The 40,857-nt window shown below is 66.7% G+C and carries 39 protein-coding genes, 1 tRNA gene, 1 pseudogene and 1 riboswitch; of the genes and pseudogenes, 26 read left to right on the plus strand and 15 right to left on the minus strand.

The genetic code is table 11. The annotated features are described in order from the left end of the window. Positions 1–126 precede the first annotated feature (126 nt). Positions 127–2,082 (minus strand): transketolase, encoded by a 1,956-nt coding sequence (tkt, locus tag IEX93_RS08075; protein WP_188847705.1) that lies wholly within the window; start codon positions 2,080–2,082, stop codon positions 127–129. Between the two features lie 189 nt (positions 2,083–2,271). On the opposite strand from tkt, the gene IEX93_RS08080 reads away from it, so the two are divergent. Further along, positions 2,272–2,348: transfer RNA gene (locus IEX93_RS08080), tRNA-Arg, on the plus strand. Positions 2,349–2,407: 59 nt separating this feature from the next. On the opposite strand, the gene thiD is transcribed toward IEX93_RS08080, so the two are convergent. The 7 genes from thiD to thiE are packed head-to-tail and all read right to left on the minus strand — an operon-like array spanning position 2,408 to position 8,327. Continuing rightward, entirely contained in the window at positions 2,408–3,184 is a 777-nt protein-coding gene (gene thiD / locus IEX93_RS08085) for a bifunctional hydroxymethylpyrimidine kinase/phosphomethylpyrimidine kinase (protein ID WP_188847706.1), read from the minus strand. After that, positions 3,181–4,482, minus strand: coding sequence for an MFS transporter (locus IEX93_RS08090; protein WP_188847707.1), 1,302 nt, complete (start codon positions 4,480–4,482; stop codon positions 3,181–3,183). Before IEX93_RS08090 ends, thiD begins: the two co-directional genes overlap by 4 nt. A gap of 4 nt (positions 4,483–4,486) precedes the next feature. Then, the gene (thiC, locus tag IEX93_RS08095) at positions 4,487–5,794 is read right to left on the minus strand and encodes a phosphomethylpyrimidine synthase ThiC (RefSeq protein WP_188847708.1); all 1,308 of its coding nucleotides are present in this window, start codon (positions 5,792–5,794) and stop codon (positions 4,487–4,489) included. After that, positions 5,791–6,720 carry an NAD(P)/FAD-dependent oxidoreductase gene (locus tag IEX93_RS08100; RefSeq protein WP_188847709.1) on the minus strand — a complete coding sequence of 310 codons (930 nt, stop codon included), beginning with the start codon at positions 6,718–6,720 and terminating at the stop codon, positions 5,791–5,793. The genes thiC and IEX93_RS08100 overlap by 4 nt, the downstream gene beginning before the upstream one ends. A gap of 10 nt (positions 6,721–6,730) precedes the next feature. After that, entirely contained in the window at positions 6,731–7,525 is a 795-nt protein-coding gene (locus tag IEX93_RS08105) for a thiazole synthase (RefSeq protein ID WP_188847710.1), read from the minus strand. Beyond that, positions 7,526–7,720, minus strand: a complete 195-nt coding sequence (gene thiS / locus IEX93_RS08110) for a sulfur carrier protein ThiS (protein ID WP_188847711.1) — start codon at positions 7,718–7,720, stop codon at positions 7,526–7,528. Next, positions 7,707–8,327, minus strand: a complete 621-nt coding sequence (gene thiE, locus IEX93_RS08115) for a thiamine phosphate synthase (RefSeq protein ID WP_188847712.1) — start codon at positions 8,325–8,327, stop codon at positions 7,707–7,709. The genes thiS and thiE overlap by 14 nt, the downstream gene beginning before the upstream one ends. Before the next feature lie 69 nt (positions 8,328–8,396). Beyond that, positions 8,397–8,506: riboswitch (TPP riboswitch) on the minus strand. Between the two features lie 273 nt (positions 8,507–8,779). On the opposite strand from thiE, the gene IEX93_RS11565 reads away from it, so the two are divergent. The 22 genes and pseudogenes from IEX93_RS11565 to IEX93_RS08215 all read left to right on the plus strand — a co-directional run bounded on the left by IEX93_RS11565 (position 8,780) and on the right by IEX93_RS08215 (position 29,688). Then, positions 8,780–8,923, plus strand: coding sequence for a hypothetical protein (locus IEX93_RS11565; RefSeq protein ID WP_229906132.1), 144 nt, complete (start codon positions 8,780–8,782; stop codon positions 8,921–8,923). A 162-nt stretch (positions 8,924–9,085) separates the two neighbouring features. Next, the gene (locus IEX93_RS08125) at positions 9,086–10,828 is read left to right on the plus strand and encodes a nitrite/sulfite reductase (RefSeq protein ID WP_188847713.1); all 1,743 of its coding nucleotides are present in this window, start codon (positions 9,086–9,088) and stop codon (positions 10,826–10,828) included. Between the two features lie 10 nt (positions 10,829–10,838). Beyond that, entirely contained in the window at positions 10,839–11,600 is a 762-nt protein-coding gene (locus IEX93_RS08130; RefSeq protein ID WP_188847714.1) for a uroporphyrinogen-III synthase, read from the plus strand. Then, positions 11,597–12,244 carry a precorrin-2 dehydrogenase/sirohydrochlorin ferrochelatase family protein gene (locus tag IEX93_RS08135; protein WP_188847715.1) on the plus strand — a complete coding sequence of 216 codons (648 nt, stop codon included), beginning with the start codon at positions 11,597–11,599 and terminating at the stop codon, positions 12,242–12,244. The genes IEX93_RS08130 and IEX93_RS08135 overlap by 4 nt, the downstream gene beginning before the upstream one ends. Further along, positions 12,232–12,900, plus strand: a complete 669-nt coding sequence (locus tag IEX93_RS08140; protein WP_060384605.1) for a phosphoadenylyl-sulfate reductase — start codon at positions 12,232–12,234, stop codon at positions 12,898–12,900. The genes IEX93_RS08135 and IEX93_RS08140 overlap by 13 nt, the downstream gene beginning before the upstream one ends. A 1-nt stretch (position 12,901) precedes the next feature. Further along, entirely contained in the window at positions 12,902–13,642 is a 741-nt protein-coding gene (locus tag IEX93_RS08145; protein ID WP_188847716.1) for a sulfite exporter TauE/SafE family protein, read from the plus strand. Then, positions 13,635–14,357: a uroporphyrinogen-III C-methyltransferase gene (gene cobA / locus IEX93_RS08150; protein ID WP_188847717.1), complete on the plus strand. Its 723-nt coding sequence runs from the start codon at positions 13,635–13,637 to the stop codon at positions 14,355–14,357. The genes IEX93_RS08145 and cobA overlap by 8 nt, the downstream gene beginning before the upstream one ends. 2 nt (positions 14,358–14,359) lie before the next feature. Beyond that, positions 14,360–15,412 carry a sulfate adenylyltransferase gene (gene sat / locus IEX93_RS08155; protein WP_188847718.1) on the plus strand — a complete coding sequence of 351 codons (1,053 nt, stop codon included), beginning with the start codon at positions 14,360–14,362 and terminating at the stop codon, positions 15,410–15,412. A 189-nt stretch (positions 15,413–15,601) separates the two neighbouring features. Further along, complete coding sequence (locus tag IEX93_RS08160; protein ID WP_229906133.1) at positions 15,602–16,825, plus strand: radical SAM/SPASM domain-containing protein; 1,224 nt, start codon at positions 15,602–15,604, stop codon at positions 16,823–16,825. Positions 16,826–16,852: 27 nt separating this feature from the next. Next, entirely contained in the window at positions 16,853–17,002 is a 150-nt protein-coding gene (locus IEX93_RS11570) for a hypothetical protein (protein WP_229906134.1), read from the plus strand. Between the two features lie 725 nt (positions 17,003–17,727). Further along, positions 17,728–17,955 (plus strand): hypothetical protein, encoded by a 228-nt coding sequence (locus tag IEX93_RS11575; protein ID WP_229906135.1) that lies wholly within the window; start codon positions 17,728–17,730, stop codon positions 17,953–17,955. After that, positions 17,956–18,867: an ATP-binding cassette domain-containing protein gene (locus IEX93_RS08170; RefSeq protein ID WP_188847719.1), complete on the plus strand. Its 912-nt coding sequence runs from the start codon at positions 17,956–17,958 to the stop codon at positions 18,865–18,867. 15 nt (positions 18,868–18,882) lie between these two features. Next, entirely contained in the window at positions 18,883–20,367 is a 1,485-nt protein-coding gene (locus tag IEX93_RS08175; RefSeq protein WP_188847720.1) for a hypothetical protein, read from the plus strand. A gap of 354 nt (positions 20,368–20,721) precedes the next feature. Then, positions 20,722–21,579, plus strand: coding sequence for a hypothetical protein (locus tag IEX93_RS08180; RefSeq protein WP_229906136.1), 858 nt, complete (start codon positions 20,722–20,724; stop codon positions 21,577–21,579). 6 nt (positions 21,580–21,585) lie between these two features. Further along, a complete protein-coding gene (locus IEX93_RS08185) occupies positions 21,586–22,704 on the plus strand; it encodes an MFS transporter (protein ID WP_188847721.1) in 1,119 nt (372 codons plus the stop codon). Between the two features lie 145 nt (positions 22,705–22,849). Beyond that, positions 22,850–22,930 (plus strand): annotated as a pseudogene (locus IEX93_RS11910) (hypothetical protein); the annotation flags it as partial. 246 nt (positions 22,931–23,176) lie between these two features. Beyond that, positions 23,177–24,334 (plus strand): IS256 family transposase, encoded by a 1,158-nt coding sequence (locus IEX93_RS08195; protein WP_188847723.1) that lies wholly within the window; start codon positions 23,177–23,179, stop codon positions 24,332–24,334. Positions 24,335–24,433: 99 nt separating this feature from the next. After that, positions 24,434–25,405, plus strand: coding sequence for a hypothetical protein (locus IEX93_RS08200; protein WP_188847736.1), 972 nt, complete (start codon positions 24,434–24,436; stop codon positions 25,403–25,405). Between the two features lie 13 nt (positions 25,406–25,418). Next, positions 25,419–26,573 carry an MFS transporter gene (locus IEX93_RS08205; RefSeq protein WP_188847724.1) on the plus strand — a complete coding sequence of 385 codons (1,155 nt, stop codon included), beginning with the start codon at positions 25,419–25,421 and terminating at the stop codon, positions 26,571–26,573. A 294-nt stretch (positions 26,574–26,867) separates the two neighbouring features. Further along, on the plus strand, positions 26,868–28,169 hold the full coding sequence (locus tag IEX93_RS11775; protein ID WP_268239063.1) for an ATP-binding cassette domain-containing protein: 1,302 nt from the start codon (positions 26,868–26,870) through the stop codon (positions 28,167–28,169). Then, positions 28,064–28,528, plus strand: coding sequence for an ATP-binding cassette domain-containing protein (locus IEX93_RS11780; RefSeq protein ID WP_268239064.1), 465 nt, complete (start codon positions 28,064–28,066; stop codon positions 28,526–28,528). Before IEX93_RS11775 ends, IEX93_RS11780 begins: the two co-directional genes overlap by 106 nt. Positions 28,529–28,542: 14 nt before the next feature. After that, entirely contained in the window at positions 28,543–29,688 is a 1,146-nt protein-coding gene (locus tag IEX93_RS08215) for a hypothetical protein (protein ID WP_188847725.1), read from the plus strand. A 215-nt stretch (positions 29,689–29,903) separates the two neighbouring features. Here IEX93_RS08215 and IEX93_RS08220 read toward each other — a convergent pair whose 3' ends face one another. From IEX93_RS08220 to nth, 5 genes are all read right to left on the minus strand, one after another. Continuing rightward, on the minus strand, positions 29,904–30,941 hold the full coding sequence (locus IEX93_RS08220) for an LLM class flavin-dependent oxidoreductase (protein WP_188847726.1): 1,038 nt from the start codon (positions 30,939–30,941) through the stop codon (positions 29,904–29,906). A gap of 61 nt (positions 30,942–31,002) precedes the next feature. Continuing rightward, entirely contained in the window at positions 31,003–32,499 is a 1,497-nt protein-coding gene (locus IEX93_RS08225) for a DEAD/DEAH box helicase (protein ID WP_188847727.1), read from the minus strand. A 73-nt stretch (positions 32,500–32,572) separates the two neighbouring features. Then, positions 32,573–33,787 carry a molybdopterin molybdotransferase MoeA gene (locus tag IEX93_RS08230; protein WP_188847728.1) on the minus strand — a complete coding sequence of 405 codons (1,215 nt, stop codon included), beginning with the start codon at positions 33,785–33,787 and terminating at the stop codon, positions 32,573–32,575. 6 nt (positions 33,788–33,793) lie between these two features. Next, on the minus strand, positions 33,794–34,930 hold the full coding sequence (locus IEX93_RS08235) for an MFS transporter (RefSeq protein ID WP_371863165.1): 1,137 nt from the start codon (positions 34,928–34,930) through the stop codon (positions 33,794–33,796). A gap of 7 nt (positions 34,931–34,937) precedes the next feature. After that, positions 34,938–35,603 (minus strand): endonuclease III, encoded by a 666-nt coding sequence (gene nth / locus IEX93_RS08240; protein WP_188847729.1) that lies wholly within the window; start codon positions 35,601–35,603, stop codon positions 34,938–34,940. Positions 35,604–35,617: 14 nt separating this feature from the next. Here nth and IEX93_RS08245 point away from each other — a divergent pair, with 14 nt between their 5' ends. Beyond that, positions 35,618–35,983 carry an ASCH domain-containing protein gene (locus IEX93_RS08245; protein WP_188847730.1) on the plus strand — a complete coding sequence of 122 codons (366 nt, stop codon included), beginning with the start codon at positions 35,618–35,620 and terminating at the stop codon, positions 35,981–35,983. Here IEX93_RS08245 and IEX93_RS08250 read toward each other — a convergent pair. Both IEX93_RS08250 and proS read right to left on the minus strand, forming a co-directional pair. Then, positions 35,949–37,685, minus strand: coding sequence for a GNAT family N-acetyltransferase (locus IEX93_RS08250; protein WP_188847731.1), 1,737 nt, complete (start codon positions 37,683–37,685; stop codon positions 35,949–35,951). The two genes, IEX93_RS08245 and IEX93_RS08250, sit on opposite strands and share 35 nt — an antisense overlap. Positions 37,686–37,936: 251 nt before the next feature. After that, the gene (proS, locus tag IEX93_RS08255; protein ID WP_188847732.1) at positions 37,937–39,370 is read right to left on the minus strand and encodes a proline--tRNA ligase; all 1,434 of its coding nucleotides are present in this window, start codon (positions 39,368–39,370) and stop codon (positions 37,937–37,939) included. 33 nt (positions 39,371–39,403) lie between these two features. Here proS and IEX93_RS08260 point away from each other — a divergent pair, with 33 nt between their 5' ends. Together IEX93_RS08260 and IEX93_RS08265 are read left to right on the plus strand one after the other, a co-directional pair. Further along, positions 39,404–40,621: a 2,3-bisphosphoglycerate-independent phosphoglycerate mutase gene (locus IEX93_RS08260; protein WP_188847733.1), complete on the plus strand. Its 1,218-nt coding sequence runs from the start codon at positions 39,404–39,406 to the stop codon at positions 40,619–40,621. A gap of 9 nt (positions 40,622–40,630) precedes the next feature. After that, positions 40,631–40,857, plus strand: a 227-nt coding sequence (locus IEX93_RS08265; protein WP_188847734.1) for a Uma2 family endonuclease, incomplete at its 3' end; no start/stop codon positions are given.

Genomic DNA, 40,857 nt, shown 5'->3' on the forward strand with positions numbered 1-40,857 from the left:
ACCAGATACGGGCTGCGCCCGCAAGGGGAGATTTACCACGAAACGGAGATGTGGGTAAAGTCCTGCTCCATGCCTACCAGGGTAGGCCTCGAGGGGCTCCCCTCCAAGGCAGGCGGGCCCGTGTGCCTACACCAGCTCTAGGAGGGCCTGGGCTACCCGTTCGGGCGTGAACCCTAACCGCTCGTAGACCTCGGGGTAGGGGGCGCTGGCCCCGAAGCGGTCCAGGGCCACCACCTTGTGGGCGTACCGCTCCCAGCCCAGGCTGGCCCCCGCCTCCACCGCCACCACGGGAAGCCCGGGAGGCAGGACCTCCTTCCGGTAGGCCTCGGGCTGGGCCTCAAAAAGCTCAAAGGAGGGCAGACTCACCACCCGCACCCGAACCCCCTTCCCCAGAAGGATTTCCCGCGCCTTCAGGGCCAGGTGGACCTCGCTCCCCGTGGCCACGATCACCCCTTGAGGGTCCTCGGCGTCTTCCAGCACGTACCCGCCCTTGAGAAGCCCCTTGGCCTTCTCTGGGGAGAGGAGGGGCACCGCCTGCCGGGTGAGGACGAGGGCGGTGGGGCCTTCCCTCCGCCTCAAGGCCACCTGCCAGGCGTAGAAGGTCTCGTAGGCGTCGGCGGGGCGGATCACCCAGAGGTTGGGCATGGCCCTTAGGCTCATGAGGTGCTCCACGGGCTGGTGGGTGGGCCCGTCCTCGCCTAGGGCGATGGAGTCGTGGGTGAAGACATAGACCGTAGGCACGCCCATGAGGGCGGAAAGGCGGATGGCGGGGCGCATGTAATCGGAGAAGACCAAAAAGGTCCCCCCGTAGGCCCGGTACCCCCCGTGGAGGTTGAGCCCGTTCAGGATGGCCCCCATGGCGTGCTCCCGCACCCCGAAGTGGAGGTAGCGGCCCAAAGGGTTCTCCGGGGAAAAGTCCTCCATCCCCTGGGCCTTGGTGTTGTTGGAGGGGGTGAGGTCGGCGCTTCCCCCCAAAAGCTCGGGGATGCGGGGGGCGAGGAGGTCTAAGGCCTTGCCGCTCGCCGCCCGGGTGGCCAGGGGCTTGTCAAAGACCGGGGGCTCCTCGGGCAAGGGGGGAAGCTCTCCCTTAAGGCGCCGCAAAAGCTCCTGGTGGAGCTCAGGGTATTCCCGGGCGTAGGCCTGAAGGGCCTTCTCCCAGGCCTCCTGCAAAGCCCTCCCCCGCTCCCGCATGTCCATGTGGCGGTAGACCTCCTCGGGCACGGCAAAAGGCGGGTAGGGCCAGCCCAGGTTCTTCCGGGTGGCCTCCACCGCCTCGGGGCCCAAGGGCTCCCCGTGGGCCTTGGGGGAGTCCTGCTTGGGGGAGCCAAAGCCGATGTGGCTCCTTACGGCGATGAGGCTTGGGCGCTCGTCCAGCTGGGCGAGCCGGATGGCCTTGCGGAGGGCCTCGAGGTCGTTCACGTCCTCCACCCTTAGGGTCTGCCAGCCGTAGGCCCGAAAGCGCCCGAGGACGTCCTCGGTGAAGGCCAGGTCCGTGGGGCCGTCAATGGAGATGCGGTTATCGTCCCAGAAGACGATGAGCTTGGAAAGCTTCCAGTGCCCCGCCAAGGAGGCGGCCTCCCCCGAGACCCCCTCCATCAGGTCCCCGTCCGAGGCCAGGACGTAGGTGTAGTGGTCTATGACGGTGTGCCCGGGGCGGTTGAACTCGGCGGCGAGCTTCTTCTCCGCCAAGGCCAGCCCCACGGCGGTGGAAATCCCCTGGCCCAAAGGCCCCGTGGTCACCTCCACCCCGGGGGTGTGGCCGTACTCGGGGTGGCCCGGGGTCTTGGAGCCCCACTGGCGGAAGCGCTTGAGCTCCTCCAAGGGGAGGTCGTAGCCCGTGAGGTGGAGGAGGGCGTAAAGGAGCATGGAGCCGTGCCCGGCGGAGAGGACGAAGCGGTCCCGGTTGGGCCAGGTGGGGTCTAAGGGGTTGTGGCGCATGACCTCCCGGAAGAGGAGGTAGCCCAAGGGGGCCATGGCCATGGGCATGCCCGGGTGGCCGCTTCTCGCCTTCTCCACCGCGTCCACGGCTAGAAAGCGGATGGCGTTCACCGAAAGGGCGGTGAGGTCCTGGGTCTCGGTCATGGTCGCCTCCAGGGTACAGAAGCCCGGCCCAAGGTGGGCCCAGGCCCCGCGGGATAAACCATACCCCATGGCCTCACGCCCGATACCAGGGTCTTCCCAGGCATGGACAGAAGGGCACCCTAGGGCTATAATGCACCCGGGGTTTAGGCGGGGCTCTTAGGGGTCCGGTGCCATCCCCCTAAAAGGTGGGCGCCCGTAGCTCAGCAGGATAGAGCGGGGGCTTCCTAAGCCCTAGGTCGGGGGTTCGAATCCCTCCGGGCGCACCAAAACCCCCCTCGAGGGGGGTTTTTCTTTTCGGGGCCCCGGCGCAAGCCAGGGGGTGGCGTTAGGCCCAGTGGTTCAGGGGCCCGTGCCCCCGGCCCAAGGGAGGGGCGGTCCTCAGGGCCCGGGTGAGGTAGGCCTTGGCCTCGGCCACCGCCTCCCCCAAAGGCTTCCCCAGGGCCAAGAGGGCGGCGATGGCCGCGGAGAGGGTACACCCCGTGCCGTGGGTGTTCCGGGTATGGACCCGGGGAGCGGAGAAGCGCAAGACCCCTCCCCGGGTGGCTAAAAGGTCCACCGCCTCTTCCCCCTCCAGATGCCCCCCCTTGAGGAGGACGGCCTTGGGGCCTAGGGCGAGGAGGGCCTTGGCGGCCTCCTCCGCCTCCTCAAGGGTACGGATGGGGCGCCCCAGGAGGGCCTCGGCCTCGAGGCGGTTCGGGGTGATGAGGGCCGCCAGGGGGAAGAGCCTCTCCTTGAGGGCAGCCACCGCCTCCGGGGCAAGGAGAGGGTCCCCGCTTTTGGCCACCATCACCGGGTCCACCACCAAGGGCGCGATGCCGTAGCGCCCCACCGCCTCGGCCACCGCCTCCACCATGGCCCCATCCCCCAAGGCTCCGGTCTTGGCGGCGTGAAGGGGGAAATCCTCGGCCACGCTCTCTATCTGGGCGTAGACCACCTCGGGGGGAAGGAGGTGCACCCGCTGCACCCCCAGGGTGTTCTGGGCGGTGATGAGGGTGAGGGCGCTCGTCCCGTAGACCCCAAAGCGGAAGAAGACCTTGAGGTCCGCCTGCACCCCGGCCCCACCCCCTGAGTCCGAACCGGCAATGGTAAGGGCCACCCTCATCCTTCCTCCAAGGGCTTCCCCCGGGTCTCCACCCCCACCCCCCAGGCGAAGACCCCGGCCAGGAGCAAAAGCCCTCCGTGGAGGGCCAAAACCCCGCCCTGGCCCAGGAGGGGGAGGAGGGCCTCGGTGGCGTAGGGGGCGAGGATCCCCCCCACCCGCCCCACCGCCGCCACCAGCCCGGCCCCGCTTCCCCTAAGCGCCGTGGGGAAAAGCTCCGGGGTGTAGGCGTAGACCGCCCCCCAGGCCCCCAGGTTGAAGAAGGAAAGGAGCGCCCCAAGGAGGAGCACCTCCAGAGGGGAAGCGGCCCGGGAAAGGAGCCAGGCGGAAAAGGCGGAAAGAGCCAGAAACCCCACCAGCACGGGCCTTCTCCCCCATCTTTCCACCAGGAAGGCCGCTGTGAGGTACCCCGGCACCTGGGCCAAGGTGATGAGGAGGACGTACGCCAAGGAGCGCACCAGGGTGTAGCCCTGGGCCACGAGGAGAGAGGGGAGCCAGATGAAGGCCCCGTAGTAGCCGGCGTTTAAGGCGAACCAGGCAAGGGCCAGGAAAAGGGTGCGCCGGAGGAGGGGCGGGCGGAAGAGGGCCCCGTAGGGGAGGGGGCGCGGGGCGGGCTCAGGGCGAGGCTCGGGAAGGGGCCCGGGAAAGGCCCGCTCCCAGGCGGCCACCAACGCCTCCGCCTCCGCCACCTGGCCCTGGGCCAGAAGCCAGCGGGGGGACTCGGGGAGGGAAAGCCTCAGGTAGGCGGCGTAAAGGGCGGGAAGGGCCCCGGCGAGGAAGGCCCCCCGCCAGCCCAAGGAGGGGACCAGAAGGTAGCCCATGAGGGCGGCGAGGAGCCACCCCACGGCCCAGAAGGCCTCGAGAAGAACCACCATCCGCCCCCGGTGGGCCTTGGGGCTAAACTCCCCCATGAGGCTTGCCGCCACGGGAAGCTCCGCCCCTAGCCCAAGCCCCGTGAGGAAGCGGAAGAGGAAGACCCAGGAAAGGCTTGGGGCAAGGGCGGTGAGGAGGCTCCCCAGACCGGCCAGGAAGAGGCTATACCCCACCACCGCCTTGCGGCCGAACCGGTCGGCAAGCCGCCCCCCGAGGAGGGCCCCAAAGAGCATCCCCAAAAGCCCCACGCTCCCCAGAAGGCCGGCCTGGACGGGGCTTAGACCGAACTCCCGGGAAAGGGCGGGCAGGGTGAAGCTGATGAGCCCCACGTCCATGGCGTCCAGGGCCCAGCCGAGCCCGAGGAGCAGGAGGAGGCGGTAGTGGGGCCTTCCCAGGGGCAGGCGTTCCAGACGGGCGAGGGCGTCCATGGCCTTAGGCTACGGGAAGCTCCAGCCGCCCCTTCCCCCTTAGCACCGCCTCCACCAGGTTCATGGGGCAGAAGGGGCCGCACATGCTGCAGGCCTTGGTCTTGGAGCCCCTTTCCTCCTTGAGGCGCCTCGCCTCCTCGGGGAAAAGGGCCAGGGCAAACTGCCCCTCCCAGTCCAGCCGGTAGCGGGCCTCGGACATCCTTCGGTTCCGCTCCAAGGCGCGCGGGTTCCCCCGGGCCACGTCGGCGGCGTGGGCGGCGATCTTGAAGGCGATGACCCCTTGCTTCACGTGCTCCACTGTGGGCAGGCCCAAATGCTCCGCCGGGGTGAGGTAGCAGAGCATGTCCGCACCCATCCAGCCCGCCAAGGCCCCCCCGATGGCCCCGGCGATGTGGTCAAAGCCCGCGGCGGTGTCCACGGGGAGCATCCCCAGGATGTAGAAGGGGGCATGCCCGGTGAGCTTCTTCTGGATCTGAACGTTGGTGGCCACCTCGTTTAGGGGGATGTGCCCGGGGCCTTCCACCATGGCCTGGACCCCGGCCCTCCGGGCCCTTTCCACCAGCTCCCCGATGGTGAGGAGTTCGGCGATCTGGGCCCGGTCGGTGCTGTCCGCCAGGGAACCAGGCCTGAGGCCGTCCCCCAGGGAGAGGGTCATGTCGTAGGTGCGGGCGATGTCCAAGAGGTCGTCAAAGCGGGCGTAGAGGGGGTTTTCCTCGCCCCTATGGAGCATCCAGGCGGCTATGAGCCCCCCGCCCCGGCTCACGATGCCCGTGGTGCGGGGGCTATTCCGGTAGACCTCGAGGTTCTTCAGGGTCACCCCCACGTGGACGGTGATGTAGTCCACCCCCTCCTTCCCGTGCTCCTCAATCACCTGGAAGAGCTCGTCGGCGGACATGTCAAAGAAGTTCTTGCGCTTGGCTGCCCGGAACTCCGCCTCGTAGATGGGCACGGTGCCCAAGGGGACGGTGGCCACCTCGAGGATCCGCCTGCGGATCGCCTTGAGGTCCCCCCCGGTGGAGAGGTCCATGACGGTGTCCGCCCCGTACCGGATGGCCACCTTGGCCTTCTCCACCTCCTCCTCCACGTCCACGTAATCGTAGGAGGTGCCCAGGTTGGCGTTCACCTTGACGCTAAGCCCCTCTCCGATCCCCTTGAAGTCGGTGAGGGTCTTGTGGTTGGGGTTCCTGGGGATCACGATCCGGCCCACCGCCACCCCCTCCCGCACGAACTCGGGGGAAACCCCCTCCTTTGCCGCCACGTAGGCCATCTCCTCCGTAACGATCCCTTTCCTTGCCGCTTCCAGCTGCGTCATCCTTCCACCCCCAGAAGCTTTAGAAGCCTTTTCGCCGTCCAGGGCGCAAGGAGGATACCGTTCCTCCCGTGCCCCACCGCGGCGTAGATTCCTTCTTCCAGTTCCCCCACGAAAAGCTCGCCCAGAGGCCTGTAGCCCCACACCACCCCCCTGAAGGGAGCCCCTTCCAGGAGGGGAAAGCGCTCGTGGGCGTAGTCGGCAAGCCACCTCAGGCCATAGAGGTCCACCCCCTCCCGCCACCCCTCCCTGCCCGTGGCCCCCACGTAGACCCCGCCCTCCCGGGGGAGGATGTACCCCTCCCCGGCGAAGAGGGGCCCAGGGGGCGCCTCCCCCCCGAGGAGCAAAGCCTCCCCTTTGAGGGGCCTGACCCCTAGGCCAAACCGCCCGCCCCAGGCCCCCACGCAAAGGAGGACGGCCCGGGCCCTAAGCTCCCCTTCCTTCCAGGAAACCCTTCCCCCCTCCACCCCCTCCACCTCGGCCCGGAGGTAAACCCCCCCAAGGGCCCGGAAGGCCCCAAGGAGGGCCTCCCGAAGCCCTCTGGGGTGGACGAACCCCCCGGGGAAGCGCCGCGCCCCCAACCCCCCCCGGACCGGGTAAGGGAGGGGGTCCTGGGCCTCCCAGGCCTCCTTCTCCCCAAGGCTTAGGGCCGCCACCCAGGTCCCGGAAAAGGAGGCCTCCACCGGGTACCCCTTCTCCTTGAGCTCGGCGAGGAGCTCGGGGTAGGCCTCTAGGCCGAAAAGCCCCGCCTCCAGAAGAGCCCCGCTAAGCCCCTCGGGGTGAGGGGCCAGCATCCCGGCGCTCGCCAGGGTGGCGGCCCCAGGCTTCTCGGCCTCCAGGAGGACCACCTCCACCCCCCGCTTGGCGAGCTCGTAGGCGGCGAGGGCCCCGATGACCCCGGCCCCCACCACGGCCACGTCCGCCCGCAAGGGAACCCTCCTACTGGGGCCCCCGACCGGTCGGGGTAAGCGGCACCCCCTCCACCGGGCTCGAGGAGCTTGCCGCCTCCCTAGGCCGCATGGGCCCCGCCAGGTAGGCCTTCCTCCCCGCCTCCACCGCAAGCCGGAAGGCCTCGGCCATGGCGGGAGGATCTTGGGCCTCGGCGATGGCGGTGTTCACCAAGACGGCGTCCAGGCCAAGCTCCATCACCTCCGCTGCATGGGAGGGAAGGCCGAGCCCCGCGTCCACCACCACCGGGGGAAGGCTCGGCCGCTCCCGGGCGAAAAGTTCCAAAAGGGCCCGCGTCTTCACCCCCCAGCCGCTTCCGATGGGGGCGGCGAGGGGCATCACCGTGGCCGTGCCCAAAGCGGCGAGGCGCTTGGCCAAGACCAAATCGGGCCCCATGTAGGGAAGCACGGTGAAGCCCTCCTCTAGGAGGATTTCCGCCGCCCTCAGGGTCTCCAGGGGGTCAGGGAGGAGGTAGGTGGGGTCGGGGATCACCTCCAGCTTCACCCAGTTCTCCCCGGTGAGGAGGCGGCCTAGCCGGGCGAGCCGCACCGCCTCCTCGGCGGTTTTGGCCCCGGCGGTGTTGGGGAGAAGCCTCACCCCCTCCAGGGCCTCCAAAAGCCCCACGTGCCCCGGGGCCTTGAGCTCCACCCGCCTCACGGAGACCGTGACCACCTCGGCCCCCGCGGCGGCGATGGCCTCCCGCATCAGGGCGAAGTCCTTGAACTTGCCGCTTCCCAGGATGAGGCGGCTTTTGAGCTCTACGGAGCCCACCTTCCAGGTGTCCATCTAGCCTCCTTGCATCAGGGCCACCACCTCCACCACGTCCCCTTCCCTAAGGACGCGGTCGGGCACCTCGGCCCCGGGAAAGGCCTCCTCGTTGAGGAGGACGGCGACCCGCTCTAGCTCCACGCCAAGCTCCTTTAGGACCTCCTTCAGGCTCTTCCCCTCCAAGGGCTTGGGCTCGCCGTTAAGCCACACCATAAAGCCGCTCCCGAAAGGCGCGGGCCGCCCGCTCGGGGTCTTCTGCGTCCAGGATGGCCCGCACCACCACGATGCGCCTCGCCCCGGCCTCCAGGACCCGGTCCAGGTTCTCCAGGTCAATCCCCCCGATGGCGAACCAGGGCTTCTCCTTGAGGTTTTCCGCCGCCCAGCGCACGTACCCTAGCCCCGCCGCCTTCCTTCCAGGCTTGGTGGGGGTTTCCCACACGGGGCCAATGGAGAGGTAGTCCACCCCTTCCTCTAGCGCCCTTAGGGCCTGCTCGGGGGCGTGGGTGGAGCGGCCCACCAGCCCCTGGAAAAAGCGCCTGGCCTCGAGGGGAGTAAGGTCTCCTTGCCCGAGGTGCACCCCGTCCGCCCCCAGGAGGGCGGCGAGGTCGGGGCGGTCGTTTAGGAAAAAGGGCACCCCGTAGCGCCGGGCGAGGGCGAGCATCCTTTCCCCAAGCTCCAGGATGGGCCTCGCCTCCCAGTCCTTGGCCCTTAGCTGCAAGACCTCCACGCCGCCCCCCAAGGCCCTTTCCGTGCGGTCCAGGGTCTCCCCCATAGACCAATGGGGCCTTGGGGTCACCACCAGGTAAAGCCTTCCCTGCAAGCTTCCACCCCCTCAGGCCGGCAGGAAAGGCCCACGCGGCCCGGAAGGGGTTAGGTTTTGGGGGACTCGGGTCTTCCGCATAGGCTTCCCTCCGCCGGCATTACCCGGATCAGGTTCCAAGGGTTGCTGGGAAGAACCCAGCTCTCAGCCCTTCCATTCGGGCACCCCTAGCCTGCCCCTCCACTATAGCACGCCCCCTCCCGGCCAAAGGAAGAAGGGCTACACTTAAGCCCATGGCCCCTACCTGGCCCTTTTGAGCCTCCTCTGGGGCGTCCACCTGGTCCCGGGGGCCGCCTTGGGGCCCGGCCTAAGCCTTCTGGCCCGGCGCCTTTCCCTGTCCCACCTTCTCTTCTGGACCCTCCTCCTAAACCCCTCCACCTGGGCGGCCGTGGCCCTCCTCCGCCCTGAGTCCGACCCCATGAACCTGGGCCTGGCGGTGGCCATGGTGGCCTTTGCGCTCCTTTGCCTCGGGGTCCTTCTTTCTTGCCGCCCTCCTTCCCCCGTGGCTTGCCCCCTGGCCCTTGGCCCTTTCGGGGCTTCTCCCGGTTCCCCTCTTCGCCTTCTTGGGGGACGCCCTGGGTCCTTCCGCCGGGTGAGGGGCGCTCCTTTTGGGAGCGGGGCTCATAGCCTTGGGCCTGGGGCTTGCGGGGAGGCCTTAGGGGAAGCGGGGAACCCCGGCGCTTATACCCTTGACTTTCATAGGCTCAATGGTATATCTTCCTGGCTAACCCCCGGAGGGCCGGGGGGAAGGAGGGAAGATGACCGGGGTCAGGGAAACGCTGGACGCGGTGGTGGAGGCGGAGATCCAATACCTGGAGGCCATGATCGCCCGCCTCGAGGCCGGGGAGGAGGACCCCGAGGACTTCCGGGTCTACCGCCTCAAGAACGGCATCTACGGCATCCGGGGACGTCCCGAGCATCACATGATCCGCATCAAGCTCCCCGTGGGGCGGATCACCCCGGAAGGCCTTAGGGTCCTGGCGGACGTGGCCGAGCGCTACGCGGAAAACCGCCTGGCCCACGTGACCACCCGCCAGGCGGTCCAGCTCCACCACGTCCACCGCCGGGACGTGCCCAAGGTCTTAAGGGCGGTGAACGCCGTGGGGCTCACCACCCGGGAGGCCTGCGGCCACTCCATCCGGGCCATCACCTGCTGCCCCTTCGCCGGGGTCTCCCCGGAGGAACCCTTTGACGTCACCCCTTACGCCGAGGCCACTTATCGCTACTTCCTCCGCCATCCCGTGGGGCAGAACCTGCCCCGGAAGTTCAAGATCGCCTTTGAGGGGTGCGCCACGGACCACGCCCGCACCCCCATCCACGACATCGGGGTGGTGGCGGCCCTGGAAGGGGGGAAGCGGGGCTTCCGCATCTACGTGGGCGGGGGCCTGGGGGCCGCCCCCATGAGCGCCGAGCTCTTGGAGCCCTTCACCCCCGAGGAGGACCTCCTCCCCACCATGCTCGCCATCATCCGCCTCTTTGACCGCTACGGGAACCGCAAGGTCCTGACCCAGGCCCGGCTCAAGTTCCTGGTGAAGAAGTGGGGCATCGCCGCCTTCCGGGAGGCGGTGCGGGAGGAAAGGCGCATCGTGAAGCTCACGGCCACGGGGGAGGACCTAAGGGCCTGGGCCCCTCCCCAAGAGCCCGAACCCCCGAGGCTTCCCAGCCCGCCCCAAAAGCCCTTCTCCTTCGCCCCGGGGTTTGACGCCTGGCGGCGCACCAACCTCTTCAAGCAGAAGCAGGAGGGCTTCTACACCGCCATCGTCCGCCTCCCCTTGGGGGACATCACCCCGGAAGGCCTCCGGGCCCTGGCGGAGATTGCGGAAACCTACGCCGGGGAGATTAGGAGCGCCATCAGCCAGAACCTCCTCCTCCGCTTCGTCCCCGAGGAGGCGTTAGGGGGGCTTTATGAGGCCCTTTTAGAGGCGGGGCTCGCCTGGCCCGAGGCCCACACCCTCCTGGACATCACCCGCTGCCCCGGGGCCGACACCTGCAACCTGGCCATCACCCGCTCCCGGGGCCTCGCCCAAGCCCTGGGGGAAAGCCTCGCCGCCCTCCCCATGGCCCAGGACCCCGGGGCCAAGGCCATCAGCCTCAAGATCTCCGGCTGCCCCAACTCCTGCGGCCAGCACCACATCGCCGACATCGGCTTCTACGGCTCAAGCCGTAAGGTGGGGGAAAGGGAGGTGCCCCACTACGTCCTCCTCCTGGGCGGCAGGACCCGGGAAGGGGAGGCCCGCTTCGGCCAGGTGGTGGGCAGGATCCCCGCCCGCCGGGTCCCCGAGGCGGTGGAGAGGATCCTGAAGCGCTACCTTACGGAGCGGCAAAACGGGGAAAGCTTCCAGGCCTACCTGGACCGGGTGGGGGCGGCCTCCTTCAAGCCCCTCCTCCAGGACCTCCAGGAGGTCCCCCCTTACGAGGAAGCTCCCGAGTTCTACCAGGACCTGGGGGCCGAAGGGGAGGCCTTCAGCGTGCAGCTTGGGCGCGGGGAGTGCGCCGTCTAGGGAGGTGGCCATGCGCCTCGCCTACGCCGGCCTAAGGCGCAAAGAGGAGTTTAAGGCCCTGGCGGAAAAGCTCGGCTTCACCCCCCTCCTCTTCCCCGTCCAGGCCACGGAAAAGGTCCCCGTCCCCGAGTACCGGGACCACCTGCGGGCGCTTGCCCAAGGGGTGGACCTCTTTGTGGCTACCACCGGGGTGGGGGTAAAAGACCTCCTCGAGGCGGGAAAGGCCCTGGGCCTAGACCTTAGAAAGCCCTTGAAAGGGGCCTTCCGCTTGACCCGGGGCGCCAAGGCCGCCCGCACCCTAAGGGAGCTCGGCCTTCCCCCCCACGCCGTGGGGGACGGGACCTCTAAGAGCCTCCTCCCCCTCCTCCCCCAGGGCCCCGGCAAGGCCGCCTTGCAGCTTTACGGCAAGCCCCTTCCCCTTCTGGAAAACGCCCTGGCGGAAAGGGGCTACCGGGTCCTTCCCCTCATGCCCTACCGCCACCTCCCGGACCTCGAGGGGATCCTCCGCCTGGAGGAGGCCCTCCTTGGGGGTGAGGTGGACGCCCTCGCCTTCGTGGCCGCTATCCAGGTGGAGTTCCTCTTTGAGGAGGCAAAGGACCCCAAGGCCTTGAAGGAGGTTCTTAACACGCGGGTAAAGCCCCTCGCCGTGGGCCGGGTCACCGCCGACGCCCTACGGGAGTGGGGCGTAAGCCCCTTCTACGTGGACGAAACCGAGCGCCTCGGGAGCATGCTCCAGGGCTTCCGAAAAGCCCTGCAAAAGGAGGTGGCATGACCTACTTCCCCCTGATGCTGGACCTCAGGGACCGCCCCGTCCTCCTCATCGCCGGGGGGCCCGAGACGGAGGCCAAGTTACAGGCCCTGCTTTCGGCCGGGGCGCGGCTCACCGTGCTCGCCGAGGAGGACGCCTTCGGCCTGGAAGCCCTGGAACGGGAAGGGAAGATCCGCTGGCTTAGGCGGGGCTACCAGGAAGGAGATTTAGAGGGCTTCTTCCTGGTCATCAGCCACCCCAAGGACAAGGCCATCCACCCTAAGGTCAAGGCGGAAGCCGACCAAAGGGGCATCTTCCTCGTGGCCGTGGACGACCCGCAAAACGCCAGCGCCATCCTCCCCGCCGTCCTAAGGCGCGGGGAGCTTGTGGTGGCCCTTTCCACTTCGGGGGCGGCCCCCGCCCTGGCCGTAAGGCTCAAGGAGCGGCTCGCCCAGCTCTTCCCCGAGGCCTACGGGGAGCTCGTGGCCTTCCTCCGCACCCTGAGGCCCAGAATCGCCCAAATCCCGGACTTTGAGGAGCGGAAGCGCCTCTGGTACCGCATCGTGGACCAGGCCCTGGAGGAACTGGACCTAGACCCCAAGGAAGGGCTCGCCCGCGCCATGGAGAAGGCGGAAGAGGCCCTGAAGGAGGCGGTATGGACAAGGTAAAGGCGGCCAAGGAACTGGTCCAAGAAGCCCTGGCCCAAAGCCAAAACCCCTGCTTCACCTGCAGCTTCCAGGCGGAGGACGTGGTGGTCCTCCACCTCCTCCTAGAGGCCAAACCCGAGATCCCCGTCCTCTTCCTGGACACCGGCTACCACTTCCCCGAGGTCTACGCCTACCGGGACGAGATGCAAAAAAAGCTCGGCTTCCGCCTCATCAACCTCACCCCCGCCCTTTCCCGGGAGGAGCAGGAAAGGCTTTACGGCAAGCTCTATGAGACCGACCCCAGCCGGTGCTGCGGCCTTCGCAAGGTGGAGCCCCTTTTCGCCGCTCTGGAAGCCTACGACACCTGGTTCACGGGGCTTAGGCGGGAGCAGTCCCCCACCCGGGCAAACCTTAAGCCCTTGGAAGAAGCCATCCTCCCCTCGGGGCACTGCCTGAAGAAGGTGAGTCCCCTCTGGGACTGGACGCTTAAGGAGGTCTTTGCCTACCTAGCGGTCCAGGACCTCCCCTATTTGCCCCTCTACGACCAGGGCTACCTCTCCATCGGCTGCGCCCCCTGCACCGCCAAGCCCCTAGACCCTTCCGACCCCCGCTCGGGCCGCTGGGCGGGGAAGGGAAAGCTGGAATGCGGTATCCACCTGCACGGAAAGGAGGGGTAGGATGGCCTTTCTCCTCGGTTTCCTCATCGCCTTCGCCATCGGGGTCACGGGGGTGGGGGCGGGGACGATCACCGCGCCCCTCCTCATCCTCGCCTTGGGGCTTCCCCCGGAGGTGGCGGTGGGGACGGCGCTCCTCTTCGGCTTCCTGGTGAAGATCCCCGCCGGGGGGGTCTACCTCCTCAAGGGGGAGGTGGACCCTAAGGCCCTTTCCCGCCTTCTTCTGGGCGGGGTCCCGGGGGTGCTTTTGGGAAGCCTTCTCCTCGCCCAGCTCAAGGGGGCCAAGGACCTGGTCCTCCTCCTGGTGGGCCTCACCGTGGTCCTCTCGGCGGGGCTTGGGCTTTGGCGGAGCTTTAAGGGTCTTCCCCAGGGAAAGGAAAGGCCCCACCTCCTTCCCCCGGCGGCCTTTGGCATCGGCCTCGAGGTGGGCTTCTCCTCCGCCGGGGCCGGGGCCTTGGGGACCCTCCTCCTCTTCCACGCCACGAGGCTTTCCCCCCAAAAGGTGGTGGGCACCGACCTCCTCTTCGGCCTCGTCCTGGCCCTCCTCGGGGGCGGGGTCCACCTCTATTTCGGCCAGGTGGACCCGGGGCTTCTCCTCGCCCTGGCCTCGGGCGGGGTGGCGGGGGGGCTTCTTGGAGCCCTCTTCGCCACCCGGCTTCCCAAGGAGCCCTTGAGGGTTGCCCTTCTCCTTTGGCTCCTTTTCATCGGAAGCCAGCTCATCTACCGGGGGGTGGCCCATGGGTAGGGTCTACCTGGTGGGGGCGGGCCCTGGGGACCCGGAGCTCCTCACCCTCAAGGCCTACCGCCTCCTCAAGGAAGCTCCCGTGGTCCTCCACGACCGGCTGGTGGACGAGAGGATCCTAGCCCTAGCCCCTGGGGAAAAGGTCTACGTGGGCAAGGAGGAGGGGGAAAGCGGCAAGCAAGAGGAGATCCACCGCCTCCTCCTCCGCTACGCCCGGGCCTACCCCAAGGTGGTCCGCCTCAAGGGAGGAGACCCCTTCGTCTTCGGCCGGGGCGGGGAGGAGATGCTCTTCCTCCTTAGGCACGGGATCCCCGTGGAGGTGGTGCCCGGGGTGACGAGCCTCCTCGCCTCCGGGCTTCCCTTGACCCACCGGGGCCTAGCCCACGGCTTCGCCGCCGTCTCCGGCGTCCTGGAAGGGGGAGGCTACCCGGACCTAAAGCCCTTCGCCCGGGTACCCACCCTGGTGATCCTCATGGGGGTGAAGCGGCGGGTCTGGATCGCAAGGGAGCTCCTCCGCCTGGGGCGAAACCCCCTAGAGCCCACCCTTTTCGTGGAGCGGGCTTCTACCCCCAAAGAACGCCGCATCCTGGCCTCGCTTCAGGAGGTGGCGGAAGGGAAGGTGGCGGTGGAGGCTCCTGCCCTTTGGATCCTAGGCGAGGTGGTGCGGGTCTTTGCCGAGGCCAAGGCGCCCCTGGAGGCCCTGGCCCTGGGAGGTTAGTCATGGTGGAAACCCTTCCCGCTTTGGCGATCGGCGAGGACGAAAGGCTGGACCTGGAAAACCTGGCCACGGGGGCCTTCCACCCCGTGCGGGGCTTCATGACCCGGGAAGAGGCCCTCTCCGTGGCCCAGGAGATGCGCCTGCCCACGGGCGAGGTCTGGACGATCCCCATCCTCCTCCAGTTCCGGGAAAGGCCCAAGGTGGGCCCCAAGGATACCGTGGCCCTGGTCCACGGGGGCGAGCGGGTGGCCCTCCTCCACGTGGCCGAGGCCTACGAGCTGGACCTAAGGGCCCTGGCGCGGGCCGTCTTCGGCACGGAAAGCGAGGCCCACCCCGGGGTGGCCCGGCTCTACGCCAAGGGGCCCTACGTCCTGGGAGGGAGGGTGGAGGTCTTAAAGCCCCGGCCTCGAGGGCTCCTGGAGAAGACCCCGGAGGAGGTCCGGGCCTTCTTCCGGGAGCGGGGCTGGAGAAAAGTGGTGGCCTTCCAGACCCGGAACGCCCCCCACCGGGCCCATGAGTACCTCATAAGGCTCGGCCTGGAACTGGCCGACGGGGTCCTCGTCCACCCCATCCTGGGGGCCAAGAAGGCCGACGACTTCCCCACCGAGGTCATCGTGAGGGCCTACCAGGCCCTTCTGGAGGGGTTCTTGCCCAAGGAGCGGGTGGCCCTCTTCGGCCTCGCCACCCCCATGCGCTACGCCGGCCCCAAGGAAGCGGTCTTCCACGCCCTGGTGCGCAAGAACTTTGGGGCCACGCACTTCCTGGTGGGCCGGGACCACGCCGGGGTGGGGGACTTCTACGACCCTTACGCCGCCCACCGCATCTTTGACGCCCTGCCTCCCTTGGGCATTGAGATCGTTAAGGTGGGAGCGATCTTCCACTGCCCCCTTTGCGGCGGCATCGCCTCCGAGAGAACCTGCCCCGAGGGGCACCGGGAGAAGCGCCTCTCCATCAGCATGACCCGGGTCCGGGCCCTCCTCCGGGAGGGGAAGGCCCCACCCCCCGAGCTGGTGCGCCCCGAGCTCCTCCCCATCCTCCGCCAAGGGGTGGCCTAACCCTAGGCCCCAAAGCCGGCGTGGGGGAAGCCCCGCGCCGGGCTTTCTTTTGGGTGAAAACCTTCATTTTACCCTATTGAGCGTTACACCCAGGTCACGCCCGAGGGGCTTCATGAGAGGTTTATGAGTTACCCGGGCGTTACCTTTTCCCTGCTACCCTGGGGCCAGGCGTAAAGCAGGGCCGCACCCATGGAAGGAGAACCGATTCCCCTCCAAGTGCCGCAGGCCAAGCGGTACCGACCGAGCCGCTACAACCACTTCCATACCCTGCCCACAGGGGAGCGCCTCGCCTATAACTCCATTTCCAACGCCTTAGCGGTTCTGGATCAAGAAGGTATAGAGCGCTACAAACGCCTCGCCCAAGGCCTCCCACCCGAACCCGGCCATCCCGTGGACGAGGGGCTTATAGAAGGCTTTTTTATCGTCCCCGAGGGCTTTGACGAGCTAGCTTACCTCAAAACCGCCCACCTGCGCGCCCGCTACGATTCCTCCCACCTTAGCCTCACCATCGCCCCCACAATCGCCTGCAACTTCGCCTGCGACTACTGTTTTGAAAAGCACCGTCCGGGCAAGATGGGCCAAGCGGTTCAGGCCAAACTCCTAGAACTCCTAAAAGCCAAGGCGCCCAAGCTGAAAAGCTTCGCCGTCACCTGGTACGGCGGGGAACCCACCCTGGCCTGGGACGTGGTGCGCAACCTTTCCCAAGGGTTTCTGGATATCTGCGAAGCCCACCGCGTGGCCTACACCGCCAGCCTCATCACCAACGGCTACTTGTTGGACGAAGAAAAGATCGCCGACATGGTCCGGTACCGCATCCGCTTGGTGCAGATCACCCTGGACGGGGACCAGCCTTACCACGATGAACGGAGGGTCCTCCATTCGGGCAAAGGCACCTTTGAGCGAATCCTCAAAAACCTCCGCCTCTTCCTGAACCAGCCCCTATTCGTGCACCTAAGGGTCAACGTAGACGCGCGTAATCGGAAAGGGGTCTATGGCCTTCTGGAACGCCTGGCGGAGGAAGGGCTAGGGGGCCAAGAAAACCTAAAGGTCTACTTCGCACCGGTCACGGCCACCACCGCCCCTAGCCACGGGGTGCAGGGTTTCTGCTTCAGCCGAAAGGATTTCGCCCAGCTAGAACCCGGTTTCTACGAATACGCTGAAAAGCTCGGCCTGGCCACGATCCCTTATCCCTCTCCCTCCCTCGGCGGATGCATTGCCGCCTACCCCGAGGGGTTTGTGGTGGAGCCTGATGGCACCTTGCAGAAGTGCTGGGATACGGTGGGCCAGCCCGAGTTTGCCGTGGGCAATATCTTGGACTACGATCTGGAAAAGATTGCGCAACACCCGGGATACCAGCGCTGGATGGCCTGGGACCCCTTTTCGTCTGAGCTCGCCTGTTCCCGGTGTACCTAGCTCCCCGTTTGCATGGGGGGGTGCCCCTTGAAGGTGGTCTACCCGGAGGCGATGCCGGGGGGCAGAATAGAACTGGAATGCACCACCTTCAAGTGGAACTGGAAAAAGACCTTCGGTTTGCTAGCGCAACGTGCAGAGGGTGAGGTGGCAAGCGCCGCCAAGCCCTGCACGGGCTAGGGAAAGGAGGTGAGGAAGATGCGGTGGGTAGTAAAGCCTGGACTTCGCATAGGCCCTAACGGCGGCTGCGACGTTAACTGCGGGTCAAACTCGGGCTGCGTCCAAAACCAAAAGCTTTGGTAGTCTAGGCCTAGGTACGTAGCACCGGAGGGGGCCAAGGCTAGAGTACCTTGGCCTCCATCCTAAGAAAAAAGGCAATGACTCGGGCTCAATGGCTTGCTGAAGTAAGACTTATGTTGGAAACTTACAGGTTATATTGGCTCAATTTTTTATCTGGAATAGTAGCAGACTCTTTGTTTTTTTACGCCATCCTAATTAGCTTAAAAAGCTTAGCAAAAACAGCTTCGCTGGAAATAGATCTTGCCTCTTTACTCGCCTTGTACGGTGCCTTGCAGTTCACAGGAGCCCTTTGGCGGACGTTTGCAGCGAACGTCCTAAACGAGAGCTTACTCGGCACCATAGAACACCTGGCTTTGGCAAGGGGAGGGCTGCTTACCCAACTTCTCGTGAGAGCCTCCGTCCTGGCCCTGAACGGTTTCCTCTACACCACGGCGGTGCTTCTAACCCTCTACCTGGTGAGCAACCTTTCCCTCCGGCCATCCTGGTGGTGGCCTCTCGGCGTACTGGTCTTCCTTCCAGCAATTATGGGTCTAGGTTTTCTAATGGGGTCTCTAGGGCTTTTCTTTAAACGGATAGATAACTTCTTCATCATTTTGCAATTTACTTTGCTCCCTTACTTTCTCTCCCTCAGCCACTGGCAGCCCTCCATGGCCTACCTCCCCTTCGCCCCGGGAGCCCACCTGGTGCGGCTTGGGCTCACGGGCGGGGCCTTTGACCGTGAGGTCTTCCTCCTGGCCCTCCTCCAGGGGGTCCTCCTCTTCGCCGTCGGGCTTTGGGCCATGGCCGCCATGTACCGGCTGGTGCGCAGGAAGGGTATACTGGGGAGGTTCTGAATGCGTCTCCTAATAGAGAACGTCCACAAGCGCTTCGGCAGGCTGGAAGCCCTAAAGGGGGTCCACCTGGAGCTTAGGACCGGGGAGATCCTGGGCCTTTTGGGCCCCAACGGGGCAGGGAAGACCACCCTCCTCAAGGTCATCCTGGGGCTCCTCCTCCCCGAGGAGGGGGAGGTCCTCCTGGAGGAAGGCCCAAGGCGGCGCAGGCCCGAGGGGCACGAGTTCGGGGTCCTCCTGGAGGGGAGCCGCAACCTCTACCTCAACCACACCCTCCTCCTCAACGCCCTCTACTTCGGGGGGATCCGAGGCCTTCCCCCAAGCCGGGTCAAGCCCCGCTTCCTCCGGTGGCTGGAACGCTTCGGCCTAAAGGACCGCCTTCACGCCCCCTTGGCCTCCCTCTCCCGGGGCATGCAACAAAAGGCCGCCCTGGCCCTGGCCTTGGCGCTGGAGCCCAAGTTCCTCCTCCTGGACGAGCCCACCCTGGGCCTGGACCCGGCGAGCCGGCTGGAGCTAGAGGCCATCCTCCTGGAGCTCAAGGGGGAGGGCTGGGGCATCCTCCTCACCTCCCACGACCTCCTCACCGTGGAACGGGTGAGCGACCGGGTGGCCTTTATCCTGGAGGGCCAGATCCTCCGCCAAGGCCCCACCCGGGCCCTCCTCCAGGAGTGGGCCGAGGAGGGGTATGTGCTGCGGCTGGCCGAGCCCCGGGCCGAGGAGGTGGCGGAGGCCTTGGGGGAAAGGTGGCTCGCCGAGGGCAAGGACCGCCTCCTCTTCCGGGGAGGCTGGGAGGAGCTTCGGGCCCTCCTCCCGGGGCTTGGGGTGGAGGTCCTGGAGATCTCCCGGGGCCTCCCGAGCCTGGAGACGGTCTTCCTGAAGCTTCTAAAGGCCCCCCTTAAGAAGGCCGCCCCCTAGGGTTAGGCTTAGACCATGGAACCCCTCCACCTGGCCCTGGCCGCTTTGGAAGAGGGAAAGGAAAGGGAGGCCCTGGCCTGGTTGGAAAGGGCCTCCCCCGCCTCGAGGGCCGAGGCGGCCGAGGCCCTGGCCCTAAGGGGCTTCCTCCTCGCTCGCCGGGGGGACCTGAAGGCCTACCGGGCCTTGGCCCAGGAGGCCTGCCGCCTCGCCCCCACCCCCCTCACCCTCTACCACCTGGGCCTAGCCCTACCCCCAAAGGATGGGGTGGTGACCCTGGAGGAGGCCCTCCACCGTTTCCGATGGAACCCCCGAGCAGAGGCCCGGCTCCATCTGGCCTTGGCCATCGCCCTAGAACGCCTAGGCCGCCCTGAGGCCCTGGCCCACGCCGCCCTCGCCCGCCTCAAAGACCCCTCCCCCTGGACCCGGCTCCACCACCTGCGCCTGGAGCTATTCTTCGGTTCCCTCCCCCTTCCCGAGATCCTGGAAGAAGCCGAGGGGTTTCTCCCTCACGAGTTCCCCGGGGTGCGCCTCCTGGCCGGGCACACCCTAGCCCTGGCCCATCTCCTGCGGGGAAACCCCCAGCGGGCCAGGACCCTCCTCCAAGGCCTCCTCCCCCTGCTGGGCCCCGGAAGCCTGGCAAGCTTCCTGGTCCTGGGAGCCCTGGCCTTAAAACCCCTCGAGGCCCGGCTCCTCCTGGAAGCGGCCCAGGCCCACCCCCAGGAGGGATGGCCCCAGGGTTTCACCCTCCTGGCCAGGGGTCTCCTGGAAAGGGGAGAGGCGGCCAAGGATCTCCTCCTTTCCGCCCACAGCCTCCTCAGGAAGGACGGGGCCCTCTACGCCCTTCTCGCCGAAGCTCGCCTCCAGGCCCTGGGGGTGGGGGTGGAAGCCCCCCTGGCCCCCCACCTGGGCCCCGCCCTCCGTCCGGAAGCCCGGGCTTTCCTCCTGGGGCAAAGGGAGGAACCCATCCTCCGCCTCCTCGGGGCTGCGCCCACCCACCCCCTGAGCTCCAAAGCCCTCGAGGCCCTGGCCCTTCTCCTCGCTTACCCGGAAGGCCAAAAAGGGGAAGCCCTGGCGGAAGCCCTCTATGGAGAGCCCAACCTGGGCGCCCTAAAGGTCCTCCTCCACCGCCTGCGGCAAAGGGGCTTCCGGATCTCCTGCGCTCCTTACCGCCTGGAAAACCCTCCCCCCTCCGACCTCGCCGCCTTCAGGCAAGCCCTTTTCCAAGGAGACCTTAGGGGAGCCCTCGCCCTCTACCAGGGTCCCCTCCTCCCCTGGAGCGAGGCCCCGGGGGTGGAAGCCCTCCGGGAGGAGCTGGAGGAAACCCTTAGGCAGGCGGTGCTGGCCCGGGGCACCCTCGAGGACCTCTACACCCTGGCCCAACGCCTGGGTGAGGACCTGGAGCTCTGGGAAGCTCTCCTGGAAAGGCTACCCCCAGAAGACCCCCGCCGCCCCATCGCCCAGGCCCGGGTGGAAAGGCTCCGCCGGGAGTACGGGGTGTGAGGCGGGAGGGAGGCAGTCGGGATCCCAGCAAGCCAAAGCAGGCCCGGAGCACTCGGGAAGGGCTAGGAGAAGCCACCCTACGAGGAGAGCGAGAAACCTCTTACCTCCCATACCGTCAGGATGCCAGGGGAAGGGTTACGTGGTGAAACCAGGGGTTGCACAGGGTTACGCGACGCATCCAGGTCTGGGATCCCTGCCACGTAACCTGGACGTAACCTCTCCCCTGCTACCCTGGGGCTAACCCTGAAGGGGGTGAAGGAGATGCTCAAGGAGGTGCAAGAGGTCAAGGTCGGCGGCCGGACGCGGCGGGTGTACGTAAAGCCCTTTGCATGAGGCTTGAAAAATCCCTCTCACATGGAGTGGACCCCGGAAGGTAAGCTTTTGGTTTCTGAACACACCGCAGGCACGGTTCGGGACATTTCAAAAGGGGGCGATGCTTCGGAGTCCAAGCCCTTGGCTTTCCATCTTCGGGGCCCCGCTGCTATTCGTCCTACTGGGGAAGGAAAGGTTCTCGTTGCAGAAACTTGGGGAGGAACTATCACAGACATCGCGAATGGTGGCGACGCGAGGAAACTACCAAAACTGGCCACGAACCTTAAAGGACCCTACACTCTGGCCATCTTAAAAAAGAAAATTTTCGTAAGCGAAAGTCGCTCTATCTTCATGACACAGATCACTTGCTTGACTCTAGCTGACCGGGGAATCGAGCCTAAAGTCTACATCTCAGACATACCCGCCCGGCATGGCGAACCTGGGTTGACCCCACCGGAGTCATGGCCTGACAAGTGGGAAAAGTACGCAGCAGCTGGATGTGTCAAAAACTGGATTGACGATGCCGCGGGAAGAGACTTCTTCTACCTTGCTGTAGGAAACTTGGGCCAGATCTTCCGCATAAAGCCAGACGAGATGCCGGAGCAAATAACCTACTCTGAGTTGATTGATCATCCAAATACCTTAGTAGCCTGGGGACTTCATCGCTTGGGAGGGATGCGTTTTCATCCACCCTCTGGACTTCTTTTCGCGGTCCAACCGGAGATGGGAGAGGTCATAGCAATAGACCCCGCCAAACCCGGCAATTATCACTTCCAGCCCCCTGTTGTAAGGGGCTTTAGAATGCCTACTTGTGTAAGGTTCTCCCAAGACTTCGATAAGATGTATGTTTGCTCCTCTGCTGATGGCGTGGTTTGGCAAGTGGAAGGCTTCTTGGATTAGGCAAGGGTGTTTCTACTCGTCGCCATTCTGTTTTTAGCCAGCCTTTCCGGGGGAGCGGCCGGCACCGCGGCCGCCCTGTACCTCGCCCACCTGGGCAATCCCCTCTACCTGGGCCTGCAGCACGCCATCGGCTGGGGGGTCTCCGCCTTGGCCCTCCTCACAGGGTACCTCCTGGACCGGGTAGACCGCAAACAGGCGCTGGCCTTCGGGCTTCTTGCCGGAAGCCTCGTGCGCTTCCTCCTGGGGATAAGCCTGGGGGCTTTGGGCCCCTGGGCCTTCCTTGGGCTTTACCTAGCGAGCAACGTCCTGGAGCTCCTCCTGGAGGTCCGGGTCCTGGTGCCAAGGCTTGTGCCCCACGAGCGGGAAAAGGTCCACGGAAGGCTTTCCACGGCAAGCCTCCTCGCCGATCTCCTGGGCGCCCCCCTGGGAGCGTTCCTCTTCGGCCAGCACCCCTCCTGGCCCTTCCTCCTGGGAGGTGCCCTAACCCTCCTCGCCCTTCCCTTGGCAGGCAGGCTCCCTCCCCTACCCCCCCGTGGCCAAGCTCCCCCCGGAGTGCTGGCAGGCCTCCGGTGGCTTTTCCAGGAGGCCTTCTTCCGCAGGCTGGCAGGCCTCGTCTTCGGGGCGAGCTTCCTCCGGGTCATGCCCTTCGCCCTCCTTCCCCTCTGGGCCCTCGAGGCCGGGTACGGACCCTTGGGGTATGGGCTCCTAAGCGCCGCCTTCTCCCTGGGCGGGGCCTTAGGCGGGCTTTTTGCGGCGGGGCTTAAGGGAAGGAAGCCCCACAGGGTGCTCGGCCTCCTCTTCCTCCTGGACGCCCTCGCCCTCCTCACCCTCCTCCTGAAGCCGCCCCTGCCCTTGGGTCTTCTCCTCGTGGCCCTCTTGGGGACAAGCGCCATCCTGGTAGGGGTAGAGGAGGTGGTGCTCAGGCAGGCCCTGGCCCCGGACGCCCTCTTGGGCCGGGTGGGGGGTGGGATGCGGTTCCTCACCGGCCTGGCCGGGCTTCTAGGGGCGCTTTCGGCCGGAGGGGTAGGGGGAAGGGTGGGCCCGGAGGGGGTCTTCCTTGGGGCGGGGCTTGGGTTCTTGCTCTTGGCCCTGGCCGCCCGGACCCTCCTGGGCCGGGCCCCCTGAACCGCGCTGAAGCCGGGGCCTAGGGAGTGTACTCCCCTGGTCCTCAAAGTGCGGTCCAAAACGGCGAGGGCCCGGCCAAGTGAGGCAGAGAACGAAAAACCCCCGGCGGGAATCCCAGAAGGCCTGGGCTCTGGGAAGCCCCCCGGAAAGGCTACCCCCAGAAGACCCCCGCCGCCCCATCGCCCAAGCCCGGGTGGCGAGACTCAGGAGGGAGTGGGGCCTTTAGAACCCCCCTCCGGGAGGCAGGCAGTGGGGGGCGAGGCACTGGGGCCAAACCCCAAAGTCCCCCAAAAAGCCCCAGATGAGGAAAAGAACCCACTGGAACCACATACACCCATGTTAGGAAGGGAAACATAACAACCGCATAACACCCCAGAGGGTTTATGAGGGGTTTATGAGGGTAGCGTTGCAGATTTTGTGTAAGCCCACTTAAGCAAAAGGGGGTACCTGTAAGAGAGACAGGAGGTACCCCATGCCCGAGTTTAGCATTGACCGAAGCTGGCTGGATGAGGTCGTCAGGGAAGTCGTCAAGCAGGTGTTGGAAACGGTGATGGAGTTGGAGCGCGAGGTCTTCCTGGCGGAGGAGGGCGGAACGAAGAACGGCTACTACGAGCGTGGCTTGGTCACCAAGCCCGGTCCGGTGCGCCTGCGGGTGCCCAGGGAGCGGGAGGGCCGCTTCCACACCGCCCTGTTCGCCCCCTACCAACGCCGGACGGAAGACCTTGAGGCCCTTGCCTTGGCCATGTACGCCGCCGGCATCTCCACGCGAAAGGTGGGCGAGGTCCTGGGGCATCTTTTGGGGGAGACCTACAGCGCCAGCACCATCAGCCGCATGGCCGAGGAGGTGCTGCCCAGGCTGGAGGCCTTCAGGAAGCGCCCGCTCAGGCAGCGTTACGCCTTCGTCTACCTGGATGCCCTGTTCGTCAAGGTCTTCCGGGAGGGGGAAGGTGTAGCCACCGAAGCCGCTTACCTGGCCCTGGGGATCACCGAGGAAGGCCACCGGGAGGTCCTGGGTTTCTGGCTTCTGCCCACGGAGTCGGGCACGGGCTGGGGTGACCTGCTCCTTGAGCTTAAGGAGCGGGGGGTGGAAGAGGTGTTGCTTTTCGTCACCGACGAGCTTTCGGGGATGGAGACCGCCATCAAGCGGGTCTACCCCAGGGCCCACTGGCAGCTCTGCACCGTGCACAAGGTGCGTTCCACCCTGCGGCGGGTGCGCAAGAAGGATCAGGAGGCGGTGCTCCGGGACCTCGTGTCCGTGGTGCGGGCTTCCGACCGGAGCGAGGCCTTGAGGGCGCTGGAAGTCTTCAAGGGGCGCTGGGCGGATAAGTACCCTCAGGTGGTGGCCGGTTGGGTGCAGCACTCTGCGGCGCTGCTCCGCTTCTTTGAGTACCCGAAGGCTTTGCAGCCGGTGATCAAGAGCACCAACCTGCTTGAGCGGATGATCAAGGAGGTGAAGAGGGCTACCAAAACGCGGGACAACACCTTTCCCGCGCCCGATGCCGTGCTCAAGGTGATCTACTGTGTGGCCGAGGGCTACGAGGCGCGGTTTCAGGGGAGAAAGCTCCGGGGCTTTCAGCAGGCAGAGGATGAGCTCCGTGCTATCTTTGATCTCAGGTACCCCCGTGCTTAGGTGGGGGCGTACACAAAATTCGGGACACTACCTTTATGAGTGACGAGGATGTTACCTTCCCCTGCTACCCTGGGGCTAACCCTGAAGGGGGTGAAGGAGATGCTCAAGGAGGTGCAAGAAGTCAAGGTCGGCGGCCGGACGCGGCGGGTGTACGTGCGCCCCTTTGCCTGGAACCTGCGCGCGCCCACCCACATGGAGTGGGCTCCGGATGGAAGGCTCCTGGTGGTGGAGCGGACCACGGGTAAGGTGAAGGACGCCACCAAGGGCGGGGACATGGAGGAGGCCAAGCCCTTCGCTTGGGGGCTCCAGGGGCCCTCCAGCATGTGCCCGTTGCCGGATGGCAGGATTATTCTTTCAGAGTTTTGGGGCGAAAGGGTGGTTGACATCACACATGGTGGACCTGCTTCCCAGATGCCAGTCTTTTGCTCTGGCCTGATAAGGCCTTATAGCATCACTTGTGTTAGAAGCAGGAAAGGAAGCCATCGTATCTTCGTAGTCTCGTCAGCTCGGTCTGACTCTCTGGAAGATGTCAGGGGCCTTGTCAGTGAGATTACTACCGGAACGCCAACCCCCGTGATCAAAGACATCCCGAGTCGGCGTTCGGTGGGTACCGAAGGGTTGACCCCTCCAGAAACTTGGCCAGAAAACTGGAGCGCTTTTGCAAGTAAATGCAGTAAAAATTCATGGACAACCTTCCTACCCGATGAAGAGGATACCCTCGTTCTGGCGATTTCGAGCCTAGGACGCGTAGTGGTGTTTCCGCTTGAGCGAAACTCCAGGCCCCAGAGCGCCTTGGAGATAGCAGAAAGGCACACGATCGGTTACGACTTGGGTGAGCTTGGAGGTATAATTGGTCATCCCTACAACCACCTGCTGTACATCACACAACCAACTCAAGGAACTGTAATTGCCTTAGATCCGCAGGAATCCAGAAGCTATGCATTTGATCCTCCGGTTGTGAGGGGCTTGCCTTCTCCGACTTGCGTGCGCTTTACCCCAGACGGGGAAAAGATGCTAGTTTGCTCTCCCACAAATGGGGTCGTCTGGGAAGTAGCAGGCTTCTCTTCATGACAAGCGTCCCCTAATGCTTGTAGCCTCGCTCCTTGCTCTGGAGGCCTTCCGCCTCTTCGGAGCGGGGTTCTTCTACTTCGCCCACGCCGCCCTCACCGCTCTTGGGGCCTTAAGCCCCCTGGGGGCCAGCCTGGCCCTGGCCTTCCGCCTCCTGGCCGAACCCCTCTTCGCCCTCTACGGGGGGCATCTGGCCGACCGGTGGCCCAGGGGAAGGCTCCTCCTTCTGGCCACCTTGGGCCAAGGGGGGCTCACCCTGGCCCTCCTTCCTCTCCTCACCACCCCCGCCCTCCTCCCCCTCTACCTCTTGGGCTTCCTCTTCGCCCTCTTGGAGTCCCTGCGGATGGTGGCCGCAGGAGCCCTTCTCGCCGACCTCCTCCCCAAGGAGGCCCTGGCCCGGGCCCGGGGACAGCTGGGTGCCCTCTACACCGTGGCCGACGCCCTTTCCGATCTGGCCGCAGGCTTCCTCTTCGCCCGAAACCGCCTCTGGACCCTGGGCCTAGGAAGCGGGCTCCTCTTTCTCGCAGCGGGGCTGTACCGCACCCTCCCCCTACCCCCAAAGCCCCCGAGCCAACCGGAAGGGGGAAGCCTCTTGGGCCTGCGTTTCCTTTGGGAAAGCCCCTCCCTCCGCCCCCTCCTGCTCCAGGAAGCCCTACTAAACCTGGCCTACGCCCTCTTCGCCGGTCTTCTTCCCTTTGTGGTTCTGCGAGGCCTGGGGGAGGCCTTCTGGGTCTTGGGCCTCCTGGGCGCCGTCCAGAGCCTCGGGGGGGCCTTGGGAGGGCTCCTGGTAGGGGCGGTCCTGGGGCGGTTAGGAGAAGGAAGGAGCCTGAGGCTCGCCCTGGGCCTCGCGGGGCTAGGCCTCCTGGGGGTTGCCTTCCTTCCCCCCTGGCCCCTCCTCGCGGGGTCGGCCTTTCTCCTGGGGGCTGGGGGTGCCCTCTTCGGCGCTATAGCCGGGGCGGTGCGCCTGAGCCAGGCCCCCCCGGAGCTCCGGGGCCGGGTAGCGGGGGGCTTTCTCTTCCTGAGCGGAGCCCTGGCCCCCTTGGGCTCCCTCCTGGGCGGGGCCCTGGCGGGGGTGTCCCTTCCCCTCCCCTTCCTCCTGGCCGGGGGGCTTCTCCTCGCTCTTGCGCCCTTGGCGGGGAGGGGCAAGTCCCAGCCCTTTGGACGTCCATAGGGATGCTTTCTAGGCACTGCCGGGGGAAGTCTCTGGGAGTGGGAGGCAAAGGGATACAAAGCGGTGCTCCGCCACGACCCTACCCAACCCATGCGGAATCGCTATGCTGTGGAGAGGACGGCACCGATTTCGGCGAAGGAATGGGCCTAGCGCGTTGGATTTCCCGTCTAGAGGAGGTGGTTAGGACTGGATCAAAGGCTCTTCTTACCCCTGCTCCCTGCCCTCCGCCAGACTTTTCGCGCAAGCCCTGGGGAAAGCCTCCTCCTCCTAGGGCTTTTGGCCCTAGGGGGGTTGGTGCCGGTGGCGGTCCTGGGCCTCACCCGCACCCTGGTGGACAACCTGGCGGCCGCCCTGGGAACGGGTTCCCTCACCCCGGCCTTGCTCTGGCCCCTGGTGGGGCTGGCCCTGGCCTTCGGCCTGGATTTCCTTCTCACGCCCTGGGTGACCTACCTCCAGGGCTCGCTGAACGAAAAGCTCACCGCCCGGGTTCACCTGCTCCTGATGGAAAAGGTGGCGGGGGCACAGGACCTGGCCCCCTTTGAGGACCCCCGCTTCCACGACGAGCTCCAGGTGCTGCGGGACCAGGCCCCTTACCAGCCCCTCAACCTGCTAGTCTTCCTGGGGAACGCCTTCCGGGAAGCCCTCACCGTTCTTGGGGTCCTTTGGCTCCTTTTGGGGCTTGCGCCCCTCTTCCCCCTCCTCCTGCTGCTGGCCACCCTGCCCCAGGCCTGGCTCACCTTCCGGCTCCAGAAGGGGGTGTGGGAAGCGGTGCTCTTTGGCGCACCCGAGGCCCGGAGGATGCGCTACTTCGCCGAGGCTCTCCTAAGCCCGGAGGCCGCCAAGGAGGTGCGGTTATTCGGCCTTTTGCCCTTCTTCCGTAGACGCTACCTCGAGGCCTTCCGCACCCTTTACCAGAGCCTGCGGCAAGCCCGCACCCGCCAGGCCCTAGGGGCCAGCCTGATGGTGCTCCTGAGCGCCCTCTTCACGGCCTTCGCCCTCTTCCTAGGCCTGCGCCAAGCCCTTTGGGGGGCAGGCCTAGGCGGCCTGGTGCTCCTTTTGCAGTCCGTGGGGAGCCTCCAGCAGAACCTGTATGCCCTCATCCAGGACGCGGGCATGCTGTACGAGAGCCTCCTTTACTTTGAAAGGCTGGAAAGCTTTCTGAATAGGCCCGGTTCCCTGGAAGAGGCCAGGCCGCCTAGGCCCGTGGAGGGCTTTGCGGAGATCCGCTTTGAGGGGGTGGGGTTTTGCTACCCCGATGGCAGGCGGGCCCTGGAGGGGGTCTCCTTTACCCTCCGCCGGGGGGAACGCCTGGCCCTGGTGGGCGAGAACGGGGCGGGCAAAACCACCCTGGTCAAGCTCCTGCTGCGCTTCTACGACCCCACGGAGGGGCGCATCCTGGTGGACGGGGTGGACCTAAAGGAACTGGACCTAAGGCCTGGCGCTCCCTCATCGCCGCCGTCTTCCAGGACTTTGGCCGCTACGCCCTCACCCTGGAGGAAAACATCGCCCTTGCCGACCCCGACGCCGAACCCGATCCCCACCGGGTGGAGGAGGCGGCCCGGCTCGGAGGGGCCTGGGAGCTCTTCCTTCGGCTAGGCCCCAAGGCCCTCCTGTCCAAGGCCTTCGGCGGCACGGAGCTTTCCCTGGGGGAGTGGCAACGGGTCGCCCTGGCGCGGGCCTTCTTCCGCAAGGCCCAGCTTCTGGTACTGGACGAGCCCACGGCCTCCCTGGACCCCAAAGAGGAGGCCCACCTCTACGGGCGCTTCGCCCAGATGGCACAGGGCAAGACGGTCCTCCTCATCACCCACCGCCTGGGCTCGGTGCGCGCGGCGGACCGGATCCTGGTCCTCCGGGAGGGCCGGTTGGTGGAGGAGGGGCCCCATGAGGCCCTTTTGCAGAGGAGCGGGACCTATGCGGAGCTTTGGCGGCTCCAGGCCCAGCTTTACCAGGCCTAAAGGGGGGTGAGGGCTTGGCGCGGGTCCTCGCCTCCGAGGCCCTGGGCGACCTGGGGGCCGCCTTGGGCTTTAGCGCCTTGGCCCTCGAGGTGGCCCGCACAGGGGAGGCCTTCTGGGTAGGCCTCTTCGCTGCCCTGGGGTACTTCACCCTAGGCCCTTTGCTCCTCCTGAGCCCCCGGCTGGACCGGGGAGACCCGGTGAGGGCCCTCCTCCTCCGCCTCCTCCGCACCCTCCCCTGGCTCCTCTTCCCCTTCCTGCCCCGGGAAGCGCCCCTCCTGGTGCTCAGCACCTACCCCCTCATGGTCTTCACCGACCTCGGGGTGGTGGCCTGGGACACCCTCCTGGTCCGCTTCCGGCGGAAGGATCTGGTGGAGCACACCGGCAAGCTCTACGCCGCCTGGAACACGGGAAGCCTCCTGGGGGGCCTTTTGGGGCCGGCCCTCCTCCTCGTCCACCCCGCCCTCCCCTACCTCCTGGCCTTTGGGGTGCTGGCCCTCTCCCTCCTCCTCCTCCTGCCCTTGGCCCGGGAGCGGGCGAGGGAGGCCCCTGTCCCGAGAGGGCAGGCCGCCCCCTTGGGCCGGGCCCTGCGCTTTGTGTTGGGGGACCGGAGGCTCCGCCCCTACCTCGCCCTCTCCCTCCTCTTCGCTGCCGCCTCCGCCCTGGCCACGGGGCTTTTAGGCCTCGTGGTCCTGCAAGCGGGAACCCCCGAGGGGCTCTTTGGGCTTTTCTTTGCCCTCCAGGACCTGGGCGTGAGCGCGGGAAGCTACTACGCGGGCCGCATTCCCCTCAAGGTGGCCCTCCTGGGGGGGCCAGCCCTCGTGGCCCTGGGCCTCCTCCTCCTGGCCCTTCCGTTCCCTCCTTTCCTCGCGGGGGGCCTGCTCTATGGGTTTGCCGTCGGGGTCACGGGCGTCCACCTGCGGGCCGTGCGGGGGTGGTTGCTGCCCGAGGAGGCCCTGGCGGGGAGCCTGGCCGCCCTGCGGGCCCTGATCTACGGGGCGGGCGCCTTAGGGGGAACCCTCTCGGGGATCCTGGGGGGGATCGGCGTGACCCTGCCCTTGCGGGTGGCCCTGGCCTCCTTCCTGGCCTTCTACCTCTTCGCCCTTGGCCCGCTCCATCCCAGGCGCCTGGAGGAGGTAGAGGCCATGGGGAAAGCCTCCTAGCCGGTGCGAAGAGGGCTTGGTCTTATCGCTAAGCTTGTTTCTCGCAAGGCTGACCCTCCCCTGAGGCCCGGGTGGACCGGCCCTACCCATGGGGGTGGGGGGTAACACTACCTTGGAAGGGCGCAGATGGGCTGATCCGGCCCCCTGCACCCCAAGCGGCTGGAGGGGTTGGACCCGGGAAGGCCGGGCGGTACCTGAGGCGCCTCGCCCCCTCCCTAGGCCCCCTGGGCCACCAGGGCCCGCCGCACCCGGGGGAGGACCTCGGTGCCCAGAAGCTCAATGGCCTTCAGGACCCGGGCGTGGGGCAGGGTGCCCACGGTGAGCTGCAGAAGAAGCCTTTCCGGGCGGAAGAGCTCGTGCCAGTAAAGGACCTTCTCCGCCACCCGCTCGGGGTCGCCGATGAAGTCGGCCCCCTCGAGGGTCCTGGACCAGGCGAAGTAGTCCGGGGTGAGGGGCCGCCACCCCCTTTCCCGCCCGATCTTGTTCATCACCTGGAGAAAGGCGGGAAGGGCCAGGCGGAAGGCCTCTTCATCGTCCTCGGCCAGGAAGCCGTGGGCGGCGAGGGCAAGCCTGGGGGTGTGGCCGTGGGCCTCGGCGGTCTTCCGGTAAAGCTCCACAAAGGGGAGGAAGCGCTTGGGGCTTCCGGCGATAATGCCGAGGACCAAGGGAAGCCCAAGCCGCCCGGCCCGCACCGCCGACTCCGGGCTTCCCCCCGCCGCCACCCAGAGGGGCAAGGGGTTCTGCTTGGGCCTGGGGTAGACCCCAAGGCCGGGGATGGGCTTGGTGAACCTTCCCCCGGGCCAATAGACCTTTTCCTCCTCGCGGATCTTAAGGAGAAGGGAAAGCTTCTCCTCAAAAAGGGCCTCGTAGTCCTTGAGGTCGTAGCCAAAAAGGGGAAAAGACTCTATAAAGGAGCCCCGCCCCACCCAAAGCTCCGCCCGCCCCCCGGAGAGGAGGTCTAAGGTGGCAAACTGCTGGAAGACCCGGATGGGGTCGTCGGAGCTTAGGACCACCACGGCGCTTGCGAGGCGGATCCTTTGCGTGCGGGCGGCGATGGCCGCAAGGACCACCGCCGGGGCCGAGACCACGTACTCCTCCCGGTGGTGCTCCCCCACCGCGTAGACCCCAAGCCCCACCGCCTCCGCAAGCTCCGCCTCCTCCAAAAGGCGCTTTAGCCGCTCCTCGGCGGTGGGGGGGCGGCCGAGGTCGGGGTCCAGGGTGCGCTCGCCGAAGGTGTAGAGGCCGAGTTCCATAGCCTAAGGGTAGGCTAGCGCTTTATTCCCTAAAGTGCCTCGGGCCACCCTCGAGGCCGGCTTAGGCCCGGACCTCCGCCAAGGCCCTAACCCTTTCCAGCCGCACCCCCTGGACCCGGGGCGGGGCCTTAAGGCGCAGGTCCACGTAGAAACCCTCCTCCGCCTGGAGGATCCTGCCCACCTCCAGCCCCTCCCCCTTCAGGAGGGCCACCAGCCGGGGCAGGGTGAGCCTAGGCCCCGTGGCCTTGAAGGTTATCCAGCCCTCCTCCCCCGTGAGGAGGCTCCGCTCCCGGGGCGCCCCACCCAAAAGCAAGGCCATGAGGGCCGCCACCACCTCCACCCGTCCCTCGGCGAAGAGGCGGCCGGCAAAGTCCAGGTAAAGCTTGTAGTCCCCCTCCGCCACCCGGGAAAGCCGGGCCAGAAGGTGGTGCCACTTGGCCTCGAGGACCTCCTCCGGCGTGGGCGGGTTCACCTGCTTAAAGGTGCGCCCCACCGCCTTTTCCACCTCCCGAAGCGCCCGCTTTTCCCGGGGCCCATAGAGGAGCACCACCTCCCCGCCCCGCCCCGCGCGGCCCGTGCGCCCGGAGCGGTGCTGGTAGGTCTCCGCCTTGTCGGGCAGGCGGTAGTGCACCACCAGGTCCACCTCGGGGATGTCCAGGCCCCGGGCGGCCACGTCCGTGGCCACCAAAACCCGCACCTCCCCCTCCCGGAAAGCCCGCATGACACCCTCCCGCTCGCCCTGGGAAAGGTCCCCGTGGATGGCCCGGGCCCCGTGGCCCAAGGGAAGAAGCCCGGCGGCCACCTCCTCGGTCTCCCGCTTGGTGCGGGTGAAGACGATGGCCCGCTTGGGGGACTTGACGTAAAGCAGGTCGGAAAGGAAGGAAAGCCGGTCCTGAGGGGCTAAGATGGCCTCCTCCTGGTAGGACACGCCCTCCTCCCGCGCCACGTTGATGACCACGGGCGCCTTCATGTACCGCTCGGCGAGCCTTTTCGCCCAGGAGGGGAGGGTGGCGGAGAAAAGAAGGGTCTGGCGGGTGGGAGGCGTGGCGGAAAGAAGGGCCTCCACCTCCTCCTCAAAGCCCATGGAGAGCATCTCGTCCGCCTCGTCCAAGACGGCGATCTCCACCTCCGAAAGGTCCAAGACCCCCTGCCGCAGGTAGTCCAGGGCCCGGCCCGGGGTGGCCACCACCACGTCCGCCCCCCGGAGGAGGGCCTCCTTCTGCTTGCCGTAGCCCGTGCCCCCGTAGACCGCCACCACCTCTAGGTGGGGTGCCACGGCCTCCACCTCCTTCGCCACCTGCAGGCAAAGCTCCCGGGTGGGGGTGAGGACCAAAGCCCTGGGCTTCCGGCCCCGCTCCTGGCTTGGGGCAAGCCTTTCGGCGATGGGCAGGGCGAAGGCCAGGGTCTTGCCGGTGCCGGTGCGGGCCTGGCCGATGAGGTCCTTGCCCTCCAGGGCCAGGGGCAAGGCCGTCTTTTGGATGGGGGTGGGGGTGGTGAGGCCGCGCCGGTAAAGGGCTTCCTTGACGGCGTCCTTCAGGGGAAAGTCTTTGAACTCCATTCGCTTCCTTCCCGGGCCCTACCCACGCCCGAAAAGGAGGGGCAAAGCCCGTAAACCTTTTAAGGTTAGTGAACTAGAGGACAAATGTCAAGGGGATGACCTCCACCACCTCCCCTTCCCGAACGTCTTGGTCTGGGGGAAGGACCACGAGGGCGTTGCCGAAGGCCATGGAGCGGAGCACCCCGCTAGACTGGTTCCCCGTGGAGCGCACCACGAGCCCCTCTTCAAAGGAGAGCACCCCCCGGCGGAAGACCTTCTTCCCCTTGGCCCCCTTGAAGGGGGTGAGGGCCCGGGCCTTAAGGGAGCGGTAAGGGGGGTCGGTGCGCTTGAGGAGCCGGAAGAGAAAGGCCCTCCCGTAGAGGAAAAAGGTGACCATGCTGGAGACCGGGTTTCCCGGAAGGCCAAGGACGGGAAGCCCCCGAAGCCTGGCCCAAAGGAGAGGCCCCCCGGGCTGCTGCTTCACTTTCCAGAAAATCACCTCCCCGTGGCGCTCTAGCACCCTTCGCACCACGTCGTACGCCCCCATGGAAACCCCCCCGGAGGTGAGGAGGAGGTCCAAAGGCCCCGCCTCCCCAAGCCGCGCGAGCACCGCCTCCGGGTCGTCCGGCACCTTACCCAGGAGAACGGGCTCCCCGCCCGCCTCGAGGACCATTCCCCAAAGGCTATAAGCGTTGGAGTTGTACACCCCGCCAAAGGGCAGGGGCTCCCCCGGCTCCACCACCTCGTCCCCCGTGGAGAGGATCCCCACCCTAGGCCTCCGGAAGACCTTCAGACGGGGGTAGCCCATGGCCGCCGCCAGGCCGAGCCGCCCCGGGGTGAGGAGGTCCCCCCGCTTGAGGTAGACCTCCCCCTTCTTTAGGTCGTCCCCTTTGGGGCGGATGTCCTTGGGGTTCGCCGGGGCGAAGAGGAGAACGTGCTCCCCTTCCCGCCTTGTGTCCTCCACCCGCACCACCGCGTCCGCCCCCTTGGGGATGGGGGCCCCGGTGTAGACGGCCACGGCCTCGCCCGGCCCCACCTCCCCGGGGAAGGGCCTTCCCGCCGGGGCCTCGCCGATGACCCTGAGGCGCACGGGGGTTTCCGGGGAGGCCGAGCGGGTGTCCTCCTCCCGGCAGGCGTAGCCGTCTATGGCGGTATCGTCCTGGTCGGGGTGGTCCACCTTGGAGGCAAGGTCCTCGGCCAGGACCCGGCCGTAGGCCTCCTTGAGGGGAAGCTCCTCCACGCTAAGCTCCCCCCTGGCCTCCTCCAAGACCAGGCTCAGGGCTTCCTCCACGGAAAGGTTCGTCCGCATCGGACCTCAGTCTACCCGCTCAAGCCCCCGGAAAGCCCAGGGCCAGAGGGCGATGCCCAGGGCGTAGAGGGCGAGGGTCACCCCGAAGAGGAGGTCAAAGGCCTTCAGGCCCAAAGCCTCCTGCGCCGCCCCGGAAAGGGCGCTCGCCAGGGCGAAGAGGAGGCTCCAAAGGGCGCTTTCCAGGAGGAAGAAGCCGGGGCGCTCCTCCTCGGGCAGGTAGTCCATGACCAAGGCGGCGTAGACCGGCCCGGCGGCGTTCATCAGAGCCCCCCGGATGAGGAGGGCCAGGGTGACCAAAGGAAGCCAGGGGGCCCAGGCCAAGGCGGCGAGGAAGGGGAGGGAGAGGGCCTGGACGAAGACGATGGCCCCTAGCTTCCCCAAAAACCGCACCAAAAGGGGCTGAAGGAGCATGGCCACCCCGGTGGCCACCGAGGAAAGGGCAAAGACCAGGCCCGTGGCGCTATAGCTCAGGCCGAACTTCTCCTTCAGGTAAAGGTTCAGGAAGGGGATGACGAGCCCCGCCCCAAACCCGATGACCGCCTGGGGCAAGAGGAGGCGGAGCCAAAGGGCCATGCGCCCCCAAAGCCGGGGAGGCCCTCCCTTCCCGTACCCTTCGGGAAGCCCCACCACCCAGGGGGTCCCGAGGAGGAAGAAGGGAAGGGCGAAGAGGAGGACGTAGCGGGCCCCGAAGGCGTCGGAAAGCATCCCGGCGAGCAGGGTGGAGAAGAAGCCGCTTAAGGTGGTGAGGGCCGCCTGCAGGCTAAAAAGGGCCACCCGCCTATTTGGAGGCACCAGCCGGGAGAGGAGGGGGGCCATGGCCCCCTGGAGGAAAGCCCCCGCCAGGCCGTAGAGGGCAAGGCCCGGGAAGACCGCCACCCCAAGCCCCAGAAGAAGCCCGCCCAGGAGGGCGAGGAGGAGGGAGGCATAAAGGCTTCGCACGTACCCGAGCCGGGGGATGAGGTAGCCCAAGGGCAAGGCGAAGACCACCCCCACCAGGAGCAAAAGGGCCTGGGCGTAGCCCACGTGGAGGCGGGCGTAGCCTAGGGCCTCGAGGTGAAAGTTCAGAAAAAAGTAGATGAGGTTGCTGCCGAAGGACCAGAGAAAGCTGGCCAGCACCAAGCGGTAAGCGGGAGCCAGGCGCATACGCCTCCTAGACCGCACCCCGGCTCGGGCAGTAGGGCGCAAGGGCGCAGGCCTTGCAGCGGGGCCTTCTTGCGGTGCAGACGTAGCGGCCGTGGAGGACCAGGGCGTGGTGGACGAAGACCCAGTCCTCCTTGGGGAAGAGGGCCTCGAGGTCCTTCCCGATCCTCTCCGGGGCCTTGGCCTCGGAGAGGCAAAGCCTGTGGGCGAGGCGGGCCACGTGGGTGTCCACGGCGATCCCCGGCACCCCAAAGGCCGCCCCCAGGACCACGGTGGCCGTCTTCCAGCCCACCCCGGGAAGGCGCATCAGGGCCTCCTTATCCTTGGGCACCTCTCCCCCGTATTCCTCCACGAGCCTCTTCGCCAGGGCCACCAGGTTCTTGGCCTTGGTCTTGTAAAGCCCGATCCTCCGGATAAAAGGCTCCACCTCCTCAGGGGTGGCCTGGGCCAGGGCGAAGGCGTCGGGAAAGCGGGCGAAGAGGGCCGGGGTGGCCTCGTTCACGCTTTTATCCGTGGCCTGGGCGGAAAGCACCGTGGCCACCAAAAGCTGGAAAGGGGTCTCGTGCTTAAGCTCGGTGCGGGCCTTGGGGTAGGCCTCCTTCAAGGCCTTCAGGATGGCCTCAGCCCGCTTCCTCTTTTCCTCTAGCCCTTCCTTCGGGCACGCCACGCCCCCCAATCTACAATGGAGAGGTGGAAAGGCCCAAGCTCGGCCTCATCGTCCGCGAGCCCTACGCCAGCCTCATCGTGGACGGGAAGAAGGTCTGGGAGATCCGCAAGCGCTCCGCCCGCCACCGGGGGCCCTTGGGCATCGTCACCGGGGGAAGGCTCATCGGCCAGGTGGACCTGGTGGGGGTGGAGGGCCCCTTTAGCGTGGAAGAACTCCTAAAGCACCCGGAGAAGCACCTGGCGGAGGAGGCCTTCCTCCGGGCCTACGCCGGGGAGGCCCCCCTTTACGCCTGGGTGCTGGCGAACCCCCAGCGCTACGCCAAGCCCCTCTGGGTCCCCAGGCGCCCGGGGCGGGTCATGTTCGTGGACCTCTCCGAGGTAGCGTGGTGAGCCCCCCGTAGCCCACGTAGACCAGGAGGTCCGGGTCCAAGGCGGCGATGACCTCGGGCCGGTGGGTGGCTACCACCAGGGTGATCCCCGCCTCCCGGCAAAGCTTCCCAAGCCCCAGGGCCACCCGCCTCGCCGTGGGCACGTCCAGGTGGGCGGCGAACTCGTCTATGAGGAGGAGGTCCGGCCTCTCGGCGAGGAGAAGGGCCAGGCGGAAGCGCTCCCTTTGCCCCGTGGAAAGCTCCTTGGGCCTCGCCCGGTAGAGCACGGCGTCGGAAAGCCCCACCCGGTTCAGGACCTCAATGGCCGCCCCCACGTCCCGAAGCTTTCGGTAGACGCTTTCCAAGATGGGGTCCTCCCCCAGGTCCACCTCCCTTTCCCCCGGGATGTAGGCCACCCGCTTGCCCGGGGGCAAGGCCACCTCCCCCCTATCGGGGGCCTCCCCCAGGAGAAGCCTTAAGAGGGTGGTCTTCCCCACCCCGCTCGCCCCCGCCAGGGCCACCAGGCTCCCTGGAGGGATCTCCAGGCTTACCCCCCGGAGCACCGCCCGCTCCACCACCCGGGCCTTCACCCCGAAGGCCTCGAGGGCCCCCTGCACCTCCGGGGAGAGGCCCTTGAGGTCCAGATGGCTCCGGTAGCCCTTGTGGACTCCTTCCAGGCGGATGGGCCCCTTTAGCCCCTCCGCCCGGCCAAACCGGGGCCTAAAAAGCCTCCCCCCGTGCTCCCGGGCGTAGGGGTCTTCCCGGAGGAAGCGCTCCAAATACCCTTCCGCCTCCTCCGTGAGGGGGTAAAAGAGCACGGGCCTTCCCGAGGCGGTGTCAAAGAGGTAGCGGAAGCCCACCTTCTCAAAGAAGGGGTGGTAGCGGGCCATCTGGGCGATGGTGTAGACCAGGTGCTTTTCCCGCCTCCCCTCGGGGGCTCCCCGCTCCTTGGCCCACTCCAGGGCCATCCGCACGAGAAGCGCCCCGAAGCCCTCCGAGCGGTAGTCGGGGTGGACCACCACCCGGGCGATGCGGCTTGCGGCGGTGTGGACGCGGTCCAAGGCCTTCTCCCAGTCGGCCCCGCCCTCGTAGGTGGGGTGGAACCAGTCCCTCGGGAAAATCTTTTCCCGTATATCCCGCTCCACGCCCTCGGGGGTCCTCCGGTGCATCCGGGGGATGGGGGGGTCCAGGCGCAGGTAGCCCAGGATCCGAGGCTCAAAGGGAAGCCTTTCCACAAGCTCCAGGACCAGAAAGCGGCTTGCCGGGGTGGAGCCCCGGATCTCCTTAAGCCTCGCCTCCCCGCCGCAGTCGCAAAGGGGCTTGGCGTTGGCGGGGATGGTCTTCTGGCACTGGGGGCAGAACCAGAGGGCCACCACCTCCTTCTCCGAGGCGTAGTGGTACTGCTCCAGCTCGGCGATGGCCTCAAAATCCCCCTCGTAGGTGGCCTCCCGCACCCTCAGGCGGTAGCGGTAGGCTTCGCCCCCAAGGGGGCTTTCCCGGGTGTGGACGAGCTCCCGGGAAAAGGGGGGCCAGAGGGGGAAAAGGCCATAAAGCTCGTACTCGTCAAACCCCAGGACGGGCTTCTTGAACTCGGTGCGAAGGCGCACCCGGTCCTTGGGCCTAAGCCACTTGGCGGCATCCCCCGACATGCGGAGGACCACACCCCCCTCTAAGAGCACCTCCCCATACCAGCGCCAGTAGACCCTCCGCCCTAAGACCTGCATGACTTTTAGGATGCCACACAAAGGGCCTGGCTTGCCCGCCGCCCTCTCCTCGCTCTGGACTAGCCCGGCTCCTACGCCCAGGGAAAAGGGGTGGGGAGGGATCTAGCCTTAGGGGGAGCGGCCTCGAGCCTCCCCCCTTGGCCAAGGCCCGCCCCAACCTCCCTTAGAAGGGCTTCCCGTCCCCACCGAGGCCCTGAACCAAAGGAGCCCCCGCTTCGCCCACGCCCTGGGGAGGAGAGCCGCCCTCCTTCTCAGTAGGCCTTGGCGAAGACCACCCGCTTGCCGTAGGCGGAAGGCCTACCGCAGCGGACGCAAAGGCCCTCCTCCGCCTCGGCCTCAAAGGGGATGCAGCGGGTGGTGGCGGTGGTCTCCTCCTGGATGAGCTTCTCGCAGGCCTTGTCCCCGCAGTGGAAGGCCAGGGCGAAGCCCTCCTGGACCACCTCCTTAAAGGCCTCGTAGGTGTCCACCTTCTGGGTGTGGGCCTCCCGGAAGGCCAGGGCCCTTTGGTAGAGCTCCTCGTGGAAGGCGTCAAGCTTCCCGGGCAGGACCTCGGGGAGGGCGGAAAGGGGTAGGGTCTCCTTGCCCCCTAGGCGGCTTGCCAATACCGCCTGGCCCGCCTCGAGGTCCTTAGGCCCAAGCTCCACGCGGTAGGGCACCCCCTTGAGCTCCCACTCGTGGAACTTGTAGCCCGGGGTGTGCTGGTCCCGGTCGTCCAGGTGGACCCTTAGGCCCAAGGCGAGGAGGGACCGCCGGAGGTCCTGGGCGGCCTCCAAGACCTTCTCGCGGCTTTCGTCCTTGTAGATGGGGACGATGACCACCTGGATGGGCGCCAAACGGGGCGGAAGCACCAGGCCCTTGTCGTCCCCATGGGTCATGATGATGGCCCCGATGAAGCGCCAGGACAGGCCCCAGCTGGTGGTGTGAACGTACTTCACCTGGAGGTCCTTGTCCTGGAACTTGATGTCAAAGGCCCGGGCGAAGTTCTCCCCCAGGTAGTGGCTGGTGCCCGCCTGGAGGGCCTTGCCGTCCTTCATCATGGCCTCAATGGTGGTGGTGTAGACGGCCCCGGCGAACTTCTCCTTCTCCGTCTTCCGCCCTTCAATCACGGGGATGGCGGCGTACTCCCGGGCGAGGTGGGCGTAGATGCCAAGCATCCTTAGCACCTCTTCCTCGGCCTCCTCCCGGGTGGCGTGGGCGGTGTGCCCCTCCTGCCAAAGAAACTCGCTGGTGCGGAGGAAAGGCCTCGTGCGCATCTCCCAGCGCACCACGTTCCCCCACTGGTTCAAAAGCTGGGGCAGGTCGCGCCAGCTCTTGATCCACTTGGACCACATGTAGCCGATGACCGTCTCCGAGGTGGGCCGCACCGCCAAGGGCTCCTCCAGCTCCTCCCCGCCCGCGTGGGTCACCACGGCGAGCTCAGGGGAAAACCCCTCCACGTGCTCGGCCTCCTTCTTGAGGAAGCTCATGGGGATGAAGAGGGGGAAGTAGGCGTTCTGGTGGCCCGTTTCCTTGAACATGCGGTCCAAGGTCTGCTGGATGTTCTCCCAAAGGGCGTAGCCGTAGGGGCGGACCACGATGGTGCCCCTAACGGGCCCGTAGTCGGCGAGCTCGGCCTTCTGGATGACCTCGAGGTACCAGGCGCTAAAGTCCTCGCTCTGGGGGGTTAGGCCCTTCTCCTTCGCCATACCCGCCTATCTTAACCCAAGTAAAATAGCCCCATGGACCTCTTCCCCGTCTACAAGGAGCTTCACCAAAAGGGCGGCAAGATCCTCCTCGTGGTCTTAGACGGCGTGGGAGGGCTTCCCCTGGAGCCCGGGGGGCCCACGGAGCTGGAGGCGGCCAAAACCCCGAACCTAGACCGCCTGGCGGAGGAAAGCGCCCTGGGCCTCCTCACCCCGGTCTACCCCGGCCTCGCCCCGGGGTCGGGCCCGGGGCACCTCGCCCTCTTCGGCTACGATCCCTTCCGCTACGTGGTGGGCCGGGGGGCGTTGAGCGCCTTGGGCCTCGGGGCGGACTTCCGGGAAGGGGATGTGGCCCTAAGGGGGAACTTCGCCACCTTGGACCCCGAGGGCAAGGTGGTGGACCGCCGGGCGGGAAGGCCCTCCACGGAGGAGAACCGGAGGGTCATCGCCAAGCTCAAGGAGGCCATCTCCCGCCTCGAGGACGTGGAGGTTCACTTCTACACGGAAAGCGAGCACCGCTTCCTGGTCATCCTCCGGGGAGAAGGGCTTTCCGACGGGATCACGGACACCGACCCCCAGAAGACCGGGCTTCCTCCCCTAAAGGCCGAGGCCCTGGACGAGGCCTCGGCGAAGACCGCCCGCCTCGTCAACCTCCTGGCGGAAAGGATCCGGGAGGTCCTGAAGGACGAGCCCAAGATGAACGGGGCCCTCTTCCGGGGGGCCTCCCGCAAACCCCGCTTCCCCAGCGTGGCCGAGGTCTATGGGATGAAGGCCGCCGCCATCGCCAGCTACCCCATGTACAAGGGCCTCGCCGCCTTGGTGGGCATGGAGGTCCTGCCCGTGGAGGGGGAGGGGGACGCCCACGAGGGGAAAATAAAGGCCCTAAGGAAAAACTGGGACCACTACGATTTCTTCTACCTCCACTTCAAGAAGACGGACGCCAAGGGGGAGGACGGGGACTTCTGGGGCAAGGTGGGGGAGATTGAGCGCTTTGACGCCCTTCTTCCTGAGCTTTTAGCCCTTGGGCCCGAGGTCCTCGCCATCACCGGGGACCACTCCACCCCGGCCCTCCTCAAGGCCCACTCCTGGCACCCGGTGCCCCTCCTCCTCAAGGCGCCCTACCTCCGGCAGGACGCAGCGAAGCGCTTCACCGAGACCGAGGCCCAAAGGGGAAGCCTCGGGCACCTTCGGGGCGTGGAGCTCATGCCCCTCCTCCTGGCCCACGCCGGCAGGCTCCTGAAGTACGGGGCCTAAAATGGAAGGGTGATCCGCCACCGGCTGAACCTCGAGGAGTTCCAGGCCCTCCTGGAGAAGGCGCCCGAAGGGGTGCGCCTGGAACTCCTGGAGGGCGAGGTCTACGAAATGGCCCCCATCGGCAGCGAGCACGCCGGGCTGGTGACCTACCTGGCCAAAAGCTTGGAAACAGGGCTTTACCCAAAACTCCTTCCTCGCCCTCCCTTAGCCTGCTTCAAGAGTTCTTGGGTGACTTC

It is taken from the genome of Thermus composti (genome assembly GCF_014647535.1).
Classification (GTDB): domain Bacteria; phylum Deinococcota; class Deinococci; order Deinococcales; family Thermaceae; genus Thermus; species Thermus composti.

What these genes read in the sequence shown, in the direction of transcription:
- IEX93_RS08225 (WP_188847727.1), bottom strand. Translation starts at nt 32,499, where the DNA reads ATGGAGTTCAAAGACTTTCCCCTGAAGGACGCCGTCAAGGAAGCCCTT.
- IEX93_RS08180 (WP_229906136.1), top strand. Translation starts at nt 20,722, where the DNA reads ATGGAGTGGACCCCGGAAGGTAAGCTTTTGGTTTCTGAACACACCGCA.
- IEX93_RS08090 (WP_188847707.1), bottom strand. Translation starts at nt 4,482, where the DNA reads ATGGACGCCCTCGCCCGTCTGGAACGCCTGCCCCTGGGAAGGCCCCAC.
- IEX93_RS08145 (WP_188847716.1), top strand. Translation starts at nt 12,902, where the DNA reads ATGGCCTTTCTCCTCGGTTTCCTCATCGCCTTCGCCATCGGGGTCACG.
- IEX93_RS08205 (WP_188847724.1), top strand. Translation starts at nt 25,419, where the DNA reads ATGCTTGTAGCCTCGCTCCTTGCTCTGGAGGCCTTCCGCCTCTTCGGA.
- IEX93_RS08105 (WP_188847710.1), bottom strand. Translation starts at nt 7,525, where the DNA reads ATGGACACCTGGAAGGTGGGCTCCGTAGAGCTCAAAAGCCGCCTCATC.
- IEX93_RS08250 (WP_188847731.1), bottom strand. Translation starts at nt 37,685, where the DNA reads ATGCAGGTCTTAGGGCGGAGGGTCTACTGGCGCTGGTATGGGGAGGTG.
- sat (WP_188847718.1), top strand. Translation starts at nt 14,360, where the DNA reads ATGGTGGAAACCCTTCCCGCTTTGGCGATCGGCGAGGACGAAAGGCTG.
- IEX93_RS08140 (WP_060384605.1), top strand. Translation starts at nt 12,232, where the DNA reads ATGGACAAGGTAAAGGCGGCCAAGGAACTGGTCCAAGAAGCCCTGGCC.
- IEX93_RS08125 (WP_188847713.1), top strand. Translation starts at nt 9,086, where the DNA reads ATGACCGGGGTCAGGGAAACGCTGGACGCGGTGGTGGAGGCGGAGATC.
- IEX93_RS08175 (WP_188847720.1), top strand. Translation starts at nt 18,883, where the DNA reads ATGGAACCCCTCCACCTGGCCCTGGCCGCTTTGGAAGAGGGAAAGGAA.
- proS (WP_188847732.1), bottom strand. Translation starts at nt 39,370, where the DNA reads ATGGCGAAGGAGAAGGGCCTAACCCCCCAGAGCGAGGACTTTAGCGCC.
- IEX93_RS08230 (WP_188847728.1), bottom strand. Translation starts at nt 33,787, where the DNA reads ATGCGGACGAACCTTTCCGTGGAGGAAGCCCTGAGCCTGGTCTTGGAG.
- IEX93_RS08160 (WP_229906133.1), top strand. Translation starts at nt 15,602, where the DNA reads ATGGAAGGAGAACCGATTCCCCTCCAAGTGCCGCAGGCCAAGCGGTAC.
- IEX93_RS08135 (WP_188847715.1), top strand. Translation starts at nt 11,597, where the DNA reads ATGACCTACTTCCCCCTGATGCTGGACCTCAGGGACCGCCCCGTCCTC.
- IEX93_RS08130 (WP_188847714.1), top strand. Translation starts at nt 10,839, where the DNA reads ATGCGCCTCGCCTACGCCGGCCTAAGGCGCAAAGAGGAGTTTAAGGCC.
- IEX93_RS08220 (WP_188847726.1), bottom strand. Translation starts at nt 30,941, where the DNA reads ATGGAACTCGGCCTCTACACCTTCGGCGAGCGCACCCTGGACCCCGAC.
- thiD (WP_188847706.1), bottom strand. Translation starts at nt 3,184, where the DNA reads ATGAGGGTGGCCCTTACCATTGCCGGTTCGGACTCAGGGGGTGGGGCC.
- tkt (WP_188847705.1), bottom strand. Translation starts at nt 2,082, where the DNA reads ATGACCGAGACCCAGGACCTCACCGCCCTTTCGGTGAACGCCATCCGC.
- cobA (WP_188847717.1), top strand. Translation starts at nt 13,635, where the DNA reads ATGGGTAGGGTCTACCTGGTGGGGGCGGGCCCTGGGGACCCGGAGCTC.
- thiC (WP_188847708.1), bottom strand. Translation starts at nt 5,794, where the DNA reads ATGACGCAGCTGGAAGCGGCAAGGAAAGGGATCGTTACGGAGGAGATG.
- IEX93_RS08260 (WP_188847733.1), top strand. Translation starts at nt 39,404, where the DNA reads ATGGACCTCTTCCCCGTCTACAAGGAGCTTCACCAAAAGGGCGGCAAG.
- IEX93_RS08235 (WP_371863165.1), bottom strand. Translation starts at nt 34,930, where the DNA reads ATGCGCCTGGCTCCCGCTTACCGCTTGGTGCTGGCCAGCTTTCTCTGG.
- IEX93_RS08170 (WP_188847719.1), top strand. Translation starts at nt 17,956, where the DNA reads ATGCGTCTCCTAATAGAGAACGTCCACAAGCGCTTCGGCAGGCTGGAA.
- thiS (WP_188847711.1), bottom strand. Translation starts at nt 7,720, where the DNA reads ATGGTGTGGCTTAACGGCGAGCCCAAGCCCTTGGAGGGGAAGAGCCTG.
- IEX93_RS08195 (WP_188847723.1), top strand. Translation starts at nt 23,177, where the DNA reads ATGCCCGAGTTTAGCATTGACCGAAGCTGGCTGGATGAGGTCGTCAGG.
- IEX93_RS08200 (WP_188847736.1), top strand. Translation starts at nt 24,434, where the DNA reads ATGCTCAAGGAGGTGCAAGAAGTCAAGGTCGGCGGCCGGACGCGGCGG.